At 38.5% G+C, this 57,671-nt stretch carries 60 protein-coding genes (2 of these 60 cut by a window edge); 23 read left to right on the top strand and 37 right to left on the bottom strand.

Annotated elements, in window-relative coordinates:
* Together hisS and FE813_RS00830 are read left to right on the top strand one after the other, a co-directional pair.
* Positions 1-653 carry the 3' portion of a histidine--tRNA ligase gene (hisS, locus tag FE813_RS00835; protein WP_139989101.1) on the top strand. 619 nt of this gene lie to the left of the window's left edge, so only the last 653 of its 1,272 coding nucleotides appear in the window; the start codon falls outside the window, past its left edge; its stop codon occupies positions 651-653.
* 17 nt (positions 654-670) lie between these two features.
* On the top strand, positions 671-1,285 hold the full coding sequence (locus FE813_RS00830; protein ID WP_139989100.1) for a YfgM family protein: 615 nt from the start codon (positions 671-673) through the stop codon (positions 1,283-1,285).
* A gap of 53 nt (positions 1,286-1,338) precedes the next feature.
* Here FE813_RS00830 and FE813_RS00825 read toward each other — a convergent pair whose 3' ends face one another.
* Both FE813_RS00825 and FE813_RS00820 read right to left on the bottom strand, forming a co-directional pair.
* Complete coding sequence (locus FE813_RS00825; protein WP_139989099.1) at positions 1,339-2,100, bottom strand: class I SAM-dependent methyltransferase; 762 nt, start codon at positions 2,098-2,100, stop codon at positions 1,339-1,341.
* 7 nt (positions 2,101-2,107) lie between these two features.
* Positions 2,108-2,524 (bottom strand): EamA family transporter, encoded by a 417-nt coding sequence (locus tag FE813_RS00820; protein WP_139989098.1) that lies wholly within the window; start codon positions 2,522-2,524, stop codon positions 2,108-2,110.
* Positions 2,525-2,610: 86 nt separating this feature from the next.
* Between FE813_RS00820 and FE813_RS00815 the strand changes: the two genes are divergently transcribed.
* The 3 genes from FE813_RS00815 to xseA are packed head-to-tail and all read left to right on the top strand — an operon-like array spanning position 2,611 to position 5,466.
* Entirely contained in the window at positions 2,611-2,928 is a 318-nt protein-coding gene (locus FE813_RS00815; protein WP_139989097.1) for an RnfH family protein, read from the top strand.
* 2 nt (positions 2,929-2,930) lie between these two features.
* A complete protein-coding gene (locus FE813_RS00810) occupies positions 2,931-4,145 on the top strand; it encodes a ribosomal protein uL16 3-hydroxylase (protein WP_139989096.1) in 1,215 nt (404 codons plus the stop codon).
* A gap of 1 nt (position 4,146) precedes the next feature.
* Positions 4,147-5,466: an exodeoxyribonuclease VII large subunit gene (xseA, locus tag FE813_RS00805; protein WP_139989095.1), complete on the top strand. Its 1,320-nt coding sequence runs from the start codon at positions 4,147-4,149 to the stop codon at positions 5,464-5,466.
* A 64-nt stretch (positions 5,467-5,530) separates the two neighbouring features.
* Here xseA and FE813_RS00800 read toward each other — a convergent pair whose 3' ends face one another.
* Positions 5,531-6,850, bottom strand: a complete 1,320-nt coding sequence (locus tag FE813_RS00800) for an NCS2 family permease (RefSeq protein WP_139989094.1) — start codon at positions 6,848-6,850, stop codon at positions 5,531-5,533.
* Between the two features lie 233 nt (positions 6,851-7,083).
* On the opposite strand from FE813_RS00800, the gene FE813_RS00795 reads away from it, so the two are divergent.
* Positions 7,084-7,614 carry an inorganic diphosphatase gene (locus FE813_RS00795; protein WP_005630160.1) on the top strand — a complete coding sequence of 177 codons (531 nt, stop codon included), beginning with the start codon at positions 7,084-7,086 and terminating at the stop codon, positions 7,612-7,614.
* A gap of 327 nt (positions 7,615-7,941) precedes the next feature.
* Positions 7,942-10,179, top strand: a complete 2,238-nt coding sequence (locus FE813_RS00790) for a nitric-oxide reductase large subunit (RefSeq protein ID WP_139989093.1) — start codon at positions 7,942-7,944, stop codon at positions 10,177-10,179.
* Between the two features lie 199 nt (positions 10,180-10,378).
* Here the strand turns inward: FE813_RS00790 and mglC are convergent, their stop codons facing one another.
* The 4 genes from mglC to FE813_RS00770 all read right to left on the bottom strand — a co-directional run bounded on the left by mglC (position 10,379) and on the right by FE813_RS00770 (position 15,171).
* Positions 10,379-11,389: a galactose/methyl galactoside ABC transporter permease MglC gene (gene mglC / locus FE813_RS00785; RefSeq protein WP_048953854.1), complete on the bottom strand. Its 1,011-nt coding sequence runs from the start codon at positions 11,387-11,389 to the stop codon at positions 10,379-10,381.
* 15 nt (positions 11,390-11,404) lie between these two features.
* Positions 11,405-12,925 carry a galactose/methyl galactoside ABC transporter ATP-binding protein MglA gene (gene mglA, locus FE813_RS00780; protein WP_139989092.1) on the bottom strand — a complete coding sequence of 507 codons (1,521 nt, stop codon included), beginning with the start codon at positions 12,923-12,925 and terminating at the stop codon, positions 11,405-11,407.
* Between the two features lie 65 nt (positions 12,926-12,990).
* Complete coding sequence (gene mglB / locus FE813_RS00775; protein WP_005628316.1) at positions 12,991-13,986, bottom strand: galactose/glucose ABC transporter substrate-binding protein MglB; 996 nt, start codon at positions 13,984-13,986, stop codon at positions 12,991-12,993.
* 186 nt (positions 13,987-14,172) lie between these two features.
* Positions 14,173-15,171: a substrate-binding domain-containing protein gene (locus tag FE813_RS00770; RefSeq protein ID WP_005636818.1), complete on the bottom strand. Its 999-nt coding sequence runs from the start codon at positions 15,169-15,171 to the stop codon at positions 14,173-14,175.
* A gap of 210 nt (positions 15,172-15,381) precedes the next feature.
* Here FE813_RS00770 and galT point away from each other — a divergent pair, with 210 nt between their 5' ends.
* From galT to galM, 3 genes are all read left to right on the top strand, one after another.
* Positions 15,382-16,431, top strand: coding sequence for a galactose-1-phosphate uridylyltransferase (gene galT, locus FE813_RS00765; protein WP_139989091.1), 1,050 nt, complete (start codon positions 15,382-15,384; stop codon positions 16,429-16,431).
* Between the two features lie 71 nt (positions 16,432-16,502).
* On the top strand, positions 16,503-17,657 hold the full coding sequence (gene galK / locus FE813_RS00760; protein ID WP_139989090.1) for a galactokinase: 1,155 nt from the start codon (positions 16,503-16,505) through the stop codon (positions 17,655-17,657).
* A gap of 9 nt (positions 17,658-17,666) precedes the next feature.
* On the top strand, positions 17,667-18,695 hold the full coding sequence (gene galM, locus FE813_RS00755) for a galactose-1-epimerase (protein WP_139989089.1): 1,029 nt from the start codon (positions 17,667-17,669) through the stop codon (positions 18,693-18,695).
* A gap of 97 nt (positions 18,696-18,792) precedes the next feature.
* Here the strand turns inward: galM and murA are convergent, their stop codons facing one another.
* From murA to FE813_RS00700, 11 genes are all read right to left on the bottom strand, one after another.
* Complete coding sequence (gene murA / locus FE813_RS00750; protein ID WP_139989088.1) at positions 18,793-20,055, bottom strand: UDP-N-acetylglucosamine 1-carboxyvinyltransferase; 1,263 nt, start codon at positions 20,053-20,055, stop codon at positions 18,793-18,795.
* 10 nt (positions 20,056-20,065) lie between these two features.
* The gene (locus FE813_RS00745; RefSeq protein ID WP_005631356.1) at positions 20,066-20,323 is read right to left on the bottom strand and encodes a BolA family protein; all 258 of its coding nucleotides are present in this window, start codon (positions 20,321-20,323) and stop codon (positions 20,066-20,068) included.
* 11 nt (positions 20,324-20,334) lie between these two features.
* Entirely contained in the window at positions 20,335-20,661 is a 327-nt protein-coding gene (locus FE813_RS00740) for an STAS domain-containing protein (RefSeq protein WP_048953865.1), read from the bottom strand.
* Positions 20,662-20,671: 10 nt separating this feature from the next.
* Positions 20,672-21,316, bottom strand: a complete 645-nt coding sequence (gene mlaC / locus FE813_RS00735; RefSeq protein WP_180978665.1) for a phospholipid-binding protein MlaC — start codon at positions 21,314-21,316, stop codon at positions 20,672-20,674.
* A 28-nt stretch (positions 21,317-21,344) separates the two neighbouring features.
* A complete protein-coding gene (mlaD, locus tag FE813_RS00730) occupies positions 21,345-21,851 on the bottom strand; it encodes an outer membrane lipid asymmetry maintenance protein MlaD (RefSeq protein ID WP_046949632.1) in 507 nt (168 codons plus the stop codon).
* Between the two features lie 10 nt (positions 21,852-21,861).
* Positions 21,862-22,647: a lipid asymmetry maintenance ABC transporter permease subunit MlaE gene (mlaE, locus tag FE813_RS00725; protein WP_139989086.1), complete on the bottom strand. Its 786-nt coding sequence runs from the start codon at positions 22,645-22,647 to the stop codon at positions 21,862-21,864.
* On the bottom strand, positions 22,644-23,438 hold the full coding sequence (gene mlaF / locus FE813_RS00720) for a phospholipid ABC transporter ATP-binding protein MlaF (RefSeq protein WP_139989085.1): 795 nt from the start codon (positions 23,436-23,438) through the stop codon (positions 22,644-22,646). The genes mlaE and mlaF overlap by 4 nt, the downstream gene beginning before the upstream one ends.
* Before the next feature lie 39 nt (positions 23,439-23,477).
* A complete protein-coding gene (lnt, locus tag FE813_RS00715) occupies positions 23,478-25,016 on the bottom strand; it encodes an apolipoprotein N-acyltransferase (protein WP_139989084.1) in 1,539 nt (512 codons plus the stop codon).
* 115 nt (positions 25,017-25,131) lie between these two features.
* Positions 25,132-26,031 carry a CNNM family magnesium/cobalt transport protein CorC gene (gene corC / locus FE813_RS00710; RefSeq protein ID WP_139989083.1) on the bottom strand — a complete coding sequence of 300 codons (900 nt, stop codon included), beginning with the start codon at positions 26,029-26,031 and terminating at the stop codon, positions 25,132-25,134.
* Between the two features lie 14 nt (positions 26,032-26,045).
* Positions 26,046-27,803 carry a DUF3413 domain-containing protein gene (locus tag FE813_RS00705; protein WP_139989082.1) on the bottom strand — a complete coding sequence of 586 codons (1,758 nt, stop codon included), beginning with the start codon at positions 27,801-27,803 and terminating at the stop codon, positions 26,046-26,048.
* Between the two features lies 1 nt (position 27,804).
* Positions 27,805-28,023: a YejL family protein gene (locus FE813_RS00700; protein WP_139989081.1), complete on the bottom strand. Its 219-nt coding sequence runs from the start codon at positions 28,021-28,023 to the stop codon at positions 27,805-27,807.
* Between the two features lie 128 nt (positions 28,024-28,151).
* Between FE813_RS00700 and yejK the strand changes: the two genes are divergently transcribed.
* The 4 genes from yejK to cpxA all read left to right on the top strand — a co-directional run bounded on the left by yejK (position 28,152) and on the right by cpxA (position 31,795).
* Entirely contained in the window at positions 28,152-29,168 is a 1,017-nt protein-coding gene (gene yejK, locus FE813_RS00695) for a nucleoid-associated protein YejK (protein ID WP_139989080.1), read from the top strand.
* Positions 29,169-29,232: 64 nt separating this feature from the next.
* A complete protein-coding gene (gene bamE, locus FE813_RS00690) occupies positions 29,233-29,646 on the top strand; it encodes an outer membrane protein assembly factor BamE (protein WP_118845770.1) in 414 nt (137 codons plus the stop codon).
* A 54-nt stretch (positions 29,647-29,700) separates the two neighbouring features.
* The gene (locus tag FE813_RS00685) at positions 29,701-30,387 is read left to right on the top strand and encodes a response regulator (RefSeq protein WP_139989079.1); all 687 of its coding nucleotides are present in this window, start codon (positions 29,701-29,703) and stop codon (positions 30,385-30,387) included.
* Positions 30,388-30,391: 4 nt separating this feature from the next.
* On the top strand, positions 30,392-31,795 hold the full coding sequence (gene cpxA, locus FE813_RS00680) for an envelope stress sensor histidine kinase CpxA (protein ID WP_139989078.1): 1,404 nt from the start codon (positions 30,392-30,394) through the stop codon (positions 31,793-31,795).
* Positions 31,796-31,833: 38 nt separating this feature from the next.
* On the opposite strand, the gene epmA is transcribed toward cpxA, so the two are convergent.
* On the bottom strand, positions 31,834-32,805 hold the full coding sequence (gene epmA / locus FE813_RS00675; RefSeq protein ID WP_139989077.1) for an elongation factor P--(R)-beta-lysine ligase: 972 nt from the start codon (positions 32,803-32,805) through the stop codon (positions 31,834-31,836).
* A gap of 216 nt (positions 32,806-33,021) precedes the next feature.
* Between epmA and frdA the strand changes: the two genes are divergently transcribed.
* The 4 genes from frdA to frdD are packed head-to-tail and all read left to right on the top strand — an operon-like array spanning position 33,022 to position 36,362.
* Positions 33,022-34,821, top strand: a complete 1,800-nt coding sequence (gene frdA, locus FE813_RS00670) for a fumarate reductase (quinol) flavoprotein subunit (protein ID WP_046939079.1) — start codon at positions 33,022-33,024, stop codon at positions 34,819-34,821.
* The gene (locus tag FE813_RS00665) at positions 34,814-35,584 is read left to right on the top strand and encodes a succinate dehydrogenase/fumarate reductase iron-sulfur subunit (RefSeq protein WP_005645965.1); all 771 of its coding nucleotides are present in this window, start codon (positions 34,814-34,816) and stop codon (positions 35,582-35,584) included. The genes frdA and FE813_RS00665 overlap by 8 nt, the downstream gene beginning before the upstream one ends.
* Positions 35,585-35,594: 10 nt before the next feature.
* Positions 35,595-36,005, top strand: a complete 411-nt coding sequence (frdC, locus tag FE813_RS00660; protein ID WP_139989076.1) for a fumarate reductase subunit FrdC — start codon at positions 35,595-35,597, stop codon at positions 36,003-36,005.
* Between the two features lie 12 nt (positions 36,006-36,017).
* Complete coding sequence (gene frdD, locus FE813_RS00655) at positions 36,018-36,362, top strand: fumarate reductase subunit FrdD (RefSeq protein WP_139989075.1); 345 nt, start codon at positions 36,018-36,020, stop codon at positions 36,360-36,362.
* 127 nt (positions 36,363-36,489) lie between these two features.
* Here frdD and FE813_RS00650 read toward each other — a convergent pair whose 3' ends face one another.
* The 11 genes from FE813_RS00650 to ccmA form a co-directional block, all read right to left on the bottom strand.
* Complete coding sequence (locus FE813_RS00650; protein ID WP_048953952.1) at positions 36,490-36,783, bottom strand: hypothetical protein; 294 nt, start codon at positions 36,781-36,783, stop codon at positions 36,490-36,492.
* A gap of 8 nt (positions 36,784-36,791) precedes the next feature.
* Entirely contained in the window at positions 36,792-37,307 is a 516-nt protein-coding gene (locus FE813_RS00645; protein ID WP_139989074.1) for a DUF8095 domain-containing protein, read from the bottom strand.
* A 210-nt stretch (positions 37,308-37,517) separates the two neighbouring features.
* Positions 37,518-38,435, bottom strand: coding sequence for a c-type cytochrome biogenesis protein CcmI (gene ccmI, locus FE813_RS00640; RefSeq protein WP_139989073.1), 918 nt, complete (start codon positions 38,433-38,435; stop codon positions 37,518-37,520).
* Complete coding sequence (locus tag FE813_RS00635; protein WP_065249940.1) at positions 38,436-38,897, bottom strand: cytochrome c-type biogenesis protein; 462 nt, start codon at positions 38,895-38,897, stop codon at positions 38,436-38,438.
* Positions 38,897-39,442 (bottom strand): DsbE family thiol:disulfide interchange protein, encoded by a 546-nt coding sequence (locus FE813_RS00630; RefSeq protein ID WP_139989072.1) that lies wholly within the window; start codon positions 39,440-39,442, stop codon positions 38,897-38,899. The genes FE813_RS00635 and FE813_RS00630 overlap by 1 nt, the downstream gene beginning before the upstream one ends.
* 112 nt (positions 39,443-39,554) lie before the next feature.
* The gene (locus tag FE813_RS00625) at positions 39,555-41,501 is read right to left on the bottom strand and encodes a heme lyase CcmF/NrfE family subunit (RefSeq protein WP_139989071.1); all 1,947 of its coding nucleotides are present in this window, start codon (positions 41,499-41,501) and stop codon (positions 39,555-39,557) included.
* Complete coding sequence (ccmE, locus tag FE813_RS00620; protein ID WP_106014058.1) at positions 41,498-42,019, bottom strand: cytochrome c maturation protein CcmE; 522 nt, start codon at positions 42,017-42,019, stop codon at positions 41,498-41,500. The genes FE813_RS00625 and ccmE overlap by 4 nt, the downstream gene beginning before the upstream one ends.
* Complete coding sequence (gene ccmD, locus FE813_RS00615; RefSeq protein WP_105877582.1) at positions 42,016-42,219, bottom strand: heme exporter protein CcmD; 204 nt, start codon at positions 42,217-42,219, stop codon at positions 42,016-42,018. The genes ccmE and ccmD overlap by 4 nt, the downstream gene beginning before the upstream one ends.
* A gap of 41 nt (positions 42,220-42,260) precedes the next feature.
* Complete coding sequence (locus FE813_RS00610) at positions 42,261-43,001, bottom strand: heme ABC transporter permease (protein ID WP_005634316.1); 741 nt, start codon at positions 42,999-43,001, stop codon at positions 42,261-42,263.
* A gap of 60 nt (positions 43,002-43,061) precedes the next feature.
* Positions 43,062-43,727 (bottom strand): heme exporter protein CcmB, encoded by a 666-nt coding sequence (gene ccmB, locus FE813_RS00605; protein ID WP_106014057.1) that lies wholly within the window; start codon positions 43,725-43,727, stop codon positions 43,062-43,064.
* 4 nt (positions 43,728-43,731) lie between these two features.
* Positions 43,732-44,370, bottom strand: a complete 639-nt coding sequence (ccmA, locus tag FE813_RS00600; RefSeq protein WP_005642790.1) for a cytochrome c biogenesis heme-transporting ATPase CcmA — start codon at positions 44,368-44,370, stop codon at positions 43,732-43,734.
* Positions 44,371-44,631: 261 nt separating this feature from the next.
* On the opposite strand from ccmA, the gene sodA reads away from it, so the two are divergent.
* The gene (gene sodA / locus FE813_RS00595) at positions 44,632-45,285 is read left to right on the top strand and encodes a superoxide dismutase [Mn] (protein ID WP_048953893.1); all 654 of its coding nucleotides are present in this window, start codon (positions 44,632-44,634) and stop codon (positions 45,283-45,285) included.
* Between the two features lie 43 nt (positions 45,286-45,328).
* Here the strand turns inward: sodA and FE813_RS00590 are convergent, their stop codons facing one another.
* The 7 genes from FE813_RS00590 to FE813_RS00560 form a co-directional block, all read right to left on the bottom strand.
* The gene (locus tag FE813_RS00590; RefSeq protein WP_139989070.1) at positions 45,329-46,084 is read right to left on the bottom strand and encodes a class I SAM-dependent methyltransferase; all 756 of its coding nucleotides are present in this window, start codon (positions 46,082-46,084) and stop codon (positions 45,329-45,331) included.
* Between the two features lie 132 nt (positions 46,085-46,216).
* Positions 46,217-47,362, bottom strand: a complete 1,146-nt coding sequence (nagA, locus tag FE813_RS00585; RefSeq protein ID WP_139989069.1) for an N-acetylglucosamine-6-phosphate deacetylase — start codon at positions 47,360-47,362, stop codon at positions 46,217-46,219.
* 57 nt (positions 47,363-47,419) lie between these two features.
* Positions 47,420-48,223: a glucosamine-6-phosphate deaminase gene (gene nagB, locus FE813_RS00580; protein WP_009500377.1), complete on the bottom strand. Its 804-nt coding sequence runs from the start codon at positions 48,221-48,223 to the stop codon at positions 47,420-47,422.
* A gap of 177 nt (positions 48,224-48,400) precedes the next feature.
* Positions 48,401-49,279 carry an N-acetylneuraminate lyase gene (nanA, locus tag FE813_RS00575; protein WP_005631506.1) on the bottom strand — a complete coding sequence of 293 codons (879 nt, stop codon included), beginning with the start codon at positions 49,277-49,279 and terminating at the stop codon, positions 48,401-48,403.
* Positions 49,280-49,289: 10 nt separating this feature from the next.
* Positions 49,290-50,156, bottom strand: coding sequence for a MurR/RpiR family transcriptional regulator (locus tag FE813_RS00570; RefSeq protein ID WP_118776840.1), 867 nt, complete (start codon positions 50,154-50,156; stop codon positions 49,290-49,292).
* A complete protein-coding gene (locus FE813_RS00565; protein ID WP_139989068.1) occupies positions 50,149-51,051 on the bottom strand; it encodes an N-acetylmannosamine kinase in 903 nt (300 codons plus the stop codon). Before FE813_RS00565 ends, FE813_RS00570 begins: the two co-directional genes overlap by 8 nt.
* A 45-nt stretch (positions 51,052-51,096) precedes the next feature.
* Entirely contained in the window at positions 51,097-51,783 is a 687-nt protein-coding gene (locus tag FE813_RS00560; RefSeq protein WP_139989067.1) for a putative N-acetylmannosamine-6-phosphate 2-epimerase, read from the bottom strand.
* Positions 51,784-52,141: 358 nt separating this feature from the next.
* Between FE813_RS00560 and FE813_RS00555 the strand changes: the two genes are divergently transcribed.
* The 4 genes from FE813_RS00555 to nagE all read left to right on the top strand — a co-directional run.
* The gene (locus FE813_RS00555) at positions 52,142-53,128 is read left to right on the top strand and encodes a sialic acid TRAP transporter substrate-binding protein SiaP (protein ID WP_139989066.1); all 987 of its coding nucleotides are present in this window, start codon (positions 52,142-52,144) and stop codon (positions 53,126-53,128) included.
* Positions 53,129-53,200: 72 nt separating this feature from the next.
* Positions 53,201-55,051: a TRAP transporter large permease subunit gene (locus FE813_RS00550; protein WP_139989065.1), complete on the top strand. Its 1,851-nt coding sequence runs from the start codon at positions 53,201-53,203 to the stop codon at positions 55,049-55,051.
* Between the two features lie 123 nt (positions 55,052-55,174).
* Positions 55,175-56,302 carry an N-acetylneuraminate epimerase gene (locus FE813_RS00545; protein WP_180978648.1) on the top strand — a complete coding sequence of 376 codons (1,128 nt, stop codon included), beginning with the start codon at positions 55,175-55,177 and terminating at the stop codon, positions 56,300-56,302.
* An 88-nt stretch (positions 56,303-56,390) separates the two neighbouring features.
* Positions 56,391-57,671: the 5' portion of an N-acetylglucosamine-specific PTS transporter subunit IIBC gene (nagE, locus tag FE813_RS00540; protein ID WP_139989063.1), read on the top strand. The gene runs 189 nt beyond the window's last position; only the first 1,281 of its 1,470 coding nucleotides appear in the window; its start codon is at positions 56,391-56,393; its stop codon lies beyond the right edge, outside the window.

The raw sequence follows: 57,671 nt of genomic DNA, 5'->3' as shown, positions 1-57,671 counted from the left end.
TGGACACAAAAAATCCAGAATTACAAAAAGTATTAGATAACGCACCAAAATTGCTTGATTATCTAGACGATGAAAGCCGTGAGCATTTTGAACAATTATGTTCATTATTAGATGCAGTGGGTATTCAATATGAAATTAATCCTAAACTCGTTCGTGGCTTAGATTATTACAACAAAACTGTATTTGAATGGGTAACCTCCGCTCTTGGCGCACAAGGTACTGTATGTGGCGGCGGTCGTTATGACGGTTTAGTGGAACAACTTGGCGGACACGCAACACCGAGCATCGGATTTGCGATGGGATTAGAACGTTTAGTATTGTTGGTGCAAGAAATTAATCCAAATGTTCCAGTGAAAAGTGCGGTGGATATTTATGTTGTTTATCAAGGTGAAGGCGCAACATTAACCGCTTTTGAATTAGCGGAAAAAGTACGCTCAGAATTACCGCACTTAAATACCATGTTGCACTGCTCTGGCGGTAATTTCAAAAAACAATTTAAACGTGCAGATAAATCTGGTGCAACATTGGCATTAGTTATCGGCGAAAGCGAAGTACAAAATAAACAAGTCGTTGTTAAACACTTGCAAGGTGGCGTAGATCAGCAAACCTTAGATTTAGTGAATATAATCGACTATATTCAAACTCAATTTTAATTTAAAAGGGGAAAAATATGGCTTATTCCATTGAAGAAGAACAAGAGATTAACCAGTTGAAAGACTGGTGGAAAGAGAATGGCAAAACAATTATTGTCGCTTTTATCTTAGGTGTTGGTGGTATGTTTGGATGGCGTTATTGGCAAGCGCACCAAGCAGAGCAAATCGCTCAAGCTTCTGCTCAATATGATGCATTAATCTATTCTGCACAACAAGATGAACAAGCTAAAAAAGCCAATATAGAACAATTTGTGCAAGCTAACAGCAAAACAGCATACGCTGTATTTGCTTTATTAGATGAAGCGAAAAAAGCGGCTGAGAAACAAGATTTTGCAGCTGCAGAAGCAAACTTAAATCAAGCATTAACCCAATCTCAAGATGAAGTATTAATATCTATTGTTGCATTACGTCTAAGTGCGGTGCAATTTCAATTGGGTCAATTAGACAATGCGTTAACTACCTTAAATCAAGTGAAGGGTGAAAGTTTTAATGCTCGTAAAGCAATTTTAACCGGCGATATCCAAGTCGCGAAAGGAGATAAAGTTGCGGCCAAAAAAAGCTTTGAGCAAGCACAACAAAGTGGTAGCCAATTAGAACAACAAATGGCTAAAATGAAATTAAACAATCTTTAAAAAATAATACCCGCATCAAAGTGCGGGTATTTCTTATCTTTTTAGCCACAAAATCACACAACCTTCCTAGCAAGGATAAAAAGCAAAACGGGGCGATGCTGTAAATCTTTAAATTCATGATGCCATTGAACCTGATCTGCTAACATAGGTTCTTCCATTTGCTCAATTTGAAAACCTACTTTAATCAAATTATTAATAATCGTTGCAGTCGTACGATGATAAGTCTTAAAAGCCTGCTTAAACCAACTCCGTTCTCTTTCTCCTTCATCTCGATAATGATTCAAACGGTAAGCAATTTGCTGTTTATTCTCATTTTTTTCCCAACGCTCCCCCGTCTTATGGCAGGTCGTGATAGGATGTTCTTGAGAAAAAACAAGTACACCATTCGCTTTCAACTTATTAAAAATTGCAGACAACAATTGAGGAAATTCTTTTATATAATGAAAAGCAAAAGAACTCGTAATTACATCAAAATTATCTTCTGGTAATTCAATAAGCTTTTCCATAGGTAATTGATAAAGAGAAAAACAATCTTTAAATTCACCGCGCTTTTCTAAATCAATTTTAGCTTGCTTTAACATATTTGCGGACAGATCGATTCCAACTACGTGTCTAGCGCCTCTTGATAAATAAAGTGCTAAATGTTCACCAGCCCCACACCCAAGATCAAGTAATTTTTTTCCTTGTAAGTCTGGCAAAAGTGAAAGCATTGTCGGTTTCTCAACAACTTCATTTAGACTAATAGGATTAGAACGAAGCTTTTGGTAAAGCTCAAAGAAATTTTCTTTATCGTAAACACTGATTTGATTTATCATATTTTTACTATAGCGCCAAAACAAGTACGCCTGATAAAATTAAAATACTACCGATAATTAATTTTAGGCTGAGTGGCTCCCCTAAAATGACAACCCCCAGAATAATTGCAATAACTACACTTAATTTATCAATCGGTGCAACCCAAGAGGCAGGAGCAAATTGGAGCGCGCGATAATAACAAAGCCAAGACAACCCAGTTGCAATACCTGATAAAATCAGAAAACTCAACGGTTTTACTGCAATATGCTGTGGCAATTGCCACTCGTTACGAGCAGATAGAATACCTGCCGTCACAAATAAAATGACAAGAGTTCGAATAAAAGTGGCAAGATTACTATTCATCCCTTCTACACCAAGCTTGCCTAAGATCGCCGTGAGCCCTGCAAAAAATGCAGAACCTATCGCAAAAAATACCCAACTCATATTCTTTCCTTATTTACCCACAGCCCCTAAAATTCGCTACACTTTTCCGCTATAATAACGGAAATTTTTTTTATGAAGAAGTAAAAATGAATCAGATTAACATTGAAATCGCTTATGCTTTGCCGGAACGTTATTATTTAAAATCTTTTCAAGTTGATGAAGGAATCACCGTGCAAACTGCGATTACGCAATCAGGGATTTTAAGCCAATTTCCAGAAATTGATTTGAGCACAAATAAAATCGGGATTTTCAGTCGTCCAATTAAATTGACTGATGTATTAAAAGAGGGCGATCGTATTGAAATTTACCGTCCATTACTTGCTGATCCGAAAGAAATTCGCCGTAAACGTGCAGCAGAGCAAGCTGCAGCAGCCAAAGACAAAGAAAAAGAAAAAGGAGCTTAAAAATGACCGCACTTTCATCTGTTGATTTTTGTTTACCTGAACATATCACACCAGAAATTTTTCTACGCGATTATTGGCAGAAAAAGCCACTTGTGATTCGTAACGGTTTGCCTGAAATTGTTGGGCAGTTTGAGCCACAAGATATTATTGAGCTCGCGCAAAATGAAGATGTTACTGCTCGTTTAGTGAAGACATTTTCTGATGATGATTGGAAAGTTTTTTTTAGCCCTTTGAGCGACAAGGATTTTCAAAAGTTACCAGAAAAATGGTCGGTGTTAGTTCAAAATTTGGAGCAATGGTCGACTGAATTAGGACAACTTTGGAACAAATTTGGCTTTATTCCTCAATGGCAACGAGACGATATTATGGTGTCTTACGCGCCGAAAGGTGGCTCTGTTGGTAAACATTATGATGAGTATGATGTATTCTTGGTGCAAGGATATGGCCATCGTCGTTGGCAATTAGGTAAATGGTGTGATCCAAGTACTGAATTTAAACCAAATCAACCAATCCGAATTTTTGATGATATGGGCGAATTGGTGATTGATGAAGTGATGAATCCGGGCGACATCCTCTATATTCCAGCCCGTATGGCACATTATGGTGTGGCTGAAGATGATTGTTTAACCTTTTCTTTTGGCTTGCGTTATCCAAATTTAAGCAATTTAATTGATGGCGTAAGTAAAGGTTTTTGTCATCAAGATCCTGATTTGAATTTAAGCGAGTTTGATTTACCACTACGTTTAAGCCAGTCTGAACAACGTACAGGTAAACTTGCTGATGAAAATATTCAAGCAATGAAACAGCTTTTATTAGATAAATTGGCTCATTCAGAAGCTTTTGATGCATTGTTTAAACAAGCCGTAGCAAGTGCGGTGAGTTCTCGTCGTTACGAGTTATTAGTCTCTGATGAAATGTGTGATCCTGATGAAGTGCGGTCAATTTTAGAAGAGGATGGGGCATTCCTTTCTCAGGACAACAATTGTAAATTGCTTTACACCGAAAATCCACTGCGAATTTATGCTAATGGCGAGTGGTTAGATGAGCTTAATGTGATTGAGACCGAAGTGTTGAAACGTTTATCTGATGGTGAAAGTTTGGACTGGGCATTTCTATCTAATTTAGTGAATGAAACCGAAGATCCTGAAACCTCAATGGATTTACTGTTGGATTCAATTTGTAACTGGGTTGATGATGGTTGGGCGTTAATTGAATAACATGTCCGACAATATTTATTCCGTCTCTCAGCTGAATTCTGCTGCGCGTCAGATGCTAGAGGGCAATTTTTCCCAAATTTGGTTAACAGGTGAAATTTCCAATTTTACGCAACCCGTGTCTGGGCATTGGTATTTAACTCTGAAAGATGAAAATGCACAGGTCCGTTGCGCGATGTTTCGTATGAAAAATTTGCGTGTAGCTTTTCGTCCGCAAAATGGAATGCAAGTGCTTGTGCGTGCCAATGTGAGTTTATATGAGCCTCGTGGTGATTATCAGCTTATTGTTGACTCCATGCATCCAGCTGGTGAAGGTTTGTTGCAACAGCAATTTGAAGCATTAAAAATGAAGTTGGCTGCGGAAGGATTGTTTGCTCAAAATCTCAAGAAAAATCTACCGCACTTTAGTAAAGCGGTTGGGATTATAACTTCTTCTACAGGTGCGGCATTGCAAGATATTTTGCATATTTTTGCACGCCGCGATCCAAGTTTAAAAGTCGTCATTTATCCCACTGCAGTACAAGGCAAAGAGGCGAGCGCAGAAATTGTGCAAATGATTGAACTTGCCAATGCACGACAAGAGGTGGATGTATTAATTGTGGGGCGTGGTGGAGGTTCATTAGAAGATCTTTGGTGTTTTAATGAAGAAGAAGTGGCGCGAGCGATTTTTCGTTCAACCTTACCCATTATTAGTGCGGTAGGTCATGAGACAGATGTGACGATTGCCGATTTTGTTGCAGATCTTCGTGCGCCGACCCCTTCTGCTGCGGCTGAGTTAGTTAGCCGTAATCAAGATGAATTATTACAACAACTCCGCCATCAACAGCAACGTTTAGATATGGCATTTGATCGCTTATTTACGCGAAAAAGCCAGCGTTTGAAACAGCTAACCTTACGATTGCAAAATCAGCATCCGCAGAATCAGTTACGTGCTCAACAAGCGAAAAATGAACAGCTTACGCATCGTTTGCAACTTGCTATGTTGCGTCAGTTTGAAAATACACAACAAAAATTCACCGCACTTTCCTCTCGTTTGAAACAAAATCCATTGCCATATCGAGTGCAACGTCACCAACAACGCTTAGAGCAGTTACAAGTGCGGTTAAATTTTTGTGTAAATCGCCAAGTGACGGAACGTCAAAATAAACTGGCAACGTTATGTGGAAAACTGGATGGCTTAAGCCCGTTGAAGGTATTGGCGAGAGGTTATTCCATTGCGGAAAATGCTCAAGGAAAAGCAATAATAAGTACTCAAGATGTGAAGAAAGGTGAATGTATTACGACGCAAGTTAAAGACGGAAGAATTATCAGTAAAGTTATATAATATTTGTCATTTACATCAATAAGCAAAGGGAGTAGCAAATGAGATACTCCCTTTTGTTATTTAATTATGACAATGCCCAACCGCCTGCATAGAATGCAACGAGTACGATTGCAATAATCACAGTACCTACATTTAAGCGTTTAATATCGCCACTCACGATTCTTCCAATCACTAATGCCGCAAAACCTAACATAATGCCTGTTACAATGTTCGCGGTAAGTACGATAAATACTGCGCAGATTAATCCGCTCATCGCGCCAACGAAATCATCGAAATCTAATTTGCTTACATTGCTTAACATTAATAAACCAACATACATTAATGCTGGAGCTGTTGCGTATCCAGGCACTAAGAAAGCTAATGGTTGGAAGAAAAGCATTAATAGGAATAACACACCAACAACGATTGCAGTAATACCTGTTTTACCGCCTGCTGCTGTTCCTGCTGCAGATTCAATATAAACGGCAGCTGGTGCTGTACCTAATAAGCCTGAGAATAAGCTACTGATTGAATCTGAAGTTAAAGATTTACCGCCATTGATAATTTGACCGTCTTTATCAAGTAAGTCTGCTTGACCTGCAACTGCACGAATAGTGCCCGTTGCATCAAATACAGCAGTCATCACCAAAGCAAATACCACAGGCAAGATTGCGGGTTGTAGTGCCCCCATAAAGTCTAATTGTAAGAAAAGAGAATTTTCACCAAAGGTTGGCATTTTGAAAATCTCTCCGCCAAATTTTACATTTGGATCAAAAATTAAACCTACGATAGTAATAGCAATGATTACCCATAAGATACCGCCTTTAATTTTCATTTTTTCAAGGCCGATAATGAGCGCCAAACCAATTAAGGACATCATGACTGGGAATGAGGTGAAATCGCCTAATTTTACTGGTAAGCCAGCTTGGTTGCTGACGACTAAACCAACGCCGTTTGCCGCAATTAAAAGTAAAAAGAGTCCGATACCAATGCCTGCTCCGTGAGCAATACTGGATGGTAAATTACGTAAGATCCATGCACGGATACCTGTGGCAGAAATTAAGGTAAACACAACCCCCATTAAGAATACTGCGCCTAGCGCAACAGGAATGGCGACCTTTTGACCAATTACTAAGCTAAATGCAGTGAAAGCTGTAAGAGAAATTGCACAACCAATTGCCATTGGTGCATTTGCCCATAAGCCGATTAAGATAGATCCTAATCCTGCGACCAAACAGGTGGCAATAAAGACAGATTCCGCAGGAAAACCTGCAGCACCTAGCATATTGGGTACCACGATTACAGAATAAACCATTGCTAAGAAAGTGGTTAAACCCGCGATGATTTCTTGACGAACAGTTGAACCACGTTGCTTGAGCTCAAATGTTTTTTCTAAAGTTGGCATAATGTTCCTTAAAGTTAAGTGAAAAATTGAAGTGAATGAGGTGCGCTATTTTACATCATAAAAATGAGAAGTAAACGTTTGCGTAAGTTTTGTTTAGGATAAAGTGCGGTCAAAATTATGAATAGTTATGAAATAATCTATTTGCTGATTTTCTCTACAAATGAGACTGCTAGTCAGCAGAAAAACTGCTATACTTGTCGCGTTTTTTAACTTGATAAAATGAAGGAAACAAAATGGCTGATTTTAATCAAATTTTAACGCCAGGCGATGTAGATGCTGGCATTATCAATGTAGTAAATGAAATTCCCGAAGGTAGCTGCCATAAAATCGAATGGAACCGTAAAGTTGCGGCATTCCAATTAGATCGTGTTGAGCCAGCAATTTTTGCAAAACCAACTAACTACGGTTTCATTCCACAAACTTTAGATGAAGATGGCGATGAGTTAGATGTATTATTAATCACTCGTCAACCATTAGCAACAGGTGTATTCCTTGAGGCTAAAGTAATTGGTGTCATGAAGTTTGTTGATGATGGCGAAGTGGATGACAAAATCGTTTGTGTTCCAGCAGATGATCGTGATACAGGCAATGCGTACAACTCATTAGCTGATTTACCTGCGAACTTAATTAAACAAATTGAGTTCCATTTTAATAACTATAAAGCGCTTAAGAAACCAGGCTCAACGAAAGTAACACATTGGGGCGATGTAGAAGAAGCGAAAGAAGTGATTCGTGAGTCTATTAAACGTTGGAATGAACGTTAATTAACTTTAAAGATAAAAGAGCGGTGATATTTCACCGCTCTTTGTATTAGAATTACACAAACCAATTTTAATCCCGCCAATCACTCCAATTTTAATTTGAATAAGCATCTGATTACTAAACATTTAAGTGTGTTAAATCATTTTTTAATCATACTTTTTTTGATCCCAAATCAAAATAACCTACTAATTTAGTCAATTACTTTGTTTTGGGTATTATTTTAGCGCCACAATACCCGATATAATTAGTCAGGTATTTTACTTTGTGTAAAATATTTACCTATGATTTTAAATAGGAAGTTAATTTTTCAATAACCTAGGAGTGATAAAATGGGACAGTATAAAAAGTTCTGGTACCTATTAGTCGCCGTATTGATTGGGTCATTCTCAATTTTAGGCTACTACGGGTTCGAAGTTTATCGTGAAGCACCGCCAATTCCGCAACAATATGTTTCTGAATCTGGCGAAAAAATGATTACGCACGATGATATTTTACATGGTCAAACCGCTTGGCAAACTACTGGCGGTATGCAAGTGGGGTCAGTTTGGGGGCATGGCGCATATCAAGCACCAGACTGGACAGCGGATTGGCTTCACCGTGAACTAACTAACTGGTTGGACATTACAGCGAATCAAGAATTTGGTAAAAACTTCGCTGATTTAAATGATGAACAACAAACTTTATTAAAAGCGCGTTTAACCAAAGAATATCGCGGTAGTAAAGTTGAAAACGGTACCGTTGTGCTTTCTAACACCCGTTTAGCAGCAATGGAAAAAACTGCACAATACTACATCTCTTTATATAGTGATGATCCTGCAACTAAAGTGACTCGTGAACACTTTGCGATGAAGGATAATACCCTTCCTGACTTACAAGCGCGTAAAGACTTAGCTAAATTCTTCTTCTGGACAGCATGGACTGCCTCCGCTGAACGTCCAAATACTCATGCAAGTTATACCAACAACTGGCCACATGAGCCGTTAATCAACAACGTACCAACACCAGAAAACGTCATTTGGTCTATTGCAAGTGTGGTATTCCTCATTGCCGGTATTGGTTTCGTGGTATGGATTTGGTCATTCAAAAAACGTGAAGATGAAAAAGAACCAGCAACACCTGAGTTCGATCCACTTACAAAATTACAACTTACCCCTTCTCAACGTTCGTTAGGTAAATACCTCTTCACTGTGCTTGCATTATTCTTACTGCAAGTGAACTTAGGGGCGATTGTTGCTCACTATACCGTTGAAGGTCAAGAATTCTATGGTATTGATATTTCTCAATACTTACCTTATTCATTGGTGCGTACATGGCATATTCAAGCGGCATTATTCTGGATTGCGATGGCATTCTTAGCTGGCGGTTTATTCCTGGCACCGATCATCAATGGCGGTAAAGATCCGAAGTTCCAAAAATTGGGCGTGGATGTTTTATTCTGGGCATTAGTGGTATTAGTCGTCGGTTCATTCACCGGTAGCTATTTAGCAATTGCGCATATTCTTCCTGAAGAATGGAGCTTCATGTTCGGTCACCAAGGCTATGAGTTCATTGACTTAGGTCGTTTCTGGCAAGCAGTGAAATTCGCAGGTATCTTATTCTGGTTAGTCTTAATGCTTCGCGGCACAGTGAACGCATTCAAACAACCTGGTGATAAAAACTTATTAGCATTGTTCTTCGCTTCCGTCATTGCGATCGGTTTATTCTATGGCCCAGCATTATTCTATGGCGAGCACACTCACATTTCTGTGATGGAATACTGGCGTTGGTGGGTAGTTCACCTATGGGTAGAAGGCTTCTTCGAAGTATTCTCTGTAGCGGCACTCTCATTCATCTTCGTAAGTTTAGGTTTAGTTTCACGTCGTACTGCGACTGTGGCAACCATTACTGAAGCAGCGTTGTTCTTAATCGGTGGTATCCCTGGCACTTTCCACCACTTATACTTCGCGGGTGCAACCACTCCAATTATTGCTGTAGGTGCATCATTCTCTGCACTTGAGGTGGTACCTTTAGTATTATTAGGTCACGAAGCGTGGGAACACTGGGCAATGAAACAAAAAGCACCTTGGATGGAACGCTTAAAATGGCCTCTTTACTGCTTCGTAGCCGTCGCATTCTGGAATATGTTAGGTGCTGGCGTATTTGGTTTCTTAATCAACCCTCCAATTTCACTCTACTATGTTCAAGGATTGAACACGACTGCTGTTCATGCTCACGCGGCATTATTCGGTGTGTATGGCTTCTTGGCATTAGGTTTCGTCTTCTTAATTGCTCGTTATTTACGTCCAGATACACCATTTAACGATAAGTTAATGAAATGGGGCTTCTGGTTATTAAACGGCGGTTTAGTACTGATGATCGTATCAAGCTTACTACCTATCGGCGTTATCCAAGGATATGCAAGTATCTCAGAAGGCTTATGGTATGCACGTAGTGAAGAATTTATGCAACAGCCATTATTCGATACCTTACGTTGGGTACGTCTAGGCGGTGATGTGGTATTCATCTTCGGTGCACTAGCCTTCTTCTGGCAAATCTTTACAATGATTTTCTTCAGACCTAAACATTAATTAGGCCTTCCCAAAAGCGACTTATGTAAAAATAAGTCGCTTTTTATTTATATAGACTATAAATACTTAATAATTGATTTCAACATAGTTACTAAGAAATATTCTCTTTCAGAATTCTACCTACCTTTAAAATTTATATAAAAAATAACCGCACTTTACAAAGTGCGGTTATTTTCTCTACTCTTTTTATCTAGAATAATTATTTCTTCTTCGCATATTTTAATGAGTCAATCGCTACCGCTAAAATAATAATGCTACCTTTAATGATGTATTGCCAGTAAGGGTTTACACCGATGTAAGTTAAACCGTAGTTGATAACTGTAAAGATGATAACGCCAGTGATGACACCAATTACTGTTCCTACACCACCCGCGAAGGATACGCCACCCACTACGCAAGCGGCAATCGCATCTAATTCATACATAAAACCTAAGTTGTTAGTTGCAGAACCAATACGGCCCGCTTCGAGCATACCACCAAAGGCATAAAACACACCGGCGATCATATAAATCACAACTAAATTACGTGCAACATTCACGCCTGAAACTTTTGCTGCTTCCGGATTTCCCCCAATAGCAAAGATATTTTTACCAAAACGGGTTTTGTTCCACATTATCCACACCAAAAATGAAGCAATTGCAGCATAAATAGTGATATAAGAAAGCTTGAAACTCCCAATTCGGAAAAAGCCTTGAGCAAATGTTGAGAAATTTTCACTAAAACCAGCGATTGGCGATCCACCTACCGCATCATAGTATAGTGAGTTGAAACCATATACGATAATCATGGTTCCCATAGTTGCAATAAACGGTGTTACATTTAAGTAAGCAATAACCAATCCATTTATTAAACCAATAATTGCTCCCACAGCACAAACGGCAAGAATAACAACAGGAATTGGAATTTCACCCATTTCAGGAAATACGCGGTTCATATTTTCCATTGATTGCAACATAGTTGCAGAGATAACTGCAGCCAAACCTACTTGACGACCAGCAGATAAGTCCGTTCCTTGTGTAATTAATAAACCAGCAACCCCAAGTGCAATAATTAAACGAACTGAAGATTGAGTTAAAATATTACTAAAGTTCATCAAATTTAAGAATGTTGGATCTTGCGCAATAATAATACCGAGCAAAATCAATAGCACAAAATAAATGGCATTTTGCTTTAAGAAATCAAAGGATTTGTTTTTTTGTAAGGCACTCATAATCTGTTCCTTTTGTTATAAATATTTCGCAGCGAGTTGCAAAATTTCTTCTTGTGAAGTTTTTGCAGTTTCTACAATACCCGCCAATTTACCGTTACTCATCACTAAAATACGGTCAGTTACACCTAGTAATTCAGGCATTTCTGATGAAATCATAATAATGCCTTTATCTTTTTTAGCGAGCTCTTGAATGAGTTGGTAAATTTCAAATTTTGCTCCAATGTCGATACCACGAGTCGGCTCATCAAGCATCAGAATTTCAGGTTGAGTTAAAAGCCAACGACCAATAATGACCTTTTGTTGGTTACCGCCGGAAAGAGAACCAATTGTTGTTCTATGTGATGGTGTTTTAACATTCATTGAATCAATCACCCACTGAGTATCACTTTTCATTTTCTTCGTGCTAAGTAATTTCCATGGGGTGAGATAAGATTTCATATTTGAAATCAATGAGTTAAATTCAATGCTTAAATTAGAGTAAATACCTGTTGAACGACGCTCTTCAGTTACCAATGCAAAGCCATTATTAATCGCTTCAAGTGCGGTATGATTTTTCACGGTTTTTCCGTGTAACTTGATAGTTCCTTCGGTTAATTCACGTACGCCAAAAATAGCTTCAACGATATCAGTACGTTTAGCCCCCACAAGGCCTGCAATACCGAGAATTTCACCTTTTCGTAATTCAAAAGATACGCCTTGAATGGATGGTTGATTTTTAGCGGTAAGATTTTCCACCTGTAAAATTACTTCTTTTGGCGTGTTTGTTTTTTCAGGGAAACGCTGTGTTAATTCACGACCTACCATCATTCCGACAATTTGTTCCATGCTGGATTCTTTCACGTTTACCGTGTTGATCCATTTACCGTCGCGTAAAATAGTAATTTCATCACAGATTTTGAAGATTTCATCCATTTTGTGAGAAATATAAATAATTCCGCAACCGCGTTGTTTTAATTTGTCGATAATTTTAAACAGATGCTCAACTTCTTTTTCAGAAAGCGAGGATGTTGGTTCATCCATGATTACGATTTTAGCGTTATACGAGAACGCCTTCGCAATTTCGATCATCTGCATTTGAGAAACTGAAAGTTTGGCGACCTTTTCTTTAGGATCTACATCAATATCCAATTCATCAAAAATCGCTTTAGTATCACGGTACATTTTGGCGTGATCGACAAAAGGTCCTTTCAGTGGATAGCGTCCAAGCCACAAGTTATCCATTACGCTAGTTTGGCGCACTAGGTTGAGTTCTTGGTGCACCATTGAAATACCATTCTCAAGGGCTTCTTTAGATGTTTTAAAATTGACGGGTTGGCCTAAGAAAAGGATTTCGCCTTCATCTTTGGCATAAATGCCAAATAAGCATTTTAATAATGTAGATTTGCCCGCGCCGTTCTCACCCATTAAAGCATGAACAGAATGTGATCGAACCGTTAAGTTTGCGTTATCTAAGGCTTTTACGCCAGGAAAGGACTTGCAGACATTGGTCATTGTGAGCAGCACTTGGCTGTCTTGGCTTTGAGTTTGAGATGTCATATCCAACCTCGTTAAAAAGGGGAAGGGTAACTTCCCCTTAGATTACAACAAAAATTGATGAGAAATTATTTTAAGAAGTCGCCTAAGTTGTCTTTATCTACACCAACATAAGGGATACGTACAACACGATCTTTTAATTCCCATTTTGTGCCTTCAGTTGCTGCTTTGCCTTGTGCTAAGTTGTTAGATAATTGAACAACTGCTTTACCTTGGTTCACACCATCGTTTAACACAGTACCTGCAAGTTCACCTTTTTTGATGAGTTGCAATGCTTCTGGTAATGCGTCCACACCGAAGATAGGGAGTTTTTTACCATGTGCTTTGGTTGCTTCTAATGCGCCTAATGCCATACCATCGTTGTTAGAAATAATTACTTCAATGTCGTTCGCTTTAGAGCTAGATAACCAAGCATCTACTTTATCTTTCGCCATTGCAGCATCCCACATACCGGTATCAATAAATAATTGTTCAGTTTGGATACCTTTTGCATTAAGTTCTTCAACTACGAATTTTGTACGTGCTTCAGCATCTGGGTGACCTGGTTCACCTTTTAATAATACGAATTGGATTTTGCCATCTTTATTTAAGTCTAGAGCTGGATTCGCTTTCCATTGTTTTGCAATTAAATCCCCTTGAATTAAGCCAGATTCTTTTGGATCAGTACCTACATAGTAAGCGTGTTCATAAGAACCGATAGCTTTTGCACCTGGGTCTTTATTAAAGAACACAACAGGAATGTTATCTGGTTTTGCTTTGCTAATAATGGTTGGCGCTGCAGCTGGGTCAACTAAGTTAATTGCAAGAGCTTTCACACCTTTGGAAAGTAATACATCAACTTGGTCATTTTGAATTGATTGTGCATTTTGGGAGTCATTCATTAATAAGTTAATGCCACCAAGTGCTTTAGCTTCTTTGTCGATTTCTTTACGCATTAAAGACATGAAGTTGTCATCGTATTTGTAAATGGTTACACCAATTTTGTTACTTGCTGCGAAGCTAGAAGATGCTGCACCTAAACCGATAGCCAAAGCAACCGCACTTAATACTGCTGTTTTTTTCATAATAACGCTCCTATTTTGGAATGTTGATGTTAGAGATAAATATTGCATTACATTCTGCAACTGATGCCATATTAGCGAATAATCTGCTTGGAATCTGTGATCAAACTCACATAAATGAAAACGATTACATTAAAAATTTGAATTTGTGATCGCTATCACATTTTATGAGTTCGTTCACCTTCTAATTTAGATAGATTCCACAGAAAAACGACGTACTAATGTTGGGTTAAACTGAATTGTTGATGGCGTTCTCACCTCATTATCGACAAGGCTTAATGCAAGGTTGGCCGCATAAGTTGCCATTAAATCAATAGGATAGCGGATTGTCGTCAATTTAGGAATTAAATAACGAGCAATTGGCATATCGTCAAAACCAATGATTGAAAATTGGCTTGGTACACTAATATTGTTTTCATTGAGAACGGAAATGGCTCCCGCAGCCATTGAATCGTTATAAGCTACGACCGCAGTGAGATCTTTGTTATAACTAAGCAAATCAATCATTGCTTTTTCACCACCTTCGAAGTCTGGTGAATTGTGCGTTATGGCATGCTCAATAATTGGATAATTGTGATCTTTTAATGCAGTAAGATAACCATCTCGACGCTCAATTTCATCAAAAATTGCATGGTTAGATCCTATATATGCGATATGTTTATGACCACAACGGATAAGCATTTCTGTTGCTAAGTAGGTTCCCTTTTTATTATCTAAACTTACGCAACGATTTTCATAGCCTTGAATCACTCGGTTGATAATCACCATTCCTGGTACTGTTTTCAAATAATGGCTAAGTTCATCGTCAGATAACGCTTTCGAATGTACAACTAAACAACTACAACGCTTGCGAAGTAAAGTATCAATAGCTTCACGTTCCTTCTCTGCATGGTGATAGCCAATGCCAATCAAGATTGTTTTACGGTGTGCTTCTGCGACTTTATCTACGGCTTTCACTAAAATAGCAAAAAACGAGTCTGTTACATCGGTAACAACCACACCAATAGTATCGGTGTTTTGTATTGCAAGGGCTTTAGCATTTGCATTCGGCTGATAATTAAGTTGCTCAATTGCTTGTTTTACGGCAAGGCGAGTATCTTCACTCACTGAGGGATGCTGATTTACAACACGAGAAACAGTAGCAATAGATACATGGGCTAATTCGGCTACATCATGAATGGTGCTCATAGAATGCTCTCCATAATGAAATCACGTTTCTTATTATGTTCTTTCTAGATAAAATTGAAAGCGGTTACTTTCTGATTTGTAACCGAGATCACAAAAAACTTTCAGAGATTTTCCCATTATGTGATACTGATCACGGTTTATTTTTGTGAATTTGCTATCTTATGCGCAGTATTTTGTGTAATCGTTTACAATTTAGAAAGGGAGCCCATTATGAGTGATGTTTTTGAACCAACCGAGCATCCACATCGTCGCTATAATCCGTTAATTGATCAATGGGTTTTGGTATCACCACATCGTGCTAAACGTCCATGGCAAGGGCAACAAGAAAAAGTGAATGAAGAACAAAAACCAAGTTATGATCCAACTTGTTATCTTTGCCCGAGTAATAAGCGTATTACAGGTGAATTAAATCCAGATTATCGTAAACCTTATGTGTTTAAAAATGATTTTTCCGCGCTTTTAGAAGATACGCCAGCCCCTGAAAAATCCTCCGAGCCACTTTTCCAGAGTTCTCAAGCTCGTGGCGAAAGTCGCGTTATTTGTTTCTCTCCAGATCATAGTAAAACATTGCCATTATTGACCGCACTTGAGATTGAAGAAGTGATTAAAGTATGGCAAGAACAACTTCGTGAGCTTGGTGCAAAATACCAATGGGTGCAAATTTTTGAAAACAAAGGGGCGGCAATGGGGTGTTCTAACCCTCATCCACATGGCCAAATTTGGGCGAATAGTTTCTTGCCAAATGAAGTCGCTCGTGAAGATCGCACACAACGCGATTATTTATTAAAACATGGTTCAGTAATGCTAGTTGATTATGTAAAACGAGAACTGGAGTTAAAAGAACGTATTGTCGTTGAAACTGAACATTGGGTAGCTTTAGTGCCTTATTGGGCTGTTTGGCCATTTGAAACATTGCTTTTACCAAAAACTCATGTAAAACGTTTAACTGAATTAAGTAACGAACACTCAAAAGATCTTGCGGTTATTTTGAAAAAATTGACGACCAAATACGACAATCTATTTGAGACTTCTTTCCCATATTCAATGGGATTTCATGCCGCACCATTTAATGGCGAAGAAAACGAACATTGGCAGCTACATGCTCATTTTTATCCTCCTCTTTTACGCTCAGCAACCGTGCGTAAATTTATGGTGGGATATGAAATGTTAGGCGAAAGCCAACGCGATTTAACGGCAGAACGGGCTGCAGAGCGATTACGTGCTTTGAGTGAAGTTCATTATAAAGAAATAACTAAATAATATAGCCAGTCTCCCTCTTTACAAAAGAAGGGGGGTAGATCGAGTACAGATTTAATATAAAGGATAGAAATATGACCCCAATCCAAAATGCTCAACAAATTTTCAATAAACAACATAAAAATTTGCCAGAAATTACCATCTATGCGCCTGGCCGAGTAAATATTATCGGTGAACATACTGACTACAACGACGGCTTTGTTATGCCTTGTGCGATTAATTTTGGTACGGCCGTTTCTGGTACAAAACGAGATGATCATATTTGGAATGTTTATGCGGCGGATCTTGATGAAACTGATGAATTTTCTCTCAATGTTGAAATTCCTAAGAGTGAACACAAATGGGCTAATTACGTGCGTGGGGTTGTAAAATTTATCCAAGAACGTTACCCGCACTTTCAACAAGGTGCAAATTTAGTGATTTCTGGAAATGTGCCTCTTTCTTCTGGATTAAGTTCATCGGCAGCGTTAGAAGTTGCGGTGGGTAAATTCTGCCAACAACTTGGCGATTTACCACTTTCTCACACAGATATTGCATTGAATGGGCAAAAAGCGGAAAACCAATTTGTTGGTGCTAATTGTGGCAATATGGATCAGTTAATTTCTGCACTTGGCCAGGAAAATCACTTATTGATGATTGATTGTCGTAGTCTTGAAACCACTCCAACCCCCGTGCCACAAGATGTCGCCGTGATTATTGTGAATTCAAATGTACCGCACGATTTGGTAACGGGTGAATACAATACTCGCCGTCAGCAATGTGAAGAGGCGGCAAAATTTTTTGGAGTAAAAGCATTACGTGATGTTTCAGTTGAACAATTCCGAAAAAGAGAAGCGGAATTGACCGCACTTTCTCCGTTAGCAGCAAAACGTGCCCGTCATGTCGTAACTGAAAATCAACGAGTACTCGATGCCGTGGAAGCATTGAAGAAGAATGATTTAACCCATTTAGGTGAGTTAATGGGGGAATCTCATAATTCAATGCGTGATGATTTTGAAATCACCGTGCCACAAATTGATTATTTAGTTGAATTGGCTCAACTTGTTATTGGCAAAAGTGGCGGTGCGCGTATGACGGGCGGTGGTTTTGGTGGTTGTATTGTCGTACTTGCACCGCATGATAAAGTCGATGCAGTTCGTAAAATTATTGCGGATAATTACGAGAAAACAACTGGTTTAAAAGAAACTTTTTATGTGTGTACTGCATCACAAGGTGTTCGAGTGATTTAAGAGAAAATGATGTTAGAACAAACTACTTTTAATGCGCCTGATGCTGTACCTTATCAGCTGATAACTCTGCAAAATGAAAATGGAATGCGTGTTCAATTTATGGATTGGGGGGCAACTTGGCTTTCTTGTAAAGTGCCAGTAAATGGCACTTCACGCGAGGTTTTATTGGGGTGTAAGGTAGAAGATTATCCCACTCATCAAAGCTATTTAGGTGCAAGTGTAGGACGTTATGCAAATCGTATTGCAAATGCACAATTTGAATTAAATGGTGAACTCATTCAATTGAAAAGTAATCAAGGTAAACATCAGCTTCATGGTGGAGAGGGCTTTGATAAACGTCGGTGGAAAATTCAAGAGTGCGGTGAGAATTTTGTGTGTTTTTCATTACATTCGGTGGATGGTGATCAAGGTTTTCCAGGTAATGTGGATGTGTCTGTAACCTATACGCTAACAGATGATAATAGCGTAAAAATTGAATATGCAGGGATGTGTGATAAGGATACCGCATTGAACTTAACGAATCATGCCTATTTCAATTTAGAAAATGCAGAGCAAGGCAGTGACGTACGTGAACATACATTACGTTTAAATGCTGATTTTTATCTGCCTGTAGATAATGAGGGGATTCCTAATTCTCCATTAAAACACGTAGTGAATACGAGTTTTGACTTCCGTATTGCTAAATGCATCAAGCAAGATTTTTTACAAGGGGAGCAGCAAGTAACAAAAGGTTACGATCATTCCTTTATTGTCAATAAAGCTTGGCAAAAGCCTTGTGTGTTACTGACTTCTCCAACTGATGATTTAAGTTTAGAAGTAAGAACCTCGCAAGCTGCATTGCAGGTTTATACGGGTAATTATCTTGCAGGTACACCAACGAGAAATGGCGAATTATATGCTGATTTTTCTGGCGTAGCACTAGAAACTCAATGTTTACCCGACACACCTAATCATCCTGAATGGCAAAATTACGGCGGAATTCAAAAAGCAGGTGAGCGATATTATCAATGGACAGAGTTTAAGTTTTTTAAAAAGTAATAATTACTGATAAACAGAGGGCTAATTTCTGAAAAACTCGGAATTAGCCCCTATATTAAATAAATCTAATAGTTAGTTTATTTTATTAAACTTCTCTCTATCCAGAGAAACGTTCAATTCTAGCACCTAAACAACGAAGTTTTTCTTCTATATGTTCATAACCACGATCAATGTGATAAATGCGATCCACAACTGTTTCACCTGTTGCGATACAACCTGCAAGAACCAAACTGATTGATGCGCGTAAATCTGTCGCCATCACTTCTGCACCAGACAACTGTTCAACACCATGACATACGGCAGTATTCCCTTCAATTTCAGCTTTTCCGCCCATGCGAATTAATTCAGGAATATGCATAAAACGATTTTCAAAAATCGTTTCGGTAATAATACTCGTGCCCTCTGCCACCATATTTAATAAGGTGAATTGAGCCTGCATATCAGTAGGAAAACCCGGATGTGGCGCAGTACGAATATTCACTGCTTTAGGGCGATTACCAAACATATCTAAAGTAATGCTATTCTCAGTCACATCAACTTGAGCACCAGCTTCACGAAGTTTATCGATCACTGCATCTAAAGTATCAGCTTTAGTATTTTGACAAACAACACGACCGCCCGAAATTGCTGCGGCAATTAAGAATGTACCTGTTTCAATACGATCTGGCACGACACTATGCTCACAACCAGTTAAACGTTCAACACCTTCAATCGTAATGTGATCAGAACCTGCACCAGATATTTTCGCGCCCATTTTATTGAGAAAGTCAGCGGTATCTACAATTTCAGGCTCACGAGCCGCGTTTTCAATCACGGTGGTGCCTTTCGAAAGCGTTGCTGCCATCATAATAGATAAAGTTGCACCTACGCTCACTTTTTCCATTACAATGCGAGTTCCCACAAGACGATCTAATACTTGTGCTTTTACATATCCTTCTTCAAGAACGATGTCCGCGCCTAATTTTTCTAAACCGCTAATATGGAGATCAACTGGACGAGCACCGATAGAGCAACCACCAGGTAACGATACTTGTCCTTGATGAAAACGAGCAACTAAAGGCGCCAATGCCCAAATTGAAGCACGCATGGTTTTAACCAATTCATAAGGGGCGGTGAAATGATCGATATTCGATGCATCTAATAAAACTGCACCAGTTTCATCACGATCTACAACCACGCCTAATTTACGTAAAATTTTCAAAGTGGTTTCAATATCTTTAAGCGCAGGAACATTCGTGAGTTTAACTGGTTCTGTTGCCAAAATAGCGGCAAAAAGAATTGGAAGTGCTGCATTTTTGGCACCTGAAATATTCACGGTTCCACTTAAACGAGATTGCCCATAAACACGAAATTTTTCCATTTTTGAATCCTTAATTAAGTTGGTTTAATGCACGATCACGTTTCCACTTTTCAGTGGTATAAGTTTTAATTGTTAACGCGTGAATTTCGCCAGTGGTAAAATAAGCCATTAACGGAGCATAAATTGTTTGTTGTTGTTTTACGCGAGACAGTGCAGCAATTTCATCACTCACTACAATCACGCCAAAATGCGCATTTTCACCTTGAGCATAAACCTCTTCTACGTTTAGCGCATCTTTTAAAATTCGTTCAATTTCTTGAAGTTCCATAAAATTTCCGTTTAATTAATATCTGTAAAATTTGCGATCCAATCAGACAAACCAACAAGATCTGCAAGGGTTAATAATTGTTTTGGTGGATAAACTAATCGAACTGTTTTGTTAAGCATTTGACACTCTCTTAAAAAATCACAAAGCGCTGCAAAACCGGCTGAATCAATATGTTGAATACCAGACAAATCCCATTCAACAACTGTTTTATCCAACGCATTAGCAGATAAAAAAACGTCACGTTGCTGCCACATAGGCAACAACGTGTTGCGAGATAGCTCCCCTGACAAAAGGAGCGCTATCTTATCATCATTTTTCTTTAAATCCCAATTTAACATGGCAACAAAATTATTTGCTGAATGTTACAGGTTGAGCGGCTGATTTTTGTACTTGAGCCGTTAATGCATCAATACCCTGTTGACGTAAGATACTACTCCATTCTTGTTGTTTTGTTACAACCATACTCACGCCCTCAGCAACCATGTCATAAGCTAACCATTCACCCGTTTTACCATTCTTACGCCATTTAAAATCTAATTTAATTGGTGCTGCACCATTGGTTTGAATAATATTCACACGAATATTTACTAAGTTTTTATCACCTAATGCTTTTTCTGGCTCAATTTGGATTTGTTGATTTGAATATGCCGTTAATACTTGTGCATAAGCTTGTTCAATAAAATCACCAAAAGCTTTAAAGAATTTTTCACGTTGTTCAGGTGTAGTAGATTTGAAATGAGAACCTAAAACTAAAGAACCTGCATAATTGACTTGAATATAAGGCAGTAAATCATTACGAACGATAGTACGTAGATAATTTGGGTTCTTTTTAATCTGGCTTTGATTTGCCTGAATATCAGAAAACAATTTATCTGACGCTTGTTGCATTAATACATAAGGACTTGTTTCAGCCATAGCAGTACCAGCAGCAAAAAGTGCGGTAAATACTAAGGTTAAAATTGCAAACCATTTTTTCACTTGGAAAAATTTCATCATAAATCTCCTAAATAAATGTTAGTTGTTATTGTACTGTAGGCTCAGTCTTTTCACTGTTACCATCAGATTTTTTATCGCCGTAAAGGAATTGGCCGATTAAATCCTCCAACACCATCGCAGATTTTGTATCTTGAATTTGGCTACCCTCTTTAAGCATAGCCGATTCACCATCATCAAATCCCATTGTCAATGCAATATATTGCTCACCCAATAAGCCTGATGTCTTAATTGATAAAGAACTGTTTTCTGGGATTTCATTATATTCCTGGTTAATTGCAATACTGACTTTTGGCAAATAGCTTTTTTCATCAAGCGTAATACCGCTCACACGCCCAATAACCACTCCGCCAACTTTTAATGGTGCACGCACTTTTAGTCCACCAATATTATCAAAAGTTGCCGTCACAGTATAAGATTTCGCCTCACCAAAACCTTGTACGTTGGCTACGCGTAAACCTAAAAAAACTAAGGCGCCAATACCAAGTAGTAAAAATAATCCAACCCAAAATTCATATTTAATTGTTTGTCTCATAAAAAAATCCTTAACCTGCTCCAAACATAATAGCAGTCAAAATAAAATCTAATCCTAGAACAACAAGAGATGCATGAACAACTGTTCGCGTTGTAGCTTGGCTGATCCCTTCTGATGTTGGCATACAATCATAACCATTAAAAAGCGCAATCCAAGTTACAGCCACAGCAAAGAAAACCGCTTTAATAAAGCCATTTAAAATATCATAGCTCCAACTCACGGAATTTTGCATCACAGACCAAAAGCTACCCGAATCAACACCTTTCCAATCCACACCTACTAAGGAACCGCCCCAAATACCAACAGCGATAAACAAGATTGACAAAATTGGCATGGAAATAACTCCTGCCCAAAAACGAGGTGCAATCACTCGACGTAAAGGATCAACAGCCATCATTTCAAGACTAGAAAGTTGTTCAGTGGCTTTCATTAAGCCTATTTCAGCCGTCAATGCAGAACCTGCTCGACCAGCAAATAAAAGTGCGGTAACAACAGGGCCTAATTCTCGCAAAAGAGAAAGCGCCACAAGCTGACCTAAACTTGTTTCAGCAGAAAAATCGACTAACACGACATAACCTTGTAGTCCTAATACCATTCCAATAAATAAACCGGACAACAAAATAATGAGTAACGATTGAACACCTAAAACATGCATTTGCTTCACAAGCAAAGGAAAATGCTTACGAATTTGTGGCTTGCCGATCAATGCGCCAAATAACATAAAACCTGCTCGCCCTAATGCACGGAAAAAGTCGATCACCTGTTTTCCTAAAGCAGAAATAAAATTGACGATCATTCAAACAATTCCTTCACATAATCTTGCGCTGGGTACTTAAAGCGCACAGGACCATCAGATTCGCCTTTTAAGAATTGCACCACTCTCGGATCTTGGCTTTGTAAAAGCTGCTCAGATGTTCCTTCTGCGATAACTTTTTGGTCTGCAATAATATAGGCATAATCTGCAATACTCAATACTTCCTCAACATCGTGAGACACCACGATAGAAGTCAAATTTAACGCTTCATTTAATCGTTTAATCAGGCTCAAAATGACGCCCATACTGATTGGATCTTGCCCAGTAAATGGCTCATCAAACATAATTAAATCAGGGTCAAGCGCAATAGCGCGTGCTAATGCAGCTCGACGAGCCATACCACCAGAAAGTTCTGAAGGCATCAATGCGGCAGCGCCTCGCAACCCAACCGCCTCTAATTTCATCAATACGATTTGACGAATTAAACTTTCAGGTAAATGCGTATGTTCACGAATTGGAAAGGCGACATTATCAAAAGTAGAAATATCCGTAAAAAGCGCACCTGATTGGAATAACATCCCCATCCGCTTGCGTACTTCGTACAGTTCACGATTAGATAGACGACAAATATCTTGTCCATCAAACAAAATTTCACCTTGCTCTGGCATTAGTTGTCCACCTATTAATTTAAGCAAGGTGGTTTTACCAATCCCCGACGGCCCCATGATCGCAGTGATTTTTCCCTTTTTTACTTGCAAATTCAGGTCATCGTAAATCACGCGATCACCGCGTTTAAAGGTGAGATTCTTAACTTCAATTAGATTTTGATTCATTAAAATCTCGTTTATAAATAAAAAGTGCGGTCGTTTTGACTAGCGTTTTTGTGAAAGGTTCATCTTACGACGAACAAACGCCATCATGCCGTGTAATACTAAAAACAACAATGATAAAGCATATAAAGGCATATTTCCCAACACAGAATAAGGCGTTTTACCTTCCGCAGGTGCAATTTTATGTGTCAACGTTGTTTCAATAAACTGCGGTGCCTGCGCTAACACCTTACCTTGTGCATCAACAAAGACTGAAATCCCCGTATTCGTTGCACGAATAAGCGGTTTACCCAATTCTAAAGCGCGCATTCTTGCCATCTGTAAATGTTGCCAAGGCCCAATCGAATCACCAAACCAGGCATCATTAGAAATTGTGAGCAAATAATCCGTATCTTGTTTCAAGTTTTGCCGAACTTGTTCGCCAAAAATAATCTCATAGCAAATTGCTGGCGAAAAAGCACGTTTTTTTGCCATTAAAGATGGCTGAATCGCGTCCCCGCTTTGAAATGCAGACATCGGCAAATTAAACACGGAATTAAGTGGTCGCAAAATACTTTCTAGCGGAACATATTCACCGAAAGGCACGAGATGATGCTTACTATAACGATTTTGCGTATCTGGCTGATAAGGAAAGTCTGGGTTTCCAGCAGTCATAATAGAATTAAGCAATTTACCAGATCTCGTATCTTGGAATACCGTTCCAACCATTATCTCCGTTTTCGTTTCTTTAGCAGCACGATCTAACGCTTCAAAAAATGGAGTAATCGCATTTTCAAGAGTTGGCAATGCGGATTCAGGCAAAATAATTAAATCTGTTTTACCAAGATTTTCTGCGATTAATTTTTGATAAATCTCCAAAGTAGAATAAAAATAAGCCGGATCCCATTTGAGATTTTGTTCAATATTGCCTTGAGCAAGCGTGACTGAAATTGCCTTATCTTCAACAGGTTTTACAAAGTGAATTCGGGATGAATAAGCACTTAATCCCCCCACGATGATCAATAACAAAACGTTCGCCAAGACTAATTTAAGATTTTTCGTTTTAAATAAAGATAAAACAAAATTAAAAATTACCGCACTTGCCCAAACGGTAAAGAACGTCAATCCTGTTACCCCAAAAATCGGGGCGATGCCATAAAATGGACTGTCAATTTGTGTATAACCAAACTGAAGCCAAGGAAAACCGGTAAAAATCCAACCTCGTAAAAATTCTGTCAATGTCCAAATCACGGCAAAAATTACCGCACTTTGAACGTTGAAACGCTGAACCAAATAGGTAAAGAACATCGGGTATAACGCAAGATAAGCCGCAAGTAAACCGACAAGGAAATAACTCACACCTAAAGACGCGCCACCAAATTGGTGAATACTGACATTAAGCCAACTTACCCCAAAGCAGAAAAATCCCATCGACCACAAAAACGTCGCTAAAAGTGCGGTGGATTTTTTAGGATTTTTAGCGACATAAAGTAAACCGAGTAAAGAAACATAGGCTAAAGGCCAATAATCAAATGGCGAAAAGGCAAAAACACCGACTAAACCAGATATAAGCGCAATAAGATAAGTAAAATATTTATTCATAAATTCAATTATATTTTGCACGCCCTGACGAGCGTCTTTTGTGTTGAAATCCCATTTCAAGTAAAGAAAAAGCACATGTTAGAAAACGCGCGCCATCATTGAGGATGATAAAATGCTATTCGACTTTTTCTTCCACATCATCCATTTCTGCCAAATGTTCATCAGGCACTGTGACTCGAAGTTGAATCAATCGGCGACTATCTGCCGAGGTAACTTTAAATTGAAGATTTTTCAACGTAATTTCTTCACCACGTTTTGGTAAATAACCAAAAGTTTGCATAATCAGCCCACCAATGGTATCCACTTCTTCATCATCAAAATCAGTATTAAATTGCGCATTGAAATCATCAATATCTGTGAGTGCACGCACAGCATAAGTATGACGAGAAAGCTGACGAATATCCACTACTTCTTCTTCATCAAATTCATCTTCAATATCGCCAACAATTTGTTCCAATATATCTTCAATGGTAACAAGGCCAGATACCGCACCAAATTCGTCCACCACAATAGCCATATGGAAACGCTCAGAGCGGAAATCTTTCAACATACGATCCACTCTTTTGCTTTCTGGCACAATCACGACGGGGCGTAATAATGAAGATAAATTAAACTCTTCGGCATCTTCACGTAAAAATTTCAATAAATCTTTCGCATGTAAAATACCTACGATATTATCGCGATCATCTGCATCGGCAATCACAGGAAAACGAGAATGAGCGGATTCAATAATTGTGTTTAAACAAGTATTTAAATCTTGTTGATCTTCAATAAAAATAATTTGTGAACGAGGAATCATAATATCGCGAACACGAAGCTCCGCGATTTCCATCACGCCTTCAATCATTTCACGCGTATTTTGATCAATTAAATCGTTTTGTTCTGAATCGCGAATTACTTCCACAAGTTCGTCACGATTCTTTAGTTCACCTTGAAAAAAGCGACCAAATAAAGATTGAAAAAAAGGTTTTTTCGTATTTTCAGATTGGTTTAAATTTTGCTGTTCGTCGTTCATATTATTTTATCTATCTATTTTTCAAAAAATTGATTTTCAAGTTGAAACGTTTCCAAGAATAAGCCTAACGGCGGTCTATCTGAAGATTGCTCCTCATAGTTAGGGTTAAATTTTTTGTAGTTACCTTTACGATTAATATGATATTGAGTGCCATCTGATTGAATAATTACATTCCAATTAAAATTAGACGCTTGAACCCAATCACGCCCGCTCAGGTCAAATAAATTATACCCTTGTGTATAATCCATTAATCTATTTTCTACATGGAAAATTTGTCTCATCAATGCAGGTAAAATATCGGTATGACTGCTTAATCCATTCTGTTTACCTACCGGTAAATCTTTCCAATATACAAGCAATGGCACTTGAACCTCATCGCGCCCAAAGTAGTTTTCTCGCTCTTTTTCATTCATTTCATTAAAGGTTACACCATGCTCTGACGTGATAATGACTAATGTATTTTCAAGCGGTGTACTTTCTAACGCTTTTGCTAAAAGAGAATCAATGTCCTGCAAAGTGCGGTCATAATCTGATGGATTTTTAGTCTCCAAGGCTAAATCCAAATAAGCAAACCAAGGTGAGTCAGTTTTTTGTGCTTTAATAAAATCATTGAGATTTTTTACCGCACTTTCATTATTTGGTTTGTTGGTTTTATTCGATGAAAGTTTTATTTCTCGAAATAATGCTTGGCGGAAGACGCTATCTTTGAAATTCGTAGCAGAAAATAAACCCAATTGATAATTTTCAGCACGTAATTTTTCGATTAAAACAGATTGGGTATGATTGCTTAAAATGCTATCGGTGTAATTTGCATTTAGCCCGTAAAATAACCCAATTAAGCCTGCGTTGTTACTATTACCTGTGCTGTAATGATTCGTGAATTCCGTTGAACTTGTTGCAAATTCAGCAAGTTTTGGCATTTTTTCATTAGAAATCGCATCATGGCGTAAACCCGAAACCGTTACAATCAGAATATTAGGTTTATGCGTAATTGGTGCGTAAGTGAGTTCTTTTTTCGGATAATCAATTTTTAAGGCATCTAAACGACCTTCTTGCGCCAATTTTTGCGTATATTCTTCTCCATCCAAGAAACCGTGTTTTTCTAAAAAAGAACGAGCTGTCATTGGATAAGATAAAGGAAAATTAGATCGTTGCATGGTGATAGGACGATACAAATAAGCATCTGCCCAAGCATAAATTAAATGCGTCGCAATGAATGTTGTAGTTAAGAATATACCGGTGCCTTTTAGCCATTTTTGGCGTTCAAGACTGCGTAATTTTTCCCAACTCCAGCGAGAAAATAACATTTGTGCCAGTAAAATTATTGGCATTGGTGCAAAGAAAATTTGCCAATCGCGTGACATTTCACCATTTTCTGGATTGACCAGCAAATTCCATACAACAGAGGATAAATGCAGATTAAAACGATTGAAAACAGCGGTATCAAATAATAATAAGGTTGTACAAATCGTGGAAAATATCACGGTTAATCCGCGAAAAGTGCGGTTATTTTTAATAATGAAACTCAGTGGAAAGACCACAAGTAAGTACAACGCAAAAACGTTGAAACTGAAATGTCCGAGCAAACTCACAAAGAAATAAAGTTTTCCTGCGAGAGTATCCGGCCAGTCAATGATAAAGGCATAACGTGCGCCAATAAGAATGGCAACAATGATATTAAAAAAGGCAAACCAATGACCCCACGAAATTTTTCGTGAAACGTCATCGCGGTATTGTTTGCCGCTGAAGGTGCCTTTTTTAATCCATTTCATATTAATGTGCTTTTACCGCATTAATTAAGGAATTCGAAAATGCTTGAGCTAATGCCTCGCGTTGAGTTTGCGGCACGCTGGTGGTTAATAAATTACTTGCCATGTTACCTAGTGCGATTAAGGAAAGATCTACAGGGGTTTTATGCTTTTCTAGCACTGCGATCATATCGTTTACAATCGCACTTAATTGAGCATCAGAATATTTAGAATGTTGAGCCATAATGTTAAAAATAAAACAAAAAATTTGGCTTATGATACCCGATTATTTGGTAGAACCTAAATAATTTCTTTTTTCTTGCTTAAAAAGTGCGGTTATAATTTGCGGTAAATTTTTCAAAGGTGACAAAAATGAGTATTACCGTTAATCAAATTGTTTTGCATCAGTTAGTCAAAAATGTGGATGGCGACAGCGTAAAAATGGAAAGCGTATTACGCAACGAGTTGCTTTCAATTACGCCAGAAGTAGAACAAATGATGTTGCAACTTCATCAAGGCTATCAAAATAAAGCGAAGGCTTTTGGCGTGTTTCAGGAAAAGTCTATCTTTGCACAGCATTTAAATCGTTTATTGGAACAAGAAATTGAGTTTTTAGGTTTTAGTCAATATTCAACAAAATTGCTTGCAGATGAGCTAGGTAAATATAATTTTGCTGAAAGTGGTACTTTGATTTTATGTCAATATAATTTCTTAGCGACAGATTATTTGTTTATTGCATTGCTTGATAGCCGTCATAGTATGCTGGTCGATGAGCATTTAGATATTCGCCGTACAGAATATCTTGATATTACTCAGTTTGATATTGCGGCAAGAGTGAATTTGACGGATTTACAGGTGAATGCAAACTCTAATCGTTATTTAACTTTCATAAAAGGCCGTGTCGGTCGCAAAATTAGTGATTTTTTCATGGATTTTTTAGGTGCCGAAGAAGGATTAAATCCACAAGTCCAAAACCAATGTTTATTGCAAGCAGTGAGTGATTATTGTGATCAAGGTGAACTCAATAAAGAGCAAACTCAAGCAGTAAAAAAACAAGTGTTTGAATATTGTAAAGCTCAACTTGCAGGCGGTGATGAAATTGAATTGCAGGAACTTTCTGATTCCTTACCCACTCTAAACGAACAGTCTTTTGTTACCTTTGCGGGAGAACAGAATTATGGCTTGGAAGACAGCATTCCGCCAGTGCGTTCAACCTTAAAATCCTTGACAAAGTTTACTGGCTCTGGAAAGGGAGTGAGTATTAGTTTCGATGCTGATTTATTGAATACTCGAATTCAATGGGAACCGATGACGGATACGCTTACTATCAAGGGTTTACCGCCGAATTTAAAAGATCAATTACAAAAGGCTTTAAAATCAGAGAATTAATTTGGAAATATGCTCAAACTTGGGTATTATTTGACAGTACTTTTGCACAAATAAGGTAAAGAAAATGCAAGTTAAAACACTTTTAGGCGCAACCTTTTTAGCATTAAGCGTCGCTTCTTGTTCCACCGTTGAAAAAGTTGTATATCGAATTGATGTACCACAAGGCAACTATTTAGAAGCGACTACAGTTGCTCAAGTTAAAGAAGGCATGACAGCTCAACAAGTACAATATTTGTTGGGTACGCCAGTATTAATCGATCCTTATAATAGTCAGACTTGGTACTATGTGTTCTTACAACAACGTGCTTATGAAACACCTGTTCAACATACTTTCACTGTAAAATTTGATCAACGTGGAATTGTGACAGAAACCAATCTTGATAAACCTTTGCCAGAAGTTTCGCAACAAGGCGAGAACAACACCATTATTCAAACTGGTGAGAAACCAAAATCAAGCTGGTGGCAATTCTGGAAATAGTCTTTCTATTTTCACCGCACTACAACAAGAACTATTGATAAAAAGGAATCCCCAATGTCAAAACTCTTGCTCGTTGATGATGATGTTGAATTGACGGAATTACTTTCATCCCTTTTAACGCTAGAAGGATTTGATGTTCAAACAGCAAATAATGGATCAGAGGCATTACAAAAACTTGATGAAAGTCATGAGTTGGTTTTACTTGATGTGATGATGCCTAAGCTAAATGGTCTTGATACATTAAAAGAAATTCGTAAAGTCTCTAATGTGCCAGTGATGATGCTTACTGCAAGAGGTGAAGACATTGATCGCGTATTAGGCTTAGAATTAGGTGCGGATGATTACTTGCCTAAACCATTTAATGATCGTGAATTAGTTGCAAGAATTCGAGCGATTTTGCGTCGAAGTGTGTCTCCATCAAATAATGTTGACAATACAAAAGAAATATTATCTTTTGAGAATGTAACCTTATATTTAACTCGTCAAACTGCGATGTATGATGAGAAAAACTTAAATCTAACGGATTATGAGTTTAAGATCCTTCACCGATTAATAGAGTCAAAGGGGGATATTGTTACTCGTGAAGAATTAAGTTTAGAAGTGCTAGGAAAAACATTAAGTCCGTTCGACCGCTCTCTTGATATGCATATATCTAATTTGAGACGAAAGCTACCAGAGCGAGAAAGCAAATTGTCTTGGTTTAAAACTTTACGCGGAAAAGGCTATCTTTTAGTCACTTAGTTTTATGAAATTGCGTAATTTTTTCTGTTTAAATCAACTTGCAATCAGAACATTTGCTATGTTCTGGTTTTCTTTTTTCATCATAATGAGTCTTATGATCGTGCTACCCAATCTCGATCTTAGACTCTATTCCCCTCTAGAAGAAGCTGATATTGTTAACTATCAAAAAGAAATCCTAAATATCGTTCGTAATGGTCAATTACAGGGGCTAATTTCAGAAGTTCCTGTTTTACCTTCAGATAAATTTCAACCTTCTAGACCTGTTCTGATTAATTTAAAAACTAAAAATATTCTCGGTGAATTACCAGAGGAAGCGCCTTATATCCGAAGATTTGCAAATGTATCCAGCAATTTTTCAGAACCTAAACGTAAAAATTTTAATAAGCTTCAGCTTTCAGGGCCGTTCCAGGTTTATTTAGGGGATACAGCCTCTTATGCCTTGTATTTTATTTCTTACGTTAACCCACAGCGTGAGATCTTTAATTATGTTTTTGATAGACCCACTATATTGATTTTGATTATTCTTTTAATCACTAGCCCATTGCTTTGGTGGTTTACAAGAATGCTGATTAGGCCTATTTCTCACTTGCAAGAAGCAGCAAATTCAGTGGCATTAGGTAATTTTAAAATTGATAAGAGCCTAATTGCTAATGGTCCATTAGAGATACGCCAAGTCGGTCAAAGTTTTAATCGAATGGCATCTTCTATTGATCGTCTAATCTCTAATCAACAAACCCTACTTTCATCTATTTCACATGAATTAAAAACGCCACTCACTCGTTTACAGTTGGCTACAGCGCTTGTTCGTCATGAATGTGGCGAAACAGAGAGCGTAAAACGTATTGAAAGAGAAATAGGGCGAATGGATAAAATGATTAGTGAGCTACTTCTACTTTCACGCCATCAAATGAATAGCCAAGTTGAACGGGATATTTTTTATGCCAATACGCTTTGGACTGATATTATCAACGATGCCAAATTTGAGGCAGAGCAACGAGGTATAACGTTTCTCACAAATATTCGTTTACCCAAAAATGAATTACAACTTAACGGCAATTCTAGATTGCTGGAAAGTGCGGTTGAAAATATCGTGACAAATGCGCTTAAATACACCAAAGATAAGATCGAACTTCATATCTTTATCCAAGAAGAAGAAGAAGAAGAAGAATTTCTCAGGATCCGTATAGATGACAACGGATCTGGAGTCCATCCAGATGAATTTAAAAAAATCTTCAAACCATTTTATCGAGTAGATGAGACGCGAACTAGAACGACTGGCGGCACAGGACTAGGATTGGCGATTGTGTCTAATGTTATTCAGGAACATCAAGGAAAGGTCTGGGCTGAAAAAAGCCCACTAGGCGGGCTTGCTGTTACGATACGATTGCCATTATGGATCAGTCACTAAAAATCAAAAGTGCGGTAGATTTTTACCGCACTTTTCGTTTAGGCATTATCCACGGAAAAAGAAATCACTTCATTAATTTTCTCACAACCTAACGCAACCATAATTAGGCGATCGACTCCCAGCGCAACGCCAGAAGAGTTTGGTAAGCCAGCTTCTAATGCAGCAAGAAACCGTTCGTCAATGTCTCGAATTGGCAATCCATGTTTTTTTCTTTGCTGATTATCCAATTCAAAACGATGTCTTTGTTCTCGTGCATCTGTCAATTCATGGAAACCATTTGCCAGTTCCAAGCCTTTGTAATAAAACTCAAAGCGTTCTGCAACCCGCTGATCTTCTGGGCTCACTTGTGCTAGGGCTGCTTGTGTTGAAGGGAAATGATAAACCGCAACAGGTCGATCTTTTCCTATTTGAGGTTCAACGACTTCACTAAATAAGAACTGCAATAAAGTATCGCGTTCTTCATCATCTTCAGCCATAAAGTTATGTTTACGTGCGGCTTCGATTAATTCTGAACGTTCTGCTGATAAGGGATCTAAGCCTACATATTCTTGGAAAAGAAATTGGTAGCTTAAACTTTCTGCCGGTGGGCAATCTAAAATTTGTTGGAGTAAATCATCTACCTCATTAATTAAACGATGCATACTAAAGTGCGGTCGATACCATTCCAGCATAGTAAATTCTGGATTGTGGCGATTACCGGCTTCTTCATTACGGAATACTTTACTGATTTGGAATATTGGTCCACTGCCTGCAGCAAGCAAGCGTTTCATATGATATTCAGGGCTTGTAGAAAGCCAAAGTGTTTTCGATTGTTCACCAAAAGGCGCGAGAAATTCTGTGCTAAATGTGGAAAGGTGCAAATCAGTGACGCCAAATTCACTTAGAACAGGCGTCTCAACTTCAAGTAAGCCTCGCTCTGTAAAAAATTGACGAATTTCAGCAATAATTTTTGCACGTTTAAGAAGATTTTTTATATCGGCAGAAGGTTGCCAATGAGTAAGTGCGGTCATTTTTATTCCCATTTTTAAATTTGCATCATTGTAAACGAGAGCCCTTCTCAACTCAATCTAAGGTTTTTTGAGGTAGATCACAAAATCATACTTTTCCCCTTTCCCTACATAAAAAAACGTTATTAATTTGTAACAAAAAATGGCAGAATGGCCTCGTTAGATTACCCTTTTAGGGTGATTTCTATTTTTTACTTTCTACATTTATTGGAGGATATCGTGCAAACAGTTAATGTCGATATTGCGATTGTTGGCGCTGGTGGTGGCGGTTTACGTGCAGCGATTGCAGCAGCTGAAGCAAATCCTAACTTAAAAATTGCATTAGTTTCAAAAGTGTACCCAATGCGTAGCCATACCGTGGCAGCAGAAGGTGGCGCAGCTGCAGTTATCAAAGAGGAAGATTCTTACGATAAACACTTCCAAGATACCGTTGCTGGTGGTGACTGGCTTTGCGAACAGGATGTTGTGGAATATTTCGTACAACATTCACCAGTGGAAATGACTCAATTAGAACGTTGGGGATGCCCTTGGAGCCGTAAAGCAGATGGCGATGTAAACGTACGTCGTTTCGGTGGAATGAAAATTGAGCGTACTTGGTTCGCCGCTGATAAAACAGGTTTCCACTTATTACACACGCTTTTCCAAACTTCTATTCAATATCCACAAATCCAACGTTTTGATGAACACTTCGTATTAGATATTCTTGTTGATGATGGCCATGCTCGTGGTATGGTTGCGATGAACATGATGGAGGGTTCACTTGTTCAAATCAATGCAAATGCGGTTGTGATTGCAACAGGTGGTGGTTGTCGTGCATTTAAATTCAATACCAACGGCGGTATTGTAACAGGTGACGGCTTATCTATGGCGTATCGTCATGGTGTACCACTTCGTGATATGGAATTTGTTCAATATCACCCAACAGGTTTACCGAATACCGGCATCTTAATGACTGAAGGTTGTCGTGGTGAAGGCGGTATCTTAGTGAATAAAGATGGCTACCGTTATCTTCAAGATTACGGTCTAGGACCTGAAACACCAATTGGCAAACCGCAAAATAAATATATGGAACTTGGTCCTCGCGATAAAGTTTCTCAAGCATTCTGGCAAGAATGGAAAAAAGGTAATACCTTAAAAACCGCGAAAGGCGTAGATGTTGTGCATTTAGATTTACGTCATCTTGGTGAAAAATATCTACATGAGCGTTTGCCATTCATCTGTGAATTAGCAAGTGCTTATGAAGGTGTAAATCCAGTGAATGAGCCAATCCCAGTTCGTCCAGTTGTTCACTACACGATGGGCGGTATTGAGGTTGATTTTAACAGCGAAACTCGTATCAAAGGTTTATTTGCTGTAGGTGAGTGTGCATCTTCAGGTTTACATGGTGCAAACCGCTTAGGCTCTAACTCTTTAGCTGAACTTGTTGTGTTAGGTCGTGTTGCAGGGGAATATGCGGCACAACGTGCAGTTGAATCTCAATCTGTAAACCAAAGTGCGGTTGATGCTCAAGCAAAAGATGTTGTTGCTCGTTTAGAAGCCCTTCATAAACAAGAAGGTAATGAGTCTTGGTCTGAAATCCGTGATGAAATGGGTTCTGTAATGGAAGAAGGCTGTGGTATTTACCGTGACCAAGCAAGCATGCAAAAAGCAGTAGATAAAATTGCAGAATTAAAAGAACGTTACAAACGTATTCGTGTAGCAGATAACTCAAGCGTGTTCAATACAGATGTACTTTATACAGTTGAGTTAGGCTATATCCTAGATGTTGCACAATCTATTGCAAATTCAGCGATTGAACGTAAAGAATCTCGTGGTGCTCACCAACGCTTAGATTACACTGAACGTGATGATGTAAATTATTTAAAACACACACTTGCTTTCTACAATGAGAATGGTGCGCCGCGTATCGAATACAGTCCGGTGAAAATTACTAAATCTCAACCTGCAAAACGTGTTTACGGTGCGGAAGCAGAAGCTCAAGAAGCAGCTGCGAAAGCTAAGGAGCAAGCAAATGGCTAATTCACCAGTAATGAATGTTGAAGTATTACGCTACAATCCTGAAATCGATCAAGAGCCGCATCTAAGTACCTATCAAGTACCTTATGATAATCAAACCTCATTACTTGATGCGTTAGGTTATATTAAGGATAAACTTGAACCATCTCTTTCTTATCGTTGGTCTTGCCGTATGGCGATTTGCGGTTCTTGCGGGATGATGGTGAATAACAAACCGAAATTGGCTTGTAAAACGTTCTTACGTGATTACAGCGGCCATATGCGTATAGAACCGTTAGCAAACTTCCCAATTGAACGCGACTTAGTGGTTGATTTAAGCCACTTTATTGAAAGTTTAGAAGCAATTAAACCTTATATTATTGGTAACGAAGCACCAGCATTAGATGGTAAACCACATCCATCGAAAGAATTGCAAGTAAGCCGTACTAAACAAACGCCTGCACAGCTTGAGAAATATCGTCAATTCTCAATGTGTATCAACTGTGGTTTATGCTATGCCGCTTGCCCTCAATTTGGTTTAAATCCTGAATTCTTAGGCCCTGCAGCTATTACTATGGCTCATCGTTATAATCTTGATAACCGTGACCATGGCAAAGCAAAACGTATGTCATTGTTAAATGGTAAAAACGGGGTTTGGAGTTGTACTTTCGTTGGCTATTGCTCAGAAGTTTGTCCAAAACATGTGGATCCTGCTTCTGCAATTAACCAAGGAAAAGTGGAAAGTGCCAAAGATTATGTTATCTCTATGCTAAAACCCAAAAGCTAAGGGGGAAAGAATGTCAGTAACAGTGAGTAAACGTAAAAAATATGTTCGTCCAATGACAGCGACTTGGTGGCAAAAATTGGACTTCTATAAAGCTTATATGCTACGTGAAGCGACTTCAATCTTTGCTGTATGGTTTTGTATTGTATTGCTTTATGGTGTTCTTTGTCTTGCAAGTAATCCAATGCCAGGCTTAGGCATCTTGAGCTTTATTGAGTTTTTAAGAAACCCAATTGTGGTGTTCTTAAATATTATTACGCTTATCGCAACGCTTTATCATACGGTGACATATTTCTTGATGACACCGAAAGTGATGAATATCATTGTGAAAAATGAACGCTTACCACACCGCGTTGTAAGAAACGCACTTTGGGTGGTAACCGCATTAGTTAGCGTACTTGCATTAGTTTTAGTTTATATTTAAGGGAGAGAAAAAATGGTTGATCAAAATCCAAAACGCTCCGGCGAACCGCCAGTATGGTTAATGTTCGGTGCAGGCGGCACAGTGAGTGCAATTTTCTTCCCTGTCGTTATTTTAATCATCGGTTTGTTATTACCATTTGGTTTAGTCAATGCGCATAATTTAATTACTTTTGCTTATTCTTGGATTGGCAAATTAGTTATTTTGGTGCTTACTATTTTCCCAATGTGGTGTGGTTTACACCGTATTCACCACGGTATGCACGATCTTAAAGTGCATGTGCCAGCTGGTGGATTTATCTTTTATGGTTTAGCCACAATTTATACTGTTTGGGTATTATTTGCGGTAACGAGTCTATAAGAGCTAGATTCATTATAAAAAAGCGAGCTTAAGCTCGCTTTTTTACTATAAAATTATCGTCCTTTCTAATCATTAGAATCAAAAAAACAGCTATAAAAATATAGCTGTCTAAATTCGCAAGTTTCTATTACCAATTATGATAATGATGATAATAACCGACACCAACAGCGGGGACCACAGGAAGAGTAGGGCTAATAATTCTTACTTTCGCTTTCTCATCACTCGCATTCATTTTTAGTGGTGTTTCTTCTTGTTTAGAGACCCGAGCTTTTTGTGAGGCCACAACAGTATTTCCACTCTGTACTCGGGCATTATATTCCTGAACTGTTTTCATATCATAAATGCCATTATCTGGCTTATTATCAGAAGAACATGCAACCAATAAACATGTTATACCTAATACTAAAATATTTTTTTTCATATCCACCTCTATTTACAAATTACTTCTGTTAACACCGCTTTCCCTTCTGATACATTATTAACAGCCTTTTCCTTCAATTTCTTATTTTCCATAATTTGAATACGCTCAGATACTTTTTTATCAGAAATAGAATAAACGGGTACATAACTTAAATTTTGCGTATTCTTCCCACCATAAATTGTAGCGCCAGTTACGCTGCCATAATATTCTGTTTTATCATTGGGTGAAAGATAATTGTGGGTTGAATTTGTATAGTTTACACCTCTAGCCTTAAACCCTTTACAAACCCCAGCCGGAGATTCATAAATAGTTTGAGATGAACTCATCTCATCCATTTTATAAACTTTTAATTCAATACTCTTCCCCAAAATCTGTACATCATTATCTGAAATTTCAGACGAAAAGCTTTTTTGATCTACCGAATCAACATAAGTAATATTACTTGCAATAGAAACCCGAGCAATAACAAGGCTGCTAACCATAAGAAAAAATAACGGAATCAAAATATAAGATTGATGCTTCATGTTTATTTTTTCCTTAGTCTTTACTATATTGATATCGCTCTAACGTCAAACCATCAGGCTTAAAAAAGAGTAACATTTCAAGCGATAAATTATCTGTTCTAATTAATTTGTATTAATTATGATAGTAACATAATGAAAACCTAATAAATAGGTTCATCATCAATAATCATTTTTACCGCACTATATCAGAAAGTACTACAATGCTCTAGGTTATTTTTCAGGGGTAATACTTTTTGATTTTTCTTCGTTTTGCGCTTCTAAAGCATCACGCGCGGCACGAATACTTTTTTCAATTAGTGGAACACGCTCATCATCTTTCGGCATTAAGCGTAGCATCATTGCCCAAGTCACTGCAGCCATTTTATAATCTTCCGTTTCAAAATAACGAAATGCGAGCAAACTTAGGGCCTCAACGTTAGTATGATCTTGACGAATCACTTCACGTAATAAATCGCCACCTTTTAGTTTATCAGTCGCATCATCAGAGAACATCAATACGCGAGCATAGCCTAATTTATATTGCACATTATCTGGTTCTAACTTGTTGGCCTTCTGATAACTATCAAATGCTAAACGTACATCACCTAAATTCATCCCAATCTGACCGAGCATCCACCATTTTTTTGCATCAGTTGGATTTTTCTGCAAATCGATTCGAAGTGCGGTAGAAAATTGCTGCATTTCTGCATCAGAAAATGGATTTTTATCTTCATCTTTCATTCTCTCATAGAAATATGGCAATTTCGCATAAGTTTGCTCTAACATCGATTCTGCTTGCCAAGAGCCCACCATAAAATAAGAAGAGCCCGCGATAATTCCTAGCGCCAACACGCCAGACACAAACCACACTTTTCCATAAAATTTGCCAGAATAATCCACATTCTCTTGAACCTTGCTCGGCACATCATCAAGCAAGGTTTTCTGTAATTCTTGTTTGAGTTGCTCAACATTTTCAACTAAACCTTGGGAATTATCTTGCTCAATTTCTTCCAAGCGCGAGAAATATAACGCCTTATTTAAATCATCACGTTTTTGTCCATGTTTCGCTTTGAATTGGCGCAATAAAGGATAAAAACAAATTAACGCCACAACTAAAGTGGTTAATATAAAAATTAATGCAAAATTCATCTATTTATCCTTGTTTAATAATTCTGCCAAACGAGCATTATCTTCATCAGTTAAAACATCTTGGGATTTCACCGCACTTTGAGCTTTAGGTTTACGTCTTAATAAAAATACCACGCCTAACAACACAAGCAATAATGGCGCAATCCATAGCACTAATGTACTCGCTGTCATAGGTGGATCGTAAGTTACAAAATTGCCGTAGCGAGCCACCATATAATCCACTACGTCATTTTTCGATTTACCTTCTTGTAAAAGCTCAAATACTTTGCCACGCATATCCACAGCGATAGTTGCGTTGGAATCCGCAATATTGTTATTTTGACATTGAGGACAACGCAAAGATTGTGTTAATTGATGGTAATCACTCTCTTGCTGTGGAGAACTAAAATTTAATGCATCAATGGATGAAAACGCCACTGAGCTAAACAAAAGTGCGGTCAAAAATAGCCATGTTTTTTTCATTATTGTTGCTCCGAAAGTTTGTCATAAATTGGTTTTAAAGTCTCAGTCCAAACTTTTTCGTTTACATCACCGGCATAACGATAATGAATCACACCTTTTCCATCTACAATGAACGTTTCTGGCGCACCATATACCCCTAAATCCAAACCTAAAGAACCTTTTTCATCTTTTAAAACAACTTGATAAGGATTGCCAAGATCTTTTAACCACTTCATTGCTTTGGGTGATTCATCTTTATAATCTAAACCAATAATTCGCACACCATCTTTAGCAAGTTTGTTTAAATATTGATGTTCGGCATAACAAGTCGGACACCAAGTCGCCCACACATTAAGCAAAACTGGCTTACCTTGTTGAAACAATTCATTCGTGTAAGCTTTATTTTCAAAAAGCTCCGTTAAATTTTTTGCTGGCACAGGCTTTCCAACCAAAGCAGACTCTAATGCTTTAATATCTTCACCTTGCGCATTACGTTTTAATTGCACTAAAAAGGCAATTGTTATCGATAAAAAGAGAATAAGAGGAACGAGTAATTTTTTTTTCATTTTTTACCGCACTTTAAATATAAAAAACAAAAGTAGACTTTTACAAAAGCCCACATTATTCACATAAGCTAATTAAAAGTTAAGGCACACCTAATCAAGATACGCCGTCATATTATTTTCTCAATAAAGCGTTAAATCGATAGCGTCGATCGAACATACACAACAATCCACCTAACGCCATAAACAGGCCGCCAATCCAAATCCAGCGAATAAACGGCTTGTAATATAAGCGTAACGCCCAAGAATTATCATCAATCTTTTCACCGAGAGCCACATAGAGGTCACGAGTTAAACCACCAGCAATGGCGGCTTCCGTCATAGACATACGACTTACTGTGTAAAAACGTTTTTCTGCAAATAAGCTTGCTTCTGGTTGACCATCTTTCGAAATATCAATTTGAGCTTTTCCACCAATATAGTTTGGACCATTCGCATCTGTCACACCAGCGAATTTAAAATCGTAACGACCAATTTGTGCACTCTCGCCGACTTTCATTCGAACATCACGTTCTACGCTGAAGTTTTGGCTAAACGCAATCCCCCAAACTGTCATTGCTACGCCTAAGTGAGCTAACATCATTCCCCAATGAGAACGAGATAGTTTGCGTACGCCAACAAAGAATGATTCACGATGCGTCGCACGTTGTTGCAATTCATAAAGCGCAAGTAGAGCGATAATCACGGTCATCATTGAACCAAGCACCGAACTCACGGTAATTTTATCTTGCAAGAAGTAAGGTAACGCAAAACCTGCAATCAGCATAACAAATACGCTGATAACAACAGGCGTACGAATTGCAGAAAATTGATCTCTACGCCATTTCACTAAAGGTCCAATACCAAGCAATAATGCAAATGGTGTCATAATAATTAAGAACATTTGATCAAAGAATGGCGCACCAATAGAAATAGAGCCTAAACCAAGTTGTTTGTGAACGAGTGGTAACAATGTTCCTAAGAATACAACGCAAAGTGCGGTCATTAATAAGATATTATTTAATAACAATATACTTTCACGTGAATAGCGTTCTGCATTATCACGAGAGCGAATTTGACTTCCTTTATACGCATAGAGTGCTAGCGAACCACCAATCACCACAACGAGGTAAGCCAAAATATACAAACCACGAGTTGGATCCGATGCAAATGCGTGAACTGAAACTAAGATGCCAGAACGAACTAAGAACGTGCCGAGCAGACAAAGTGAAAAGGCTAAAATTGCAAGTAATACTGTCCACGCTTTGAAAGAACCTCGTTTTTCTGTCACAGAAAGAGAGTGAATCAATGCAGTTCCCGCAAGCCAAGGCATAAACGATGAGTTTTCCACTGGATCCCAGAACCACCAGCCACCCCAGCCAAGCTCATAATAAGCCCACCAAGAACCGAGTACGATACCTAAAGTTAAAAACACCCAAGCAGCAAGCGTCCAAGGACGTGACCAACGCGCCCAAGCTGAATCTAATTTTCCAGTCATTAAGGATGCAATCGCAAACGCAAACGCCACCGAAAAACCAACATAGCCCATATAAAGCAATGGCGGATGGAAAATTAAGCCTATATCTTGCAACATTGGGTTAAGTTCTTTTCCGTCCACAGGGAAATCTGGAAAAGTACGCGTAAAAGGATTTGAGGTAAACAAGACAAACAACACAAAACCGACGCTAATAATCCCCATTATACCAAGCACGCGAGCAACCGCTTCTTGAGGTAAATGTTTACTCAATAAAGCAACGGCAGATGACCAAACGGCCAGTAACCAAATCCACAGTAATAAAGAACCTTCATGAGAACCCCAGACAGCAGACAAACGATAATAAATAGGTAAAGCCGTATTAGAGTTATTCACCACATACTGCACACTAAAATCATTTACTGCAAATAAATAAAATAATGCAGCAAAAGCGATGCTTAAACTTGCAAATAAACCATAAGTCATTGGGCGAGCTAATGCCATTAATTGTGCATTGCCCTTTTCCGCCCCCCACAAAGGGAAAATCGCCAACATAAACGATACAGCTAAACTTAAAGCCAGCGCATAATTTCCTAATTCAGCAATCATTTTGCGCCTTCTTTTTCTTGACGATCACGTGTGCTTTCGCCTTTTAAATCTGCATCACCAATCCCCATTGGTTTATGCACTTTTTGCATTTTTTCACCTAATTCTGGTGGCACATAATTCTCATCGTGTTTAGCCAACACTTCTGTTGCAGTTAAAACAGTTGGCTGAGTTAATACACCTTGAGCCACAATACCTTGTCCTTCACGGAAAAGATCTGGCAAAATACCTTCATATTCAACTGTAATCGCAGGGCCGATATCATTTAAATCAAACCGCACTTTTAAGCTTTTTGGGTCACGCACTACCGAGCCTTCAACCACCATACCGCCAACACGAATACGCTGCCCCACCTCAGGTTTTTGATTCGGGTTATTATCCTTACCTTGAATCACTTCAGATGGCGTATAAAATAAGTCGATATTTTGACGTAATGCATACAACATCAATCCACTTGCAATAGCAATGCCGAGCACAACAAAAATGACTAATTTAAATCTGGATTTACGTCTTGGATTCATAGCGTGTTCCCTTTATTTGCTTGTTGTAAACGTTCTTCGCGTTGTTGATCACGCAATACATTTTGTAACACTGTCTTGCGTTGTTTTACACTTTGAACAATTAAGGCAATAACTGCCACTAAACTTATTGCATAGGATAACCATACGTAAAAACCGTAGCCACCCATATTAAAAAAATCACTCCAAGTTTGAAAAAACATAAAATATTCCTTATAAAAAATCGCTAAAAACTAACCGCACTTTATTTCAGTGTTTGAGCTAATGCTTTAACCCAAGGGCGTTTCGCATCTTCTTTCAATAATTCCACGCGATAACGAACTAAAGTAAGCCAAATATACAAGGTTAAAAAACCGAAGATACACAAAATTAATGGAACCAACATTGGAATTGCAATGGATGGTTTTTCCAGTTTAGTGATACTCGCACCTTGATGTAACGTGTTCCACCATTCCACAGAAAAATGAATAATCGGTAAAATCACGACCGTTGTAATGCATAAAATCCCCGCTGCTTTTGCTCCTACGTTACGATCTGAAAAAGCAGAATAAAGCGCTAAGATACCAAGATAAAGAAAGAATAAAATCAATTCTGCAGTTAAGCGAGCATCCCACACCCACCAAGTGCCCCACATTGGTTTACCCCAAATGGCGCCCGTAACAAGCGATAAGAAAGTAAACAATGCTCCAATTGGCGCCATTGCAATCATGGCGAGGTGAGCTTGCTTAATTTGCCATACAAGGGCAACCACAGCTGCAATCGCCATTGATCCGTACACACCCATTGACCAAATCGCTGTCGGCACATGAACATACATAATTCGGAAACTATTACCCTGTTGGTAATCTGCTGGGGCGAATGCTAAGCCCCATACAATGCCAACACCGAGTAAAATAAGTGTTAAAAATGCAAATAGCGGACTCAATTTACCGCAGATACGATACTGAGTTTCGGGTTTTGCATAAGGATGTAACCACTTCCACATAAAAAAGATCCTTAAAAATTAAAGAGAAAAACCACCGCACTTTTATACGGTGACATGAAATTAATTATCTAAACTAATTCGCAGTGCCGCGGCGATGGCAAAAGGCGAAAGCGTTACTGCGCCAACCATCATGGCACCTAAAATTGCCAGTTGCCCGCCATAAGGCACATTTAAGCCTGCTGCCTCTAATACTGATGAGGCAAAAATTAAAACAGGAATAAACAACGGAACAACAAGCAAACTCAACAACACGCCCCCTTTTCGCAATCCCACCGTTAAAGCCACGCCAATTGCACCAATACAACTCAATACTGGGGTGCCCAGTAACAATGTCAAAACCAATGCCCACCAAATATTGACCTCAAGAGAAAGCAACAAAGCGGCAATTGGTGATAGCAAAATAAGTGGCAAACCAGTGAGCAACCAATGAGCAACTACCTTGGCTAAAGCCGTCATCGGCAAGGGCTGTGCAATTAACATTAATTGTTCAAGAGAACCATCAATAAAATCATCACGAAACAAACGTTCAAAAGAAAGCAATGCTGAAAGTAATGCGGCTACCCATGCAATACCCGGTGCGATACGGGAAAGCAATTTTGGATCTGGTCCAATAACAAGTGGAAACAAAGTAATCACAAGCAAAAAAAACCATAGCGGATTTAAAATCTCCGCATTTTTGCGCATCGCAATTTGAAGTTCGCGTTTAATTATCTCTAAAAAAATCATTAAGTTATTCCGCTTTATAAGCCGCTAAATTCAATTTTTGCAGATGAGAACTTGGCACTTCTTGGTGACTGGTTAACAACACAATACCACCTCGTTGGGCATGCTCATCAAAAAGTGCGGTTAGAATTTCCACGCCTTTTTTATCAATCGCAGTAAACGGCTCATCTAAAATCCATAAAGGCGCTTGAGATAGCCATAAGCGACCTAATGCGATACGCTTTTGTTGTCCTGCTGAAAGTTGTGCGGCAGGCAAATCTTCACGACCTAACAATCCCACTTTCTCAAGCAAATCCCACAAAATATCAGTATTTTGTTCCGCTTGGCTAATTCGTTGATAAAACTGCAAATTTTCCCATGCGGTTAACTCTGGTTTTACGCCCGAAAGATGACCTAAATAAAGCAAATTCTGATGATACTGTTCACGTTGTTTAGAAATTGCTTCAGAATCCCACCGCACTTCGCCTTCTAAAGGTTGAGCTAAACCCGCAAGAATACGTAATAAACTGGTTTTACCTATGCCGTTATGCCCTTCAATTTGCACAAAATCACCGCTATTAAAATCGCAAGTCAAAGCACGAAAAAGTACTCTCTCACCACGTTGGCAGGATAAATTTTGCAGAGATAACTTGTGTGGTTCAAACATAATTGCAAAGGGAAAATAAAAAGTGGCGATATTCTATCACAAGGGAAATATTTGACGAGATTTTAGCCCTCAAAACAAATAACTATTTAGGTGTAGATCGATAGGTTTATTGATTTAAAACAAGGTTTAATAAATTCGTCTATTAATGCAAAAGGAAAAACATTTAATGATCTAAATCAAATTTTTTGCTATTATTTGCTCACTTGTGGTTATAGACCAAAACCCTCAACGAAATTTGTCTTTACATAGAAGGAATAAATTATGGCTTACACTCTACCTGAATTAGGCTACGCCTACGATGCATTAGAACCACATTTCGATGCGCAAACAATGGAAATCCACCACAGCAAACACCATCAAGCTTATGTAAACAATGCAAACGCTGCATTAGAAGGTTTACCCGCTGAATTAGTGGAAATGTGCCCAGGTCAATTAGTTTCTAACCTTGACAAAATCCCTGCAGAAAAACGTGGTGCATTACGCAATAATGCAGGCGGTCACACAAACCACAGTTTATTTTGGAAAAGTTTGAAAAAAGGTACTACTTTACAAGGTACATTAAAAGATGCGATTGAACGTGATTTCGGTTCTGTAGAAACATTTAAAGCTGAATTTGAAAAAGCAGCCGCAACTCGTTTTGGTTCAGGTTGGGCGTGGTTAGTATTAACTGCTGAAGGTAAATTAGCCGTGGTATCAACAGCAAACCAAGATAACCCATTAATGGGTAAAGAAGTGGCAGGTTGTGAAGGTTTCCCACTTTTAGGTTTAGACGTTTGGGAACACGCTTACTACTTAAAATTCCAAAACCGTCGTCCAGACTACATTAAAGAATTCTGGAACGTGGTAAACTGGGATTTCGTTGCAGAACGTTTTGAACAAAAAACAGCCCATTCAGAATGTAATTGTGCTAAATAATAAAAGATAAAGGCCTAGAAAACTAGGCCTTTGTTTTTTTATATTATTTTTGACTACATACAGCAATAAAATGTAATTTATGTTCAGGATCATTAAAGGTTTTGAACATTCTTTTAAATTGCTCACGATTTTCCGCTTTCATCGCATTACGGATGATTTTTAACGTTCCAAGAATACCCTCATCATAAATCATTCCTTTTGGTGAAAGTAATGTCATCTCACCAGAGAAAGTATCAACATTTCTAAAGCCACTTTCTTGGAATATTCCTTTCCAGCCATCTTTCGTTAATGGCGTTACCGTCACGTTAATCGCTTTGCGCATATTTTCTAGAATAGTTTGATGATCATTCCCCACCAGCATAACATCGTGAGTAAGCAATAAACCATTAGGTTTTAACACTCGAAAATATTCTGCAATAGCTTTTTTCTTCGCTTCCACGGGTAACATTGTGAGCATCGCTTCATTGATGACAATATCAAAACTTTCATCCTCAAAAGGCAACTTCATCGCATTCGCTCGCTGCACATGAATTTTTTCTTGCAAGCCATTTGCTTCGATATTTGCTTGTGCTTTTTCTAACGCATGTTCGTCTAAATCAACACCATCAATATGGCAACCAAATTGCTTCGCCAATCCAATGGCTGTCGTTCCCATATTACAGGCAACCTCTAACACTTTTTTATCTTGGCTAAAATCACCATTGGCAATTAACCAATCTGTTGCTTTTTTACCGCCTGGACGCAAACGAGTTTTACCTAAACGTGCAAGAAAATTATGCCCTACTTCATCTTTCGCCATATCTATCTCCTAGTAATCAACTTGGTTTTTATATTATAGATGAAAATTATTCTTATTAAAGTAGTAAAGCAAAAAATAACCCAACCGATTGGTTGGGCTATAAAAGATCAGAAAAATTTACCGCACTTTAAATCAATTAGGTTTCCATTCACCATTTAATACTGTTGCTGTCACTTTATAATCTGACGTAAACACAGCTAAATTCGCGATTTTTCCTTTTTCTACCGAACCTAAACGATCATCCACACCAATTGCTCGTGCAGGATAAAGGTTACTCATTCGAATTGCTTCAGCAAGCGGAATTTCTACAAACTCGACTGCATTCTTAATAGATTCGATCATGGTAATTGATGCGCCAGCGATCGTACCGTTCGCATCAAAACAGCGACCATCTCGGATATAAATGGTTTTTCCTACGAATGTGAAGGTTTCTAATTCAGGTGGTGCACCTGCTGCAGCAAGAGAGTCAGTTACAATACAAAGTTTGTCACCTTTGATTTTTTTATCAATGCGAACATTACCGTAATTGATATGCACACCATCCACGATAATACCGGTGTAAACATCAGAATCCAATACCGCCCCTACTACGCCCATAGCACGACCAGAACTAATTGGCGACATTGCATTATGCAAGTGAGTCGCAAAAGTTGCGCCTTTGTGGAATGCGGCTTTAGCAACTTCATAAGTCGCATTAGAATGACCAACAGAAACAATAATGCCCGCTTTCACAAAGTCAGGCGTATAGTTAATAGTTGGGTTTTCTGCGGCAATGGTAATTTTTGTAATGACATCACCATTTTCACAGAGGAAATCCTTCATTTCAGGCGTAATTTCACGAATATATTCGGGACGGTGCACCCCTTTTTTCTCAACACTGATAAACGGCCCTTCAATATGTAAACCAAGTGCTTGATTTTTATGCTTATTTAAATATTCACGCATAATTTTCACCGCACTTTTTATGTTTTCATCTGGTGCCGTGATAAAAGTCGGAAGGAAACTTGTACAACCTGATTTCAAGTTTGTTTCCTGCATAATTTCCAAGGTTTCAACGCTAGTTTGATCGTTAAACATCACGCCACCACAGCCATTTAATTGAAGATCAATAAAACCAGCGGTTAAATTATTACCTTGTAAATCAATGGTTTTGATACCTGTTTCTAATTCAGTTTGTGGAACTACCGATTCAATAATTTCACCGTTAATAATTACAGCAAAATCACGTAAAACATCATATTTTGTGTAAATCACACAATTCGTTAATGCATATCTCATTTTTTGTCCTTAAATAAAATAATCAGAAAAATTACCGCTCTTTTGAGCGGTAGGATCTTATAACACGCTATGAATGGCGCGTTGTTCTAATTCAGTAAAATATTTAACCGTTTTTACTTTCAATTCTTGTTGTGCCGGTTCATCACAAACTAACACAAAATGGCGATGTAGTTGAAGTGCACTCACTGTCCACATATGGTTCACACCACCTTCGACTGCTGCTTGAACTGCAAGTGCCTTATGATGGCCAGTTGCAAGGATCATCACTTCTTCTGCATCTAATAATGTGCCTACGCCAATAGTTAAAGCATATTTAGGCACTTTATTCACATCATTATCAAAGAAACGTGAATTTGCGATCAGCGTGTCTTGAGTTAACGTTTTAATACGAGTGCGAGAACTTAATGATGACGCTGGTTCATTAAAGGCAATATGGCCATCATTCCCCACTCCACCCATAAATAAATTAATTTTTCCGTAAGATTTAATTTTTTCTTCATAACGGCGGCATTCCGCATCATGATCATCCGTATTGCCGTTAAGAATATTGATATTTTCTGGCTGAATATCGATATGATTGAAAAAATTGTTATACATAAAACTATGATAACTTTCAGGATGTTCCTCTGGTAAACCTACATATTCGTCCATATTGAATGTTACCACATGCTTAAAGCTCACCTCTCCCGCTTTACAAAGTGCGATTAATTCTTGGTAAGTTTTTAATGGCGTGCCACCAGTTGGTAAACCAAGAACGAAAGGACGTTCAGCCGTAGGATTAAAATGATTGATACGATCAACAATATGGCGTGCAGCCCAACGACTCACCTGTTGTTCGTTGTGTAGAGGGATAAGACGCATACTATACTTCCTTTATTTTCAATACCGTGGATAAACAAACCAACGGTTAAACATAATGGTTCCCCACTACGAAATAGAAAAACTGAGAAGCAGGAAACGAGAATTGTTACCCCAAAAGGGATAAATTATGAGTAACCTAGGGAAATCACTCCCTAGGTTCTCACGATATTCCATTAATTATAAAAATTTCGCTTTCAACTCTTTTGCTTTAGCAAGCTGAGCATCTGTTGCTTTTGCTGTCATTGGCTCACGGCAATACCCCGCATCCACGCCTTCTAATTTAAGCAATTCTTTGATGGTTAAATATAAACCGTTTGCTAAAATGCCTTCGATTAAATCGTTGGTTACATGTTGAATTTCTAACGCTTCGGCTAATTTACCCGCTTTGGTCAATTCAAAAATTTGACGAGCACGAACGCCGTTTACGTTGAAAGTTGAACCAATTGCACCATCCACACCAAGTGCAGCTGCAGGTAACATCATTTCATCGAAACCTGCCCAAATTAAGTGGTTTGGATAAGCTTTTTTCAAGCGTTCTAATAAATAGAAGTCACCAGCTGTGAATTTTACCCCTAATACTTTCGGGTTTTTGTAAAGTTCACCAAATTGTTCAATTCCCATATTCACGCCAGTTAAGAACGGAATAGAATACACGATCATATTATTGCCCGTTTCTGCAATAATGGTGTCGTAATAATGTTTGATTTCAGGGAAACTAAATTTGTAGTAGAACGGAGTAACTGCAGATAAGCTATCGTAGCCTAATTCTGTTGCATATTTACCTAATTCAACTGCTTCTTTTAAGTTTACGCTGCCCACTTGAGCAATTAGCGCGATTTGATCTTTTGCTTCATCTTTTGCAATACGGAAGATTTCTTTTTTCTCTTCAGTTGAAAGCATAAAGTTTTCGCCTGTTGAACCACCCACATATAAACCATCAACTTTCATTTTGTCGATATTATGGCGGATAATTTGACGTAAACCTTTTTCATTAATTGTGCCATCTTCATTAAATGACACTAATAATGCACTGAAAATACCTTTTAAATCACGCATAAGTTTTCTCCTATTTTATACGTTGTTCAAGAATCACATTGAGGGTTTTTTGCTTGGTTTGAACTGCAAGTTCTTCTTCGCCCTGCACTAACAAAGCATAAATTAAATCTAATACAAAAAGCTGTGCAATTTTGGTACCAATGGAGTCACCTTGTAGCTTCCCTTGTTTATTACCATTAACCAAAACATAATCAGCATATTCTGTAACGGGTGAACGCAAACTATGAGTTAATGCCACTGTCGTTGCACCATTTTGTTTAGCAATTTTGAGTGTGTGCGCTGTTTCGGCGGAATATCCTGAATGACTTAAACCAATTGCCACATCAGAAGACGTAAGTAATGCCGCCTGCATATACATAAAATGATTATTGCCTGTTGCATCCACTTGGAAACCGATACGCATCAATTTATTTTTTGCATCTTCAGCTGTCACGCCAGATGATCCCACACCAAATAAAAAGATACGACGTGCTTTTTTAATGGCTTTAACCACTTGTTCAAGCTGTTTTAAATCTAATAAATTAACCGTTTCTTCCATTACATTAGAAACTGCCGCTTGCAACTTTTGCGCAATCGTTAAAGAATCATCGCTCGGCATAATTTCTGTTTCGAGCACAGTTTCATCATTGTTATCTTTCGTGGCAAGCTCAATGGAGAGTTCTAATTTAAAATCGCTGAAACCTTTAAAACCAATGGTTCGACAAAAACGGACGAGCGTAGCTTCTCCAACCTCCAAATGCTTAGCGATTTCTGAAAGGGGGCATTGAGACACCAAATCAGGGGAACGCAAAATCGTATCAGCAATTTTTTTCTCTGATTTGGTTAGACTATGATAAAGCGAACTAATGGTATTTAACACATTTCCGGATTTAGCCATAAATTGTTCCTTTTGGTTTATCAAGCAGAACATCTTTCACCCAATAAGCTGCGCCGACTAATCCTGCATCTTGACCAAATTTAGCAGATTCAATGTCACAGCTATATACAGCAGGCATATCCTGTAAGAAACGTTTGACTAATGGTAAATAACCTTCAGCCAACCCTACACTACCACCTATAACGACTTTTTGCACATCCAATCCAATCACTAAATCCGCCACTAAATTGGCAATGGCTTGGGCTGAACGTTCTATAAGTGCGGTAGCTTTTTCATCATTTTTTCTAAAACGTTCAAAAACTTCTCTTGGCTCACAAGGATCGTCCCATTGGGAAGACACCGCTTCAATTGCACGACCAGCAGCAACGGCTTCTACACAACCACGACGACCACAACCGCACATTGGACCATTTGGATCCGCTAATGTATGCCCGATATGTCCTGCGATTCCCTTTGGACCAGTTTGTAATTGTTGGTTTAATATGACACCACCACCCACGCCAGTAGAAACAGTAATAAAAACAAAGTTGAATACTTTTTCTGAATCTTGAAGTTGGTATTCCGCATAAGTTGCGGCTTGCGCATCATTTAATAAACCAATTGGTTTATCCGTGTGTTTAGCAATACTTTCTTTTAGTGGAAATTGATTCAAACCACCTAAATTTTTAGGGTTAAGTGCGGTTAAAACACCGTCATTTATAATACCGGTTGAAGCCACCGCCACATAATCAAATTGCCCCGCATAATGAGTAAGAAGTTGTTCCAATGCTTGATACATTCCTTCTACCACATTTTCACGCGGCGTATGAATTTGTTGGCGTTGTTCAACTTCGCCATTTTTTACGATAGCCGCCGCGATTTTTGTACCGCCAATGTCTAGAGCTAAACAACGCATAACTTATCCTTAATAGTATGAAGTATTTTCTCACACGTCTTACGACTATCTTGCAGATTTCACAGAATTAGCGAACCAACTCACGATATGCTCAAGGCGAGTTAATGCTGAACCAACAGTTACGCAATCTGCGCCAATTTCAATGGCCACTTTTGCCAATTCAGGGGTGTTATAGCGACCTTCTGCCATAACAAAACAACCTGCCACTTTTAAATCTTTCACTAATTGATAATCAGGCTCTTCAGGAACTGGACCACCTGTATAACCAGACATTGTGCTGCCCACAATATCAAAACCGAGTTTTTGACAATACAAGCCTTCTTCTAAATTAGAGCAATCTGCCATTGCCAAGCAGCCCATTTCATGGATTTTTTTCACCGCACTTTCAATATCAACTGGGCGAGGACGGCTAGTACCATCTACCGCAATAATATCTGCCCCTGCATTGGCAAGATCTTCAATATCTTGCAGAAATGGAGTAATACGAATCGGACTATCAGGTAAGTCACGTTTTACAATACCGATAATTGGAATGTTTACGAAAGGACGTGTCGCTTTAAGGTTATCTACACCTTCAATACGTAAACCTGATGCGCCACCAACAACGGAAGCTTGGGCCATAGCAGAAACAATTTCAGGTTTATCCATTGGGCCATTATCAACTGGTTGGCAAGAAGCAATGAGACCATATTGAATTTGAGAAAGCACATCTTGATGAGATAATTTCGACATAATATCACTCCTAAATATATTGAGGCCGATAATGCTCAAATGCTTTATTACAAGCCATCTAGGCTTTAGCATTATTTAGACTCAATCATCCTCAAAAATATAACTGAGCCCGCATTTTCGTCATTGCTCAGCATTATATAAAAAATAACTCCATTTAAAAATATTTTTTGAAGTATTTTTTTATAAATGTGATCTACCTCTCAATTTCGAAATAAAACTTCAAAGACCAGTTCAAAAAGTATTTTTTTACTTTAGAATAACGCCCAGATAGTTTTTTTGATGTCTAAAACATCAAGCATTCACTTTCAATCCAAGCCAATTATGGCTTATATCAACATAGGTTCACACAGGAGCGAACATTATGAAATTTACTAAACTTTTCCTTGCAACTGCTATCACATTAGGTGTTTCTTCAGCCGTTTTTGCCGCAGATTATGACTTAAAATTTGGTATGAATGCAGGTACTTCATCTAATGAGTACAAAGCAGCTGAAATGTTTGCAAAAGAAGTAAAAGAAAAATCACATGGTAAAATTGAAGTTTCACTTTATCCGAGTTCACAACTTGGTGACGACCGTGCAATGTTAAAACAATTAAAAGACGGTTCTCTTGACTTCACTTTTGCTGAATCAGCTCGTTTCCAATTATTCTATCCTGAAGCAGCAGTGTTCGCGTTACCCTATGTCATCACTGACTACAACGTTGCGCAAAAAGCCTTATTTGACACCGCATTTGGTAAAGATTTAATTCAAAAAATGAATAAAGAGCTTGGCATCACGCTACTTTCTCAGGCTTATAATGGGACTCGCCAAACAACTTCAAATAGAGCAATCAATAGCATTGCAGATATGAAAGGTTTAAAACTTCGTGTACCCAATGCTGCAACTAACTTAGCATACGCAAAATATGTAGGTGCATCGCCAACACCTATGGCGTTCTCTGAAGTATATCTTGCACTTCAAACTAACTCTGTCGATGGTCAAGAAAACCCATTAGCGACCGTACAAGCACAAAAATTCTATGAGGTGCAAAAATTCTTAGCGATGACTAACCACATTTTGAATGACCAACTTTATTTAGTGAGTAACGAAACTTATAAAGAATTACCGGAAGATCTTCAAAAAGTAGTCAAAGACGCCGCTGAAAATGCAGCAAAATACCACACTAAATTATTCGTAGATGGCGAAAAAGATTTAGTGAAATTCTTTGAAAAACAAGGTGTAAAAGTAACCCATCCAGATTTAGCGCCATTCAAAGATGCGATGAAACCATTCTATGCTGAGTTTGTGAAACAAACTGGTGAGAAAGGTGAAAAAGCATTAAAAGAAATCCAAGCGATTAAATAACCGCCTATTATATGCGCCAGCAATTTAGTTGGCGCATTCATTTTCGTTCTCCACAATCTCTCGGAGTGAAGTATGAAATTTTTTAACAAACTTGAAGAATGGATTGGCGGCGCGCTATTCCTTGTGATCTTCGGTATTCTTGTTGCTCAAATCCTATTCCGCCAAGCTTTCCAATCACCATTAATTTGGAGTGAAGAACTCGCTAAATTATTGTTTGTATATGTAGGTATGCTTGGTATTAGTGTGGCTATCCGCAAACAAGAACACGTTTACATCGACTTCCTAACCAATTTAATGCCTGCTTCTGTCAAAAAAGTAACAAACTCTTTTGTACAGTTAGTGATTTTCCTTGGCATTATTTTCTTTATCCATTTTGGTATTAAAACGTTCCTTGGTGCAGATTTCCCTATTGACGCATTAGGCGGAATTTCAGAGAAATGGATTTATGCTTCTCTGCCGATCATTTCTATCCTAATGTTAGTGCGCTTTTTCCAAGCTCAAGCAGACAATTTTAAAGAAGATAAAAGCTATTTACCGGCGACGTTCTTTATTGTAAGTGCGGTCATTTTATTAGGCATTTTATTTACGTTCCCTGAGTGGTATAAAGTATTACGCATTACAGAATATGTGAAATTTGGTTCTAACTCTGTATACGTTGCCCTAATATTCTGGCTAGTTATTATGTTCCTTGGTGTGCCAGTAGGTTGGTCATTATTCATCACCACATTACTCTATTTCTCAATGACCAGATGGAACGTGGTAAACGCAGCAGCTGAAAAACTGACCATGAGTTTAGATAGTTTCTCATTACTTGCTGTTCCGTTCTATATCCTAACGGGTATTTTAATGAATACTGGCGGTATCACAGAACGTATCTTTAACTTCGCAAAAGCCTTACTCGGTCACTACACTGGTGGTATGGGTCATGTAAATATTGGCGCAAGTTTATTGTTCTCTGGTATGTCAGGTTCTGCACTTGCTGATGCAGGTGGCTTAGGTCAGTTAGAAATCAAAGCTATGCGCGATGCAGGTTATGATGATGATATTTGTGGTGGTATTACTGCAGCATCTTGTATCATCGGTCCATTAGTTCCACCAAGTATCGCAATGATTATTTACGGTGTAATCGCCAACGAATCCATTGCGAAACTCTTCGTTGCAGGTTTTGTACCTGGAGTACTTGTTACGATTGCCTTGATGATCATGAACTACTACATCTCTAAAAAACGTGGTTATCCAAGAACACCAAAAGCAACTCGTGAAGAACTTTGCACATCATTCAAAAAAGCGTTCTGGGCAATTTTAACTCCATTACTCATCATCGGTGGTATCTTCTCTGGCTTATTTAGCCCAACAGAATCTGCCGTTGTTGCTGCGACTTATTCCGTCATCATTGGTAAATTCGTTTATAAAGAATTAACCATGAAAATGCTCTTTAATAGCTGCGTTGAAGCAATGGCAATTACTGGTGTGGTTGTATTAATGATTATGACTGTGACCTTCTTCGGAGATATGATCGCGCGTGAACAAGTTGCAATGCGTATTGCAGATGTATTCGTTGCCGTAGCTGATTCTCCACTTATGGTATTAGTCATGATCAATGCCCTCTTGCTCTTCTTGGGTATGTTCATTGATGCATTAGCATTGCAATTCTTAGTGTTACCGATGTTAATTCCAATCGCAATGCAATTTAATATCGACTTAGTATTCTTCGGTGTAATGACTACCTTGAATATGATGATCGGTATCTTAACACCGCCAATGGGTATGGCTCTCTTTGTGGTGGCGCGTGTGGGTAATATGTCAGTATCCACTGTGACTAAAGGTGTATTGCCGTTCTTAATACCGATATTCTTAACATTAGTATTAATTACGATTTTCCCACAAATCATTACTTTTGTACCAAATCTATTGATGTCTTAACACTAAAGTGCGGTTAAAAAAAGCAAGGCTTTTATAACCGCACTTTTTTTATAAAATAAATCCTATTCAATGCGGTTTTATGAATAGCAAACCATAAACATAACTTAATAAATGAGGTTTATTATGACATTGACAAAAACAGCATTATGCGCCGCACTTTTTGCAACTGTTGCATTTTCAGCTAACGCACAAGCCTATCCAGATTTACCAGTAGGCATCAAAAGCGGAACTGGCGCACTCATCGGCGATACCGTATATGTAGGCTTAGGTTCGGGTGGCAATAAATTCTATTCTTTAGACTTAAAAGATCCTGCTGCACAATGGAAAGAAATTGCAGCATTTCCTGGTGGTGAACGTAATCAACCTGTTGCAGCAGCCGTAGATGGAAAACTTTATGTATTCGGTGGTTTGCAAAAAAATGAAAAGGGCGAACTTCAACTTGTTAATGATGCTTACAGCTACAATCCAGCTGATAATACTTGGGTGAAACTTCCTACTCGCTCTCCGCGTGGTTTAGTGGGCTCAAGCAGCGCATCTCACGGCGATAAAGTTTATATTTTAGGTGGTTCTAACCTCTCTATATTTAATGGTTTCTTCCAAGACACCGTGGCAGCGGGTGAAGATAAAGCGAAAAAAGATGAAATCGCAGCAGCTTATTTCGATCAACGTCCAGAAGATTATTTCTTCACAACAGAATTATTGAGCTATGAACCATCAACCAATAAATGGCGCAATGAAGGTCGTATTCCATTCTCTGGTCGTGCTGGTGCGGCATTCACTATCCAAGGTAATGACTTAGTGGTTGTTAATGGTGAAGTTAAACCAGGGCTTCGTACCGCAGAAACGCATCAAGGCAAATTCACTGCTAAAGGTGTGCAATGGAAAAACTTACCTGACTTACCTGCACCAAAAGGTAAATCACAAGATGGTTTAGCCGGTGCACTCGCAGGCTATAGCCATGGCCATTATTTAGTTACGGGTGGAGCTAACTTCCCTGGTTCAATTAAACAATTCAAAGAAGGCAAACTTCATGCGCATAAAGGTTTAACCAAAACATGGCATAACGAAGTTTACACTTTAAATAACGGTAAATGGAGTATCGTTGGTGAATTACCAATGAATATTGGCTATGGCTTCTCTGTGTCTTACAACAATAAAGTATTGCTCATCGGTGGTGAAACTGACGGTGGTAAAGCGTTAACCAGCATCAAAGCCATTAGCTACGATGGTAAAAAATTGACCGTTGAATAAGTTGGCATAGAATAATGTATAAGGCTTGAGGCAAAGAATGGGCTCAAGCCTTTTGATTTCATCAAAATATAAAAATTAAGGAGATTATATGAGTGTACTTAGTTACGCACAAAAAATCGGTCAAGCCTTAATGGTGCCTGTGGCAGCCTTACCTGCTGCGGCATTATTAATGGGTATTGGCTATTGGATTGACCCAGATGGTTGGGGGGCAAACAGTCAATTAGCAGCATTATTAATTAAATCTGGTGCAGCAATTATTGACAACATGGGCTTACTCTTCGCTGTGGGCGTCGCGTTTGGGCTTGCAAAAGACAAACACGGTTCCGCCGCACTTTCAGGTCTTGTTGGTTTCTACGTAGTAACCACCCTACTTTCCCCTGCTGGTGTAGCACAATTACAACACATTGATATTAGTGAAGTGCCTGCAGCATTCAAAAAAATCAATAACCAATTTATCGGGATTTTAATTGGTGTGATTTCAGCTGAACTTTACAACCGTTTCTATCAAGTTGAATTACCAAAGGCACTTTCGTTCTTTAGCGGAAAACGCCTCGTCCCAATTTTGGTTTCTTTCGTGATGATTGCCGTATCATTTGCCTTACTCTATATTTGGCCTCATATTTTTAACGCGCTCGTTTCATTTGGTGAATCCATCAAAGATTTAGGTGCAGTAGGTGCGGGAATCTACGGTTTCTTCAACCGCTTATTAATTCCTGTTGGCTTACACCATGCCTTAAACTCTGTATTCTGGTTTGACGTAGCGGGTATCAACGATATTCCAAACTTCTTGGGCGGCGCTAAATCCATTGCCGAAGGCACTGCAACTGTAGGCGTAACTGGTATGTATCAAGCTGGTTTCTTCCCCGTAATGATGTTTGGTTTACCAGGTGCTGCTCTTGCGATTTATCACTGCGCAAAACCAAATCAAAAAGTACAAGTGGCCTCAATTATGCTTGCGGGTGCATTAGCCTCTTTCTTTACAGGGATCACTGAACCGCTTGAATTCTCATTCATGTTCGTTGCGCCTGTACTTTATGTATTGCATGCGTTATTAACAGGTATCTCTGTATTCATTGCAGCCACAATGCACTGGATTGCAGGCTTCGGCTTTAGTGCTGGTTTAGTGGATATGGTACTTTCTAGCCGCAACCCACTTGCCGTTAGCTGGTATATGTTACTTGTACAAGGTATTGTATTCTTTGCTATCTATTATTTTGTGTTCCGTTTTGCAATTAATGCCTTTAATCTCAAAACGCTGGGACGTGAAGATAAAGCAGAAGTAGAAACAGTTACAGCCCCAACACAAAGCAACCAATCTCGCGAAGAAAGAGCGGTGAAATTTATCGCTGCTTTAGGTGGTTCAGAAAAC

Origin of the sequence: Haemophilus seminalis (assembly GCF_006384255.1) — a bacterium.
Taxonomy (GTDB): Bacteria; Pseudomonadota; Gammaproteobacteria; order Enterobacterales; family Pasteurellaceae; genus Haemophilus; species Haemophilus seminalis.
Note: the sequence above shows the minus strand (reverse complement) of the source record. Positions and strands in the feature narration are given on the sequence as shown.

Coding starts and splice junctions, on each gene's coding strand:
- mlaE (WP_139989086.1), bottom strand. CDS start 22,647: ATGATCGTCAATTTTATTTCTGCTTTAGGAAAACAGGTGATCGACTTT.
- FE813_RS00550 (WP_139989065.1), top strand. CDS start 53,201: ATGAAATTTTTTAACAAACTTGAAGAATGGATTGGCGGCGCGCTATTC.
- nagB (WP_009500377.1), bottom strand. CDS start 48,223: ATGCGTCTTATCCCTCTACACAACGAACAACAGGTGAGTCGTTGGGCT.
- mglA (WP_139989092.1), bottom strand. CDS start 12,925: ATGACATCTCAAACTCAAAGCCAAGACAGCCAAGTGCTGCTCACAATG.
- FE813_RS00565 (WP_139989068.1), bottom strand. CDS start 51,051: ATGCGTTGTTTAGCTCTAGACATTGGCGGTACAAAAATCGCGGCGGCT.
- mlaC (WP_180978665.1), bottom strand. CDS start 21,316: ATGAAATTTTTCCAAGTGAAAAAATGGTTTGCAATTTTAACCTTAGTA.
- mlaF (WP_139989085.1), bottom strand. CDS start 23,438: ATGAATCAAAATCTAATTGAAGTTAAGAATCTCACCTTTAAACGCGGT.
- FE813_RS00800 (WP_139989094.1), bottom strand. CDS start 6,850: ATGCCAACTTTAGAAAAAACATTTGAGCTCAAGCAACGTGGTTCAACT.
- bamE (WP_118845770.1), top strand. CDS start 29,233: ATGCAAGTTAAAACACTTTTAGGCGCAACCTTTTTAGCATTAAGCGTC.
- xseA (WP_139989095.1), top strand. CDS start 4,147: ATGTCCGACAATATTTATTCCGTCTCTCAGCTGAATTCTGCTGCGCGT.
- FE813_RS00590 (WP_139989070.1), bottom strand. CDS start 46,084: ATGGCGAAAGATGAAGTAGGGCATAATTTTCTTGCACGTTTAGGTAAA.
- FE813_RS00770 (WP_005636818.1), bottom strand. CDS start 15,171: ATGAGCACCATTCATGATGTAGCCGAATTAGCCCATGTATCTATTGCT.
- ccmI (WP_139989073.1), bottom strand. CDS start 38,435: ATGAATTTTGCATTAATTTTTATATTAACCACTTTAGTTGTGGCGTTA.
- FE813_RS00705 (WP_139989082.1), bottom strand. CDS start 27,803: ATGAAATGGATTAAAAAAGGCACCTTCAGCGGCAAACAATACCGCGAT.
- FE813_RS00825 (WP_139989099.1), bottom strand. CDS start 2,100: ATGATAAATCAAATCAGTGTTTACGATAAAGAAAATTTCTTTGAGCTT.
- frdD (WP_139989075.1), top strand. CDS start 36,018: ATGGTTGATCAAAATCCAAAACGCTCCGGCGAACCGCCAGTATGGTTA.
- lnt (WP_139989084.1), bottom strand. CDS start 25,016: ATGAATAAATATTTTACTTATCTTATTGCGCTTATATCTGGTTTAGTC.
- FE813_RS00810 (WP_139989096.1), top strand. CDS start 2,931: ATGACCGCACTTTCATCTGTTGATTTTTGTTTACCTGAACATATCACA.
- FE813_RS00795 (WP_005630160.1), top strand. CDS start 7,084: ATGGCTGATTTTAATCAAATTTTAACGCCAGGCGATGTAGATGCTGGC.
- FE813_RS00650 (WP_048953952.1), bottom strand. CDS start 36,783: ATGAAAAAAAATATTTTAGTATTAGGTATAACATGTTTATTGGTTGCA.
- sodA (WP_048953893.1), top strand. CDS start 44,632: ATGGCTTACACTCTACCTGAATTAGGCTACGCCTACGATGCATTAGAA.
- FE813_RS00740 (WP_048953865.1), bottom strand. CDS start 20,661: ATGTTAAATTGGGATTTAAAGAAAAATGATGATAAGATAGCGCTCCTT.
- murA (WP_139989088.1), bottom strand. CDS start 20,055: ATGGAAAAATTTCGTGTTTATGGGCAATCTCGTTTAAGTGGAACCGTG.
- ccmA (WP_005642790.1), bottom strand. CDS start 44,370: ATGTTTGAACCACACAAGTTATCTCTGCAAAATTTATCCTGCCAACGT.
- FE813_RS00700 (WP_139989081.1), bottom strand. CDS start 28,023: ATGGCTCAACATTCTAAATATTCTGATGCTCAATTAAGTGCGATTGTA.
- FE813_RS00610 (WP_005634316.1), bottom strand. CDS start 43,001: ATGTGGAAGTGGTTACATCCTTATGCAAAACCCGAAACTCAGTATCGT.
- nagA (WP_139989069.1), bottom strand. CDS start 47,362: ATGAGATATGCATTAACGAATTGTGTGATTTACACAAAATATGATGTT.
- ccmE (WP_106014058.1), bottom strand. CDS start 42,019: ATGAATCCAAGACGTAAATCCAGATTTAAATTAGTCATTTTTGTTGTG.
- yejK (WP_139989080.1), top strand. CDS start 28,152: ATGAGTATTACCGTTAATCAAATTGTTTTGCATCAGTTAGTCAAAAAT.
- FE813_RS00570 (WP_118776840.1), bottom strand. CDS start 50,156: ATGGCTAAATCCGGAAATGTGTTAAATACCATTAGTTCGCTTTATCAT.
- FE813_RS00820 (WP_139989098.1), bottom strand. CDS start 2,524: ATGAGTTGGGTATTTTTTGCGATAGGTTCTGCATTTTTTGCAGGGCTC.
- epmA (WP_139989077.1), bottom strand. CDS start 32,805: ATGACCGCACTTACTCATTGGCAACCTTCTGCCGATATAAAAAATCTT.
- FE813_RS00645 (WP_139989074.1), bottom strand. CDS start 37,307: ATGAAGCATCAATCTTATATTTTGATTCCGTTATTTTTTCTTATGGTT.
- ccmD (WP_105877582.1), bottom strand. CDS start 42,219: ATGTTTTTTCAAACTTGGAGTGATTTTTTTAATATGGGTGGCTACGGT.
- FE813_RS00665 (WP_005645965.1), top strand. CDS start 34,814: ATGGCTAATTCACCAGTAATGAATGTTGAAGTATTACGCTACAATCCT.
- frdC (WP_139989076.1), top strand. CDS start 35,595: ATGTCAGTAACAGTGAGTAAACGTAAAAAATATGTTCGTCCAATGACA.
- FE813_RS00790 (WP_139989093.1), top strand. CDS start 7,942: ATGGGACAGTATAAAAAGTTCTGGTACCTATTAGTCGCCGTATTGATT.
- galK (WP_139989090.1), top strand. CDS start 16,503: ATGACCCCAATCCAAAATGCTCAACAAATTTTCAATAAACAACATAAA.
- mglC (WP_048953854.1), bottom strand. CDS start 11,389: ATGAGTGCCTTACAAAAAAACAAATCCTTTGATTTCTTAAAGCAAAAT.
- mlaD (WP_046949632.1), bottom strand. CDS start 21,851: ATGAGACAAACAATTAAATATGAATTTTGGGTTGGATTATTTTTACTA.
- ccmB (WP_106014057.1), bottom strand. CDS start 43,727: ATGATTTTTTTAGAGATAATTAAACGCGAACTTCAAATTGCGATGCGC.
- galT (WP_139989091.1), top strand. CDS start 15,382: ATGAGTGATGTTTTTGAACCAACCGAGCATCCACATCGTCGCTATAAT.
- cpxA (WP_139989078.1), top strand. CDS start 30,392: ATGAAATTGCGTAATTTTTTCTGTTTAAATCAACTTGCAATCAGAACA.
- galM (WP_139989089.1), top strand. CDS start 17,667: ATGTTAGAACAAACTACTTTTAATGCGCCTGATGCTGTACCTTATCAG.
- FE813_RS00625 (WP_139989071.1), bottom strand. CDS start 41,501: ATGATTGCTGAATTAGGAAATTATGCGCTGGCTTTAAGTTTAGCTGTA.
- FE813_RS00745 (WP_005631356.1), bottom strand. CDS start 20,323: ATGGAACTTCAAGAAATTGAACGAATTTTAAAAGATGCGCTAAACGTA.
- corC (WP_139989083.1), bottom strand. CDS start 26,031: ATGAACGACGAACAGCAAAATTTAAACCAATCTGAAAATACGAAAAAA.
- FE813_RS00830 (WP_139989100.1), top strand. CDS start 671: ATGGCTTATTCCATTGAAGAAGAACAAGAGATTAACCAGTTGAAAGAC.
- FE813_RS00815 (WP_139989097.1), top strand. CDS start 2,611: ATGAATCAGATTAACATTGAAATCGCTTATGCTTTGCCGGAACGTTAT.
- FE813_RS00635 (WP_065249940.1), bottom strand. CDS start 38,897: ATGAAAAAAACATGGCTATTTTTGACCGCACTTTTGTTTAGCTCAGTG.
- FE813_RS00560 (WP_139989067.1), bottom strand. CDS start 51,783: ATGTCGAAATTATCTCATCAAGATGTGCTTTCTCAAATTCAATATGGT.
- FE813_RS00545 (WP_180978648.1), top strand. CDS start 55,175: ATGACATTGACAAAAACAGCATTATGCGCCGCACTTTTTGCAACTGTT.
- nanA (WP_005631506.1), bottom strand. CDS start 49,279: ATGCGTGATTTAAAAGGTATTTTCAGTGCATTATTAGTGTCATTTAAT.
- FE813_RS00685 (WP_139989079.1), top strand. CDS start 29,701: ATGTCAAAACTCTTGCTCGTTGATGATGATGTTGAATTGACGGAATTA.
- mglB (WP_005628316.1), bottom strand. CDS start 13,986: ATGAAAAAAACAGCAGTATTAAGTGCGGTTGCTTTGGCTATCGGTTTA.
- FE813_RS00630 (WP_139989072.1), bottom strand. CDS start 39,442: ATGAAAAAAAAATTACTCGTTCCTCTTATTCTCTTTTTATCGATAACA.